Below are 57530 nucleotides of genomic sequence, written 5' to 3'. Positions count from 1 at the left end.
TCACCGATGATGGCAAAGCCGGACCAGTAGAAAGGATGCGACGTCTCCGGATCGTCCATCAGCCTGATCTGCGCCGCCCGCAGCGCGTCGGCCACAGGCTGGTCCGCCCCGGCCGCGAACAGGCCGCCCATCAGCCTTTCGGTCGCGCGATAATCCTCTGGCGCCGGCCAGTGGCTGGCGATGACGGCGCGGCTCCCCGCGCCGATGAAGGCGCGCACCAGCCCGTCCAGCGCCCCGCCGCCGCCGGAAAGTCCGGCCGCCCGCGTCGTTTCCACCCCCGCCGCGCCCGCCGTGTCGCAAGCGGACAGGACGACCAGATCGGCATTCAGCCGCAGGTCGAAAATTTCGCTGAACTGCAACAGCCCGTCCGATTTGCCGTCCGGCGCGAAACTGGTGAGCAGGGCGGGCCGGGCCGGGCATCCCGGATGGGGCGGCGTCACCAGCCCATGGGTCGCGAAGTGCAGGATGCGAAAGCGGTCGAGATCGTCGCGCGCCATCACCGCTTCGTCAGTGAAGGCCGCGCCGGTGATCAGTTCGCTGCCCTGCCCGCCAATGGCCTGCGCCGCTTCCCGCAGCTCGGTGGCCGGAATCGGCCGGTTCCACTGCTGTGGCGACCAACCGCAATCGTCGCCCGTCCCGTTGGACAGGCTCCCGCGGCTGGAGGCGGCCAGCACCGGCCCTGCCAGCGGCGCATTGTCGCCAAAGCCGATATAGTTCCGCGCCGCGCCGGAGGGCGCAGCCGCCCGCGCATCGCGAAAGGCGCGGGCCGACAGGGCCGTGCTCACCGCATGGTCGCGCCCCAGCCAGTCGACGCCGCGAAAGTCGAACTCGTCGCCCCCCTGGGCCACCCGCGCTTCATAGGCATCGACCCCCGCCTGCCCCGCGACCAGCAGATTGACCGGCAGTTGCAGCATCGCTCCGTCCGGTTCGAAGATCAGGTGCCGCGCCGCCGCCAGCCGCTGCTCCACCGGCCCGAACAGGTCGAGATAGAGGCTGCGCGCCACCGGCAGGTCCAGCGCATAGGTGGTCTGTGCGCCGTTCACGTCGATGGAGATCGTCTCGCGCAGCGCCGCCACCTTGCGAGCCACGTCCGTCGCGCTTGCCGTGAGCCGGTATCCGGTTGCCCCCGCGCCGTCGATCCACAGTGCGTAGAGCGCGTCGCCCAGTTGCGCCAGCTTGTAATAGCCCTCCCCAGGCTTCAGCGTCGCCTGCATTTCGGCCAGCGTCAGCCCCTGCGGGCTGAGGGCGCGATATTGGGGATAAGCCGCCAGCGCGGACAGCGTATTGGCCTGATCGGCCGCGAGTTGGTCGATGTCGGCCTGCGCCCGCGCCATGTCGGGCAGCAGCGCCTCCTGCCGCTCCGCCGCCTGCCGCAATTGCGCAAGCGCGATCCGTCCGCGCTCTATGTCGCGCGAGAGGGAGACCGACTGCCGGAACAGCCGCGCCGCCTCTCCATCCCCGGCGGACAGCTCGCGGCTCAATTGCTCCAGCGTATCGGCAGCGCCGGGCCGCAGCAGCATCTGCGACGCCGCGAACAGATCGGCGGTCAGTTCCGGTCGCGTGGGAATTTCCCGCGTCAACAGGTTGAAATAAGGCTGCAGCTGGTTCGCCATGCCGGTCAGCGTGGCGCGATTCTCCATGGTGGAGGCGACGATGCCGCGATAGATTGTCAGCGCATCCTCATTGCGGCCACGCCGGATGAGGAACGCCCCCAGCCGCGCCCTTGCGCCGTTCAGCGCCACCGTTTCGGGATATTGCGCGCCCAGCAGGGTCAGCGCCTGATTCAGCTGACGCTCAGCCTGCCCATAATCCCCCTGCGCTTCGTAGGTCAGTGCGATCTCGCCCAGAAGCTGGGCGCGCAGGCGCGTGATCGACGTGACCCGCCCGTCGCGGATCGCAACCGCGCGCTCCATCGCCTTCGACAGCACGTCCCGAGCCGGTCCCGGCTGGCCCGACAGGCGCAGGATCGTGCCGCGCAACTGCTGCGCCTGCGCGTCGATGATCGCCGCCCGCTCGACCGGGGTCAGCCTATTGTCCTGCCGCACGCCCAGCGCGCGGGCCTGCGTCGCCCCGCTGCTCATTTCGGCGGCTACCTCGGCCGGCACGGAAACCCCGCCGTCTCCGTCTGCCGCCACGGTCGCAACGCTGCCAGCCAGGGGACGGTCCAGTATCGCCAACGCGCCGGCCGTATCCTGCCGGTTAATATGGTGCATGGCCTCGAAATTGCGGCGCAGGCGGACTTGCACCGCATCGGCGGTCGTGATCCCGCGGGCTTCCGCGAAGGCCGCGTCGGCCTGATCGAACAGCCCCAGATTGGACAATTGCAGGCCGCGATTGACCAGATATTCATGCGCCCGGTTCGCCCGCTCCGCCGGCGTCAGCTTCGCCGCATCGGGATCGCGCGCCAGCCGGTCGGTCAGGCTGTCGAAAAACTCCGCCGCTTCGGCATAATTGCCCGAGGCATTGCGCCGGTAGCCCTCGGCCAGCACGGTCTGCGGGTCCAGCGTCGCGGCCTGCAAGCGGGCGTAACCCGCATCGTTCGTTCCCACCGTCGCAATGTCGACCTTGCCGGGCACGATCCGCCCTGCCATGACGGAGCGCAGCCCCAGGTCCAGGGCGCTTGCATAGGCCGCATAACCCTGGGCGACATAGACTGTCTTGCCGCGCTCGACAGTCAATATGCGATAGGTGCCGACCGCGCCCGTGCAGTTGCGCATGAGCGCCCCCCCCATGCCGGGCAGGCTGACGCCGCCGGGCGCATTGCACTCGACCGCCATCTTGCGCGACGACGCCAGCCGGTCCAGCAAGCTTGCGTCCCCATCGCCCGCACCCCGCCGCAGCGCATATATCTGTCCCACCGGGCGCGCAGCATCCCGGCACACCAGCGTCCATACGCGATCGAACATGGTTCGCGCCGCGGGATCGCCGGTGGCGCTCTGCGCCTGGCACAGCGCGCCGCCCTCGCTGCCGATGCGGAAGCTGTCCCTCAACAGCGGACGGTCGCCCGCTGCCTGGGCATGTGCCGCCACAGACAGACTCAAGGCGGCCCACATGGCAGGCCCGCGAACCAACTTCCCCAAAGCGCTCAAAGGCTTGTCCCCCAAACCCCGCCGGATATGTCCGTGCAAGGCCCCCCTTAGCATGATCGGGCCGTCATAACGCCGCCCGATGGTGCGCCGCAAGGCGAAAGGCACCGGGCAAGGCCCTGTTCGCCGCCTCGTTCGAAGGAGTGAGGCAGGGATGTGACAGTTGAGCAAGAATCAATCTTTCCAGCGCAATTTTCATTGCATCATGGGAAAGGCCTGATCTAGATTGTCTCAACCCAATATTCATGGATGATCGAAGTTGAACGGCCGGCGTCCACAATAACCATAATTGCATGTTCACTACAGGGAGGATGATATGACAAGATTTCCCCGCCATGAATCCGTATTGCGTTTGTCCGCATCATGCCTTGTTCTGGCACTGTCAGGCCTTTCTACTGCTGCGCTTGCGCAAGCGACCGACAGTTCGTCCGACTGGTCAGGCAATGAGATCATCGTCACTGCGACCAAACGCAATGAATCGATCCAGAATGTTCCCTTTTCCATCAACGCGCAGACCGCCGAAGCCATGCAGCGCATGGGCGCTACCTCGATCGAGGATGTGTCGCGGAGCGTCGCGGGGTTGACCGTCCAGAATCTCGGGCCCGGCCAGAGCCAGGTGTCGGTGCGCGGCGTATCGGCGGGCCAGGTGGTCCGCGACCAGCCGGGCGTCAAGGAACAGGTCGGCGTCTATCTGGACGAATCCGTGATCTCCATGTCGCTGTTCACGCCTGATTTCGACCTGTTCGACCTCGATCGCGTGGAAACGCTGCGCGGACCGCAGGGCACGCTGTTCGGATCGGGCTCGGAGGGCGGCACCGTCCGCTACATCACCAAGCAGCCGAAACTCGGCCAGACCGAAGGGACGGTGGAGGGCGGCGTCAATGTCCTGAAGGGCGGCGATGTCGGCTATTCGGGCAAGGGCGCGATCAATCTGCCCCTGGGGGAGACGGCGGCGATCCGCGCGGTTGGCTATGCGGAACATTATGCGGGCTTCATCGACGCCATCGGCCCGGCCGCGGGCAAGAACGTCAATGACGGGCGCCGTTATGGCGGGCGCCTCAGCCTGCTCTGGGAACCCGCGCCGGGCATCAAGCTGACGCCGCGCATCATATATCAGGACATCAAGACCAGCGGCTTCAACCGGGAGGACAGCTATCATCTCTATTATAACGAGCTGATCAGTCCGCTCGACATCCTGCCCGAGCGCACCCAATATCTGAAGCTGCGCGAGGAGTTCCGCGACAAGACCACGCTGGCGGACCTGACGGCGAACATCGATATGGGATCGGACATCGCGCTGACCTCTATCACCACCTATATCCATCGCGACATCCTCGTCAGCCGCGATGCGTCGGCGCTGACCGGATCGGTGTCCATCACGCCCTTCGTTGACAGATTCGGCGCCGATCCCGCCATCGCCAATCTGCCCTCAAACCTGCGCGACACGACCAAGCTTGAACAATGGACGCAGGAACTGCGCCTCGCCTCGACCGGGGCGGGCCCGTTCCAATGGGTGATTGGCGGGTTTTACAGCCATGTAGACCGCGACTATGCCCAGCGGCTCCCGACCCCCGGCTACGACGCGTTCATCGACGCGGCGCTCGGTGCAGGGACTTCGGCAGGGGCAGCCAATGGCTTCCCGCTCAACTCGCCCTATAATGCCGATATACCCTACATCATCAAACAATATGCTGCCTTCGGCGAGGCGAGCTACAAGCTGGGCCAGTTCAAGCTGACCGCGGGCGGGCGCTATTATGACTTTAGCGAAAAGCGCGATTTCAAGACCGGCGGCGTCTTCCCCAATGGCGATAACCGCGTGGGCGACAAGACCGGTTCCACCGGCTTCTCCCCCCGCTTCATCGCCAGTTATGAGGCCAATCGCGACCTGACCTTCAACGTCCAGGCGTCCAAGGGCTTTCGCCTCGGCGGCGTCAACGATCCGCTGAACCTGCCACTTTGCGATGGCGGCGCGACCGGGCCGGATGCGGCCACCTATGGCAACCGGCCGACCTTCGACGACGAAACACTGTGGAACTATGAAGCCGGGGTGAAGGCGTCGGGCGGCGGCGTCACCTTCAACGCGGCGGTGTTCTACAACGACATCAAGAACCTTCAGGTCACGGCGGATGCGGGAAGCTGCTCCTCGCGCATCCTCTTCAACGTGCCGAAGGCGCATACGGCAGGCCTGGAAGCGGAACTGAGCGCCCGCGTCTCCCCCAATCTCGACCTGTCGCTGAGCGGCAGCTACATCGACTCGGAAATCGACAGCAACGTCACCGACGCGGGCGGCGCGATCATCGCCGGCATCCGCAAGGGCAACCGCCTGCCCACCGTGCCGAAGTTCCAGATGGCGGCGGCGGCAACCTATACGGCGGAAGTCGCGCCGGAAACCGACTGGTCCTTCACCGCCAGCTTCCAGCATGTGGGCGACCGCTATACCCAGCTTGCCGATCAGGAACCGGGCGCGGGCAGCTTCCCCAATTCCATCTATTATGATCCGGCCACGGGCGCCTATGGCACCGGCGCCTTCGACTTCGGCTCCTACAGGCTCGGCGCCTATAATCTGGTCAACCTGTCGACCGGCATTAGCTGGAACAGCGGCCTGTCGGTCACGCTCTACGTCAACAATCTGTTCGACGAGAATGCGCTTTACTCGCTGGACCGCGAGCGCGGCGGCCGGGGACGGCTGGGCTATAATATCGGCACCCCGCGCAAGATCGGCGTGACTGTCCGCAAGGACTTCTAGAACCGCCTCCGCCCGGGACGCCGGAAGCAAAGCCGCTTCCGGCGTCCTTTTTTGGGCGATACAGCCGGCCGATCCGCCGCTATGGTCGCCGGGTGATCGAGACCGGGACTGTCGTTGCGCAGGGAATGCGCTTTATCGAGGGCGGCGCCTTCGCCATGGGCTCGGACCGTTTCTATCCGGAGGAAGCGCCGGTCCGGCAGGTCCGCGTGGACGGCTTCTGGATCGACGAGACGCCCGTCACCAACCGGCAGTTCGCGCAGTTTGTGGAAGCCACCGGCTATCGCACCGTTGCGGAGACCGCGCCGGACCCCAAGGATTATCCCGGCATGACGCCTGAAATGGCGCGCGCCGGATCGCTGCTGTTCCAGCGCACGGCGACGCCGGTGGACCTTGGCGACTTCAGCCAATGGTGGCAGTTCAGCTTCGGCACCGACTGGCGTCACCCCCATGGCCCTGACAGCAATCTGGACGAGCTTTGGGATCATCCGGTCGTTCACATCGTCTTCCAGGATGCGGAGGCCTATGCCCGCTGGGCCGGCAAGGCGCTGCCGACCGAGGCGGAATGGGAATTCGCGGCGCGCGGCGGACTGGACGGCGCGGACTATGGCTGGGGCGACGAGCTTGCACCGGGCGGAGCGATGCTGGCCAATTACTGGCAGGGCATGTTCCCCTACAGCAATCTGCTGGAGGACGGCTATGAACGGACCTCCCCGGTCCGGACCTATGCGCCCAATGGCTATGGGCTCTACGACATGATCGGCAATGTCTGGGAATGGACCGCCGACTGGTATGCCCCACCCAGGGTCGAGCGCAAGGCGAAGGGAAGTTGTTGCGTTCCGGCGAACCCGCGCGGCGGCACGAAGCGGGAAAGCCTGGACCCCGCCAATCCGCATGTGCCGATCCCGCGAAAAGTGCTGAAGGGCGGTTCCCATCTCTGCGCGCCCAGCTATTGCCAGCGCTATCGCCCCGCCGCCCGACACCCTCAGGCGGTGGACAGTTCCACCAGCCATATCGGCTTTCGCTGCATCGTCCGCGAGCCGCGGCCCTGATTATCCAAGAACGGAAAAGACGTCATGCTCAACATGCCCTGGGACCAGCCCGCCACCATGATCGACCTGGACGGCAAGGCGCCGATCATCGGCACGATCCGCGATTGCGCCCAGCATTTCGCGATCTTCAAACCCCATGCGAAGGAACAGGCGCGCATCCTGCTGACCCAGCCCGTCCATCGCGAAGGCCGCAAGACGCGGACCTGGGTGCTGGAACCCTGGGAGATCGAAAAGCTGGTCGAGCGGATGAAGGCGGAGGTGCATTGAATTTGCGCCGGATTTGACAAGGACCATGCTCCTGCGCAGGCAGGAGCATCCAGCGTTTCCGGGATTTCAGACCGCGCCGCCCAATGCCTTGACCAACGCAACGCTCGCCCGCATCCGCTGCGTCTCCACCGACAGCAGCGCGCGTTGCGCCTCCAGCGCGTCCGTCTGCGCCGTCACCACCTCCAGATAGTCCGACGCCCCATCCCGATAGCGGGTCAGCGCCAGTTCACTCGTCCGCCCTGCCGCCGCGGCCGCGCTGCGCTGGTTCACCGCCTGATCGGCCAGATGCCGGTTCGCGGCGATCGCATCCTCTACCTGCCGGAACGCCCCCAGCACCGTCTCCCGATAGCCCGCGCTCACCTCTTCATATTCCGCGCGGGACATCTTCACCTCAGCCCTCCGCCGACCGCCGTCGAACAGCGCCAGCACCGCCGAAGCCGGTCCCAACCCCCAGAAACTGCTGGGCTTGCTGAACAACTCGCCATGCGTCGTTTGATACCCGCCGGACAGCCCCAGGGTCAGCGTCGGGAAAAAGGCTGCCCTCGCCACGCCGATCCGTGCATTGGCCGCAAACATCCGCCGCTCCGCCGCCGCAATATCCGGCCGCCGCTGCAACAGCTCCGAAGGCGCGCCCGCCGGCAATGGAGGCGCGCCGAGAGGCTGCACCCGCACCGGGACGGAGAAGTCGGACGCCACCGCCCCGACCAGCGCAGCGATCTCATGCTCGGTCGCCGCCCGCTCGTTGGCGACGGCGGAAATCTGCGCCTGCGCATTATCCAGCACGGTCTTGGCGCGGTTGACGTCGATCCCGGAGGCGATGCCGCCATCATGCCGCGTTGCCGTCAGTCGATAGGCCTTGCCGAATGCCTCCACCGTCTGGCGCAGCAATTCCGCCTCTGCGTCCAGCCCGCGCAACCGCGCATAGGCGTCCGCCACCGCCGCCTGAAGGCTGAGCCGCGCGGAGGCCAGATCGGCCTCGCTGGCCTGTGCATCCGCCCGCGCCGCCCTCACGCCGTTGCGGATGCGGCCCCAGAGGTCGAGTTCATAGTCCAGCGTGGCCCCCACGGAAAAATCATCATAGGTCGGCGCCGTTCCATTGCCGCCGAAACGCCTTCCGGACAGCCTCTGACGGCTGGCATCGCCCCCTGCATTCACCTGCGGGAACAGGTCCGCCCTCTCGATCCGCGCCGCCGCCCGCGCCTGGTCATAGCGCGCAAGGGCGGCCGCCAGCGTCGGACTGGCCTGCTCCGCCCGCGCCTCTAGATCGTTCAGCACGGGATCGCCAAAGGCCTCCCACCATTTGCCGCGCGACGCCTGGTCCATCGGCGTCGCCGCCGTCCAACCCTCAGCCTCCTTGAACGCCTGCGGCACGGCGGTTGCAGGCGGCCGGTAGGCTGGCGCCATCGAGCATCCCGCCAGCCCTGCCAGCAACATGGCCGTCGCCCGGCGATCAACCCCCATGGGCAGCACCCTTGGCGGCGGCCTGGACATGCACCTTGTCGCCGCTGCGGATCGCATCGGGCGGCGTGTCGATGACCCGGTCGGTCGGCAGGACGCCACCCGACAGCAGCACGACATTGCCTTCGTCCCGCGCGATCGTGACGGGCTTGACGGTCACGCGGCCGTCCCGGCCCACCACCGCCACGGTCGGCCCGTCATTGCCGTAGAAGATCGCGCTGCCCGGCAGGGTCGCGCCATTGCCCGATCCCGCCGGCACCTTGAAGCGGACCTGCGCATAGGCGCCCGGCTTCAGCGCCCCGTCGCGATTGTCCGCCTGCAATTGCACCAGCACCGCGCCCGACTGGGCATCGACGGCGCCCGAACTGCTGGTCAGGGTCGCGTCGAAGCTGCGCCCGGGATATTCCGGCAGGGTCAGCGTCGCCGCCATTCCCGGTCTGATGGCCGCCGAATAGCCTTGGGGCACCCGCACATAGATACGCATGCGATGCGTGTCGGACACGGTGAACAAGGGCTGGGCCGCCGCATTGCCCGCCACCACCAGAGCGCCGATCTGCGCCGACCGGCTCGTCACGACACCGCTGAACGGCGCGGACAGACGGGTGAAGCCCTGCAAGGCCTGCAAGCGCTTCACATTGGCGAGCGCCGCATTGGACAGGGCCCTGCGCGCGGCAAGATCGCCGGCCTTCTCATCCGCCTCCTGCCGCGAGACGGCGTCCTGCGCGAGCATGGAGGCCCAGCGCTTCGATGTGGTGGCGGCCAGCCGTTCATTGGCGAGCGCGGTCTGATAATCGGCCTGCGCCTGTGCAAGCTGCTGGTCCACCTCCGGCGCGTCCAATATGGCGAGCGGCTGCCCGGCCCCGACATGATCGCCTATATCGGCCAGCCACCGCCGCACATAGCCATTGGTCCGGGCGAAGATCGCCGCGCTGTTATAGGCCTGGACATTGCCCGGCAGCACCAATGCGTCGCCTTCGCCACCGGCGGACGGCGTCACCACCGAGACGGTGGGAATGGATGCGTCGGCAGCGACCTGCCTCAGTTCATTGGTCGCGCTGATCCGCGACGCCACGCCGATGCCGACGATGGCGACCGCGACGACCGCCGCGCCGATCCCTACCCGCTTCAACGTGCGGCTATCGGGTCCTTGCGCCTCGGGATTTTCGATGGGGTTGTGCTCAGACATGGCTCGGCTGCATTTCCAGGGAAGGCGCCTTCTGCCCATGCTTGCGATGGACGAAGGCGAATATGGTGGGAACGAAGAACAGGGTGGCGACCGTCGCGCAGATCAGGCCGCCGATGACCGCCCGGCCCAGCGGCGCATTCTGCTCGCCGCCGTCGCCCAGCCCCAGCGCCATCGGCCCCATGCCGATGATCATCGCAAGGGCGGTCATCAGCACCGGGCGGAACCGGACCATCCCCGCCTCCAGCGCGGCCTTGCCGGCGTCGCCCAGTTCGGCGAGCTTCTCCCGCGCGAAGCTGACGACCAGGATGGAGTTGGCGGTCGCCACGCCCATGCACATGATCGCGCCCGTCAGCGCTGGCACGGACAGCGTCGTACCGGTGGTGAACAGCATCCAAACGATTCCCGCCAGCGCCGCCGGCAGGGCCGTGATGATCACGAAGGGATCGACCCAGCTCTGGAAGTTGACGACGATCAGCAGGTAGATCAGCACGATGGCCCCCGCCAGCCCCCATCCCATCCCGGAAAAGGCCGTGTTCATCGTCGCATATTGGCCGCGGATGGTGACGGTCGTCCCCTTGGGCAGTTCCTTCTCCAGCGACCGGATCGCCCGCTGCACATCCCGGGCGACCGCACCCAGGTCACGCCCCTGCGTCGTCGCGAAGATGTCCAGCACGGGCGCAATGTCATAGTGACTGACGATGGGCACGGTGTTGGACCGCTTGATCGTGGCCAGCCCGCCCAGCGGCTGAACCGAGGCGCTTGCCGCGCTGCCCGACACCGGCACATTGCTAAGGTCGCTCATGGAGCCCACCAGATATTCCGGCGCCTGCGCCACGACCGGATATTGCACGCCGTTTTCCGGGTTCACGAAGAAGACGGGCGCGGTCTGCGACGTGCCTGCAAGCTGGCTTGCCAGGCTGGTCGTCACGTCCCGCTCCGACAGGCCATATTGCCCGACGCGCGAGCGGTCGACCTCGACATCGAGCTGCGGCGAGCGCGCCGGCTGCTGGATGCGGGCGTCGGCCAGTCCCGAAATGGTGGCCATCTTCGCCAGCAGCTTCTGCGCATAGGCGCGATTGCCGGCGGCGTTCTTGCCCGCGATCTGCACGTCGATGGGCGCGGGCGCGCCGAAGTTCAGGATCTGGCTGGTGATGTCGGCCGGCAGGAAGGCGAAGCCGGTGCCGGGGAAGCGGCGCGGCAGCTCCCGCCGCAGGGTGGCGACGATCTCGTCCGTCGGCCGATGACCTTTGGTCAGCGCGATCAGCATGTCGCCATCCTGCGGGCCGATGGTGCCGCTATTATTGTAGATGGCGTTGATGCCGCTGACCGGCAGGCCGATATTGTCCGTGATGGAGGCGAGTTCCTCCGCCGGGATCAGTGAGCGGACTACCCGCGCGATGCGGTCGAAGCGGGCGGCGCTGTCTTCGATCCGGGCGCCCACCGGCACGCGCACATGCATCGCGATCTGCCCTGAATCGACCGAGGGGAAGAAGTTGCTGCCCAGCATCGGCAACAGCCCGAAGGACAGCAGAACGACGGCCATGAAGCCGAGCAGGAAGGGCTTGCGCGCATTCAGCGCCCGGTGCAGCAGCCCGACATAGCCGCGCCTTATCCTTTCGAAGCGCCGTTCGAACCCACGCTGGAAGCGTACCAGCGGATTGCGCGAGGCAGGCGCCCCGGCCACATGCGCGTCGCCCTGTTCGACATGGGGCCGCAGCAGATACATGGCCATGGTCGGCACCAGCGTCCGCGACAGGATGAAGGATGCGATCATCGCGAACACGACGGAAAGCGCCATCGGCACGAACAGGAATCCGGCGACCCCCGGCAGGAAGAACATCGGCACGAACACGATGCAGATGCACAGCAGCGACACGAAGGCGGGCGTCACGATCTGCGCCGCGCCGTCCAGTATCGCCTCGATCACGCCCTTGCCCTGCTCCAGATGCCAGTTGATATTCTCTATGGTCACGGTGGCGTCGTCGACCAATATGCCGACCGCCAGCGCCAGCCCGCCCAGCGTCATGACGTTCAGCGTCTGGCCGAAGGCTGCAAGCGCCGCGACCGCCGCCAGGATCGCAAGCGGGATCGACAGCGCGATGATCACCGTCGAGCGCCAGGAGCCCAGGAACAGCAGGATCATCAGGGAGGTCAGCGCCGCCGCGATGGCCCCTTCGTGAATGACGCCTTCCACCGCCGCCTTCACGAACAGCGACTGGTCCCCGATGGGCAATATCTTCAGGCTGTCCGGCAGGCCCGCCGCGATCTGGGGCAGCTTTTCCTTGACGCCGTCCACGATCGCCAGGGTGGAGGTGGCGCCGTTCTTGAGGATGGTCAGCAGCACGGACCGGCTGCCCTCGACATGCACGATATTCTGCTGCGGCCCGCTGCCGTCGCGGACATGCGCGACATCGCGCATCGTGATGGTCGCGCCGTTGACCACCTTGACGGGCAGGTCGTTCAGCGCCTCTATGGAGGACGGCGCATTGTTCAGCTTCACGCTATACTGGGTTTCCCCGATCTTGACGAAACCGGCCGGATTGATCTGGTTCTGCGCGGCGATCGCCGCACCCACATCCTGCGCCGACAGCCCCTTGGACTGAAGCGCCAGCGGATTGAGGTCGATCTGCACCTGCCGCTGCTTGCCGCCCGAGGGGAAAGGCATGGCAAGGCCGGGGACCGTGATCAGCGGCGGGCGGACCTGGTTCATCCCCATGTCGAACAGCTGCTGTTCCGACAGCCCCTTGCCCGACAGGGCGAGCTGGAGGATCGGCACGGTCGACGCGCTGTAATTCAGGACAAGCGGCGGCGTGATCCCCGGCGGCATCTGGCGCAACACGGTCTGCGACACCGACGTCACCTGCGCGGTCGCGGTGCGGATGTCGGCGCCCGGCTGGAAATAGATTTTGATGATGCCGATGCCCTGAAGCGACTGGCTCTCGATATGTTCGATGTCGTTGACCGTGGTGGTCAGCACGCGCTCATAGGGATTGACGATGCGGTTGGCCATGTCCTCCGGCGACAGGCCCGCATATTGCCAGGCGACCGCCACCACGGGAATGCGGATATTGGGAAAGATGTCGACCGGCGTTCGCGCCGCCGCCAGCACCCCCGCGATCGCGATCAGGATCGCCATCACGATGAAGGTGAGCGGACGATGCAGGGCAACCTTGACGATACCGATCATTCACGACTCCACGGATGCGCCGCCGGATGATCCCCGCCGCACATGACGATACAACCTCTCCAGATATTTTCGCCGCCTGATACCAGAGACGAAGCGCGCCAGGAAATGCGCATATCGTTTGCTGCATTTCCGACCGTCGCCAGAAAGGCGGCCAGCGCGGAAATGCTCCAGGACGCGTGGGGGCTTCGTTCGGGGCGAGGCGAATTTCCACACATCCTAGAATGCGACGGCATCCCCGGCCATGGCGGAGTGCTGCGGCAATGAGGGGGCATAGCCCGCGCATCTCCGCCGGCCAGCCGGGAGACGCCGCCACATTCGAAGCCGCCCATGCGCCCTTGGACATTCTGCGTCTAATATATAATATGGCATGATCGATATGTTGAGCGACATGATTCATGGACCTTCGCCATCTCCGCTATTTTCTGTGCGTCGCTGAGGAGATGCATTTCGGCCGCGCCGCCCTGCGCCTCGGCATATCGCAGCCGCCGCTCAGCCAGCAGATCCGTGCTCTGGAGGAGGAACTGGGCGTCCGCCTGTTCGACCGCACCAGCCGCAGGGTGCGATTGACGGAGGCCGGCCGGCTGTTCGAGCCTGAAGCGCGCCGAACCCTTGCCCAGGCGGACCGCGCCGCACAGATCGCGCGCATGGCCCAAAGGGCGGAGATCGGGCGGCTGGGGCTGGGCTTCACCACTTCCGGCCCCTTCGTGCCTCCGGTGGCGCGGGCACTCTACCGCTTCCGCCAGACCTATCCCGATGTCGAACTGATCCTGCGCGAACAAGGGCGCGACGAGCAGGTGGAGAGCGTGGCGAGCCGTCAGCTCGACCTTGGCATCGTGCGTAATTTCGAGGCGCCGGCGCTGCCCGGAGGCATGCTGTCCCGATGCCTGCTCAAGGAAGAGATGGTGCTGGCCCTGCGCGCCGATCATCCGCTGGCGCTGCGCCCTGCCCCGCCGCGCATCGCAGACCTTTCCGACGAGCCGCTGGTGCTCTACGGCGCGCCCAATGGGACGGGGTTCACGGAGCATTTCCAGGCCCTGTGCGCGGAAGCAGGGTTCGTCCCGAAAATCTCGCATGAAGCCCGCAGCCTCGCGACCCTGCTGGGCCTTGTCGCGGCCGGCTTCGGCCCTACGGTGATTGCCGGGTCGATGGCGCGGCTGCATGTCGACAATGTGATCAACCGCCCGTTCGACGTGCCGGTCATGAGCGCGCTCTGGCTGATCCATCATGAGGATCTGTCACCGACCGGCCGGGCCTTTCTGAAGACCCTGCTGGAAGAACGTCATTTGTAGGAGTTAATTGAGGAAACATCTTCTGCTCAAGCCTCCTCTTCCCATTCCCCGTTCCAGCCTCTATGCATGGCCGCCGAAGGGTGGTTTCGACCGACCTTCATGATCGCGCCGGTGCCCTCCCAAGGGGCTTAATAGGGAATGCGGTGATGAATCCGCGGCTGTCCCTGCAACTGTAAGCGGCGAGCGAGACGCATAGCGATCCCCCGGAAGCGCCGGAGGATCAGCCACTGGGCCGGACGCTAAATCATGCGAGGCCTGGGAAGGCCATGCGCCAAGCTATGACCCGCGAGCCAGGAAACCTGCCTGCGTCTGGTCGCTCTTGCCTTGGTCCAGGGGATGGCCACGGCACGGTCCTCCGTCTGAGCGACGCTTACGCAGCGGGAGCTGCTGTCCGCATGCCGGGCGCAAGAGCGTCCGTCCGGCATGAAGGCGGCTCCCGTCCGGTTTCGCAGACGCCGACGGGGTACCGACCCTATGAGCATATCGACCCATGAGCCGGAATCGCCCGGGGCGCCGGCCAGCCGTCTTCGCCGCCGCGCGACCGGCATGTTCGCCGGGCTCATCGCCGCCAATCTGACGGCGTGGATCGCGGCCTTCACGATCTTCGCGGGCGATCCGGTCATGCTGGGCACGGCGTTGCTGGCCTGGAGCCTGGGCCTCCGCCATGCCGTGGACGCCGATCATATCGCCGCCATCGACAATGTGACCCGCAAGCTGATGCAGGACGGCCAGCGGCCCCTGACCGTCGGCTTCTGGTTCGCCATCGGCCATAGCGGCATCGTCCTGATCGCCGCCGTCGCCATCGCTGTCGCCGCCAATGCGCTGAGCCGGGTGGAAGCGGCGGGAGCCATCGGCGGCACCATCGCGACAATGGTGTCGGCGACCTTCCTCTTCGCCATCGCGGCGATGAACCTGATCATCCTCCGATCAGTTCTCAGGACATTCAACCATGTTCGAAAGGGTGGAGCCTATGTCGATGAAGATATGGACATATTGCTCGGCAACCGGGGTTTGCTCGCACGCCTCTTCCGCCCGCTTTTCCGGCTGGTGACGCGAAGCTGGCACATGGCTCCGCTCGGCTTCCTCTTCGGCCTGGGCTTCGATACCGCAACCGAAGTCGCCATTCTGGGCCTGTCCGCCGGTCAGGCCGCCAGCGGCCTTTCGGTTGCGACCGTCCTCATCTTTCCCCTGCTCTTCGCGGCGGGCATGGCGCTGATCGACACGGCGGACGGTGCCCTGATGATGGGCGCCTATCAGTGGGCGTTCGTGAAGCCGATCCGCAAGCTCTACTACAATATCACCATCACGCTGGTGTCGGCGCTGGTCGCGCTGCTCATCGGCGGGATCGAGGCAGCGGCCCTGCTGGGCGACAAGCTCGGCCTCAGCGGCGGCGTATGGACCCTTGCCGCCGACCTTGGCGAGCATTTCAACAGCCTCGGCTTCATCATCATCGGCCTGTTCGCCGCCTGCTGGCTGCTGAGCTGGGCCATCTATCGCTGGAAAGGCTTCGACGAGATCGAAGTCGCTCCCATCCCCAGCCACCAACCGCAAGGAAATCCCGCATGAAAAAGGTTCCCGCCACCGTCATCACCGGCTTTCTCGGCGCCGGCAAGACCACGCTGATCCGTCACCTCATCGAACATGCGGGCGGCCGCCGTCTCGCCCTCATCATCAACGAATTCGGGGACGTCGGCGTCGACGGCGCGCTGGTGCGGGGCTGCGGCGACGAAGCCTGCCCGGACGAGGACATCATCGAACTGGCCAATGGCTGCATCTGCTGCACCGTGGCCGACGATTTCCTGCCGACCATGCAAAAGCTGCTCGACCGGCCCACCCCGCCCGATCACATCATCATCGAGACCAGCGGCCTTGCCCTGCCCAAGCCGCTGGTGAAGGCCTTCCAATGGCCCGACATCCGCACGCGCGCCACGGTCGACGGAGTGATCGCCCTGATCGACGCCGACGCGCTGGCGGCGGGTCGCTTCGCCCATGACGAGGCGGCGCTCGCCGCCGCCCGCGCGGCCGACCCGACGCTGGATCATGACAGCCCCATCGAGGAACTGTTCGAGGACCAGCTTGCCTGCGCCGACCTTGTCCTGCTCAACAAGACCGATCTGGTCGCCGTGGACCGGCTGGCCGTGCTGGAGCGGGAACTGGCCCAGGAAATCCGCCCCGGCGTCCGCATCCTCCGCACGGCGAGGGGAGAGATCGAACCGGCCATATTGCTCGGCCTCGGCGCCGGGGTGGAGGACGGGATCGATGCCCGCCCCTCGCACCATGACGATGGGGAGGATCACGACCATGACGATTTCGAGAGCTTCATCGTCGACCTGGGCGAACTTTCCGGTCCGGAGCCGCTGTTGGCGGCGCTGGCGGAGAGCATCGCCGTGCATGACATCCTGCGGGTGAAGGGCTTCCTCGCCATAGAAGGGCGCCTCGCCCGCCTCGTGCTGCAAGCCGTCGGCCCCCGCATCCAGCATCATTATGACCGGCACTGGCAGGCCGACGAACCGCGCCGCTCCCGCCTGGTGGTGATCGGCCAGAGCGGCATGGACCGCGCCGCCATAGAGGCCGCGCTCGGCGCGCAGATGGCCGCTGCCTGATGCATCTGCTGACCGCCACGCCCGGCACCGTCTCCAACGGCGACGAAGCCATCGACCTCGGCCAGTCGCCGGGCGACATCGTGCTGCTGACCGTGGCGGACAGCGAACTTGCCTGTTTCGCGAGCGCAGCCCATGTTCTGGGGCAGGAACTGGGCAGGGCGGCGCCCGAAATCCGGCTGGCCAATCTCCTCCAGCTCAAGCACCCCTATTCCGTCGATCTGTATGTCGAAAAGGTCGTCGCCCACGCCAAATTCGTCTGCGTCATCCTGCTGGGCGGCAAGAGCTATTGGCCCTATGGCATTGATGAGATTGCAAATATCGCCCGGAAAAAGGGCATAGCCTTTGCGGCGATCGCCGATGGGCGAGAGGATGACCCCGCGTTGCGCGCCGCATCGACCGTCGTGGCGGAGAGCTGCGATCTCCTGCGCGACTATCTGCGGCAGGGCGGCATTGCCAACGCCATCGCCTTCCTGCGCAACGCCGCCCGCCTTGCCGGCTTCGACGCGGGCGTTCCCGATGCGCCCGTTCCGGTGGCCGACGCCGGCCTCTATTTGCCCGGCGTCGATCGACCCACGCTGGATCAGGTCAGGAGCGGATGGAAGGCAGGGCAGCCGACGGCCCTCTTCCTCTTCTACCGCGCGCTGCTGATCGCGGGCACGCTGGACGCCGTGGACCGCATGGTCGCGGGATTGGAGACGGCGGGCCTCAACGTCCTTCCTGTCCATGTGCGCGCCTTGCGCGAACCTTTCGCCCGGGACTTCCTGCAAGGGCTGATGGCGGAGGCGCCGCCGGACGTCATCCTCAACGCCACCGCCTTTGCCGCCAGCGCGCCGGGCGAGCCGCGCACGCCCTCCATCCTCGAACAGGCGGATTGCGCGATCCTCCAGACGATCTTCGCCAGCGCCGAACAGAGCGCCTGGGAGTCGAGTGCCCGCGGGCTTGGCCCCCGCGACCTCGCCATGCATGTCGCGCTGCCGGAGGTGGACGGCCGCCTCTTCATCCGCGCGGTCGCCTTCAAGGCTGCGGCACGGTTCGATGCCCGCACGGAATGCAGCATCGTCGTGCCCCAGATACTGGAAGATCGTGTCAGCTTCGTATCCCAACTTACTGCAAATTGGGCTAAACTTCGTAGAACGCGAGTGGAGGAACGTCGCGTCGCGCTCATCCTCGCCAACTATCCCAACAGGGATGGCCGCATCGGCAATGGCGTCGGCCTCGATACGCCCGCCAGTGCCGCCGCCATTCTGAAGGCCCTGGCGGAAGCAGGCTACGGAACGGATGATGCGCCCACCGACGGCGCCGCGCTGATGCAGCGCATGACAGGTGGCATCACCAATGCCGCGCCGGACCGTCCGGGTGAAATCACCCTCTCGCTCCAGGCCTATGACGCAGCCTTCGCCACGCTGCCCCAGGCGGTCCGCGAAGCCGTCCGGTGCCGCTGGGGCGCGCCCGAAACCGATCCTTTCTTCCGCGCTGGCGCCTTCCATCTGCCGGTGCACCGCTTCGGCCGGATCGCGGTCGCCGTGCAGCCGTCGCGCGGTTATCATGTCGATCCCAAGAGCAGCTATCACGACCCGGCGCTGCCCCCGCCCCATGCCTATCTCGCCTTCCATATCTGGCTGGCCGGCGATTTCGGCGCCCATGCCGTCGTCCATGTCGGCAAGCACGGCAATCTCGAATGGCTGCCGGGCAAGGCGATCGCGCTGTCCGAAAACTGCTTTCCGGAAATCTGCGCCGGGCCGATCCCGCAAATCTATCCGTTCATCGTCAACGATCCCGGCGAAGGCACCCAGGCCAAGCGTCGCATCGGCGCCTGCATCGTCGACCATCTGACGCCGCCATTGACCCGCGCCGAGAGCTACGGCCCGCTCAAGGAACTGGAGGCTCTGGTCGACGAATATTATCTCGCCGCTGGCATGGACCCACGCCGGCTGGAAACGCTGCGCAAGGACATTCTGGCCCTCGCCGCCTCGCAAGGGCTGGACAAGGATTCAGGCGCGCAGGGAAGCGGAGACGAGGCTTTAGCAGCGATCGACAACTATCTGTGCGAACTCAAGGAAATGCAGATACGTGACGGGCTGCACGTCTTCACGCAAAGCCCGAAGGGTCCCCTTCGCCGCGACCTGCTCATTTCCCTTGCCCGCTGCCCAAGGGGTATGGACGATGCCGGCCAGCAGTCCCTGCTCCGTGCGCTGGCGGATGATCTGGGGCTGGATTTCGACCCGCTCGACTGCACGATGGGCGCGTCTTGGGCCGGACCCCGGCCGGAAGCGCTGCAAAGCCTGACAGGAGCACCTTGGCGCAGCACGGGCGACACGGTGGAACGGCTGGAACTTCACGCCATCCGCCTGCTCGATGAGTTGGAACATCGTCATTCCCGCGCGTGCGGGGATGACGGCAGTTGCCGGAAAGGCGCTCCCGGTCCACGGAGCGCTGCGGTTCTCAAGGCTATCGAAACCGATCTCGCCCCGCGCGTCGATGGCTGCGGAGAGGCCGAAAAAGCCGCACTCCTCAAAGCCCTCAACGGCGATTTCGTCGCCCCGGGCCCTTCCGGAGCGCCCACCAGAGGTCGCCCCGACGTCCTCCCCACCGGGCGCAATTTCTATTCGGTCGACACCAGGGCCGTGCCCACGGTGGCGGCATGGAATCTCGGGCAGCGCTCCGCCGATCTCATCGTGCAGGACTATCTCCAGCGCGAGGGCGACTATCCCCGCGCCATCGCCCTTTCCGCCTGGGGCACCGCCAATATGCGGACCGGCGGCGACGACATAGCGCAGGCGCTGGCCCTGATGGGCGTCCGGCCCCGCTGGGACTGGGCTTCGGGCCGGGTCATCGGTTTCGAGGTCATGAAGATCGCGGAACTGAACCGCCCCCGCGTCGACGTCACCTTCCGCGTGTCCGGCTTTTTCCGCGACGCCTTCCCGGAACAGATCGACCTGATCGACAGCGCCGCCCGCGCCGTCATGGCGCTGGACGAGCCGGACGAGGACAATCCGGCCGCCGCCCGCCACCGCATCGAAACCGCCGCGCTGATCGCGCAGGGCACGCCGGAAAAGGCCGCGCGGCGCCGCGCGGGAAGCCGCGTTTTCGGTTCGAAACCGGGCGCCTATGGCGCCGGCCTCCAGGCGATGATCGACGAGAAGATCTGGCACGACCGGTCGGACCTTGCCAATGTCTATCTCGACTGGGGCAGCTATGCCTATGGCGGCGGGGTGGAAGGCGACAGCGAACGCAGCCTCTTCACGCAGCGCCTGACCGAAGCCGACGCGCTGATCCAGAATCAGGACAATCGAGAGCACGACCTGCTCGACAGCGACGATTACTACCAGTTCGAAGGCGGCATCGCCGCGGCGGTCGAGCATCTCTCCGGCAGGAGGCCGCTCAGCTATCATAACGACCACAGCCGTCCCGAACGTCCCGTCATCCGCACGCTGGAGGACGAGATCGGCCGCATCGTCCGCGCCCGCGTCACCAACCCCAAATGGATCGCGGGCATGATGCGCCACGGTTACAAGGGCGCGTTCGAGATCGCGGCCTCCGTCGACTATCTCTTCGCTTTCGCCGCCACGACCCATGCGGTGAAGGACCATCATTTCGACGCGGTCCACGCCGCCTTCATCGAGGATGAGACGGTCCGCGCCTTCATGGCGGAAGCCAATCCGGCCGCCCTGCGGGAGACCGCCGCCCGCCTTCACGAAGCGCTGGACCGCGCCCTTTGGAAACCCCGGTCGAACAGCGCCGCCATGCTTCTCTCCCAACTCAAGGATGCCCCGCAATGATCGAACGCACGCCCGAACAGCATGCCGAAAAGATGAAGAAGAAACAGGCCGCCCATGACAGGATCATGGCGACCAAGACGCAGGAAAAGGGCCTGCTGATCGTCCACACCGGCAAGGGCAAGGGCAAGACGACCGCCGCGCTCGGCATGGTGGTCCGCGCCATCGGCCATGGCAGGAAGGTGGGCGTCGTGCAGTTCGTGAAGGGCGCGATGACCACCGGAGAAAAACGGGTGTTCGATGCGTTCCCCGACAATGTCGAATTCAAGCCGATGGGCGAAGGCTTCACCTGGAACACGCAGGACCGGACGCGGGACATTGCCCTTGCACGCGAAGCATGGGATGAGGTGAAACGCATGATCGCCGATCCGGCCTATGACATGGTCCTTGCCGATGAACTCAACATCGTCCTGCGCTACGACTATCTTCCGGTCGAAGAGGTGCTGGAGGCCGTGACCGCCAGGGGCGAAATGAAGCATGTCATCGTCACAGGCCGCAACGCGCCCGAGGCGCTGACAGAGGCGGCCGATCTCGTCACTGAAATGACCCTCGTCAAACATCCCTTCCGCAGCGGCGTGAAGGCCCAGCCGGGAATCGAATTCTGACACACACCGCCTTCGACATCGCCGCCTTCGAGGAACTGGTGCACCTGCGCCGCGACGTGCGCCATTTCCTCACCGATCCGCTGGACGAGAGCGAGGTCGAACGGCTCCTTGCCCTCGCCCATAGCGCGCCTTCCGTCGGGCTGTCGCAGCCCTGGCGTTTCGTCCGGATCGAAACGCCCGCCTTGCGCGAGGATCTTGCCGCTCATGTCGACGCGCAGGTGATCGAGGCGGGCAGTATCTATCGGGGGGAGGAAGACAGGCTGTACCGAAGCCTGAAATTGCACGGCCTGCGCGAAGCGCCTGTGCTGTTCGCGGTCTATTGCGACGAAGGCACGGAAACCGGCCACAGGCTGGGCGCGATCACCATGCCGGAGGCGCGCCGCTATAGCTGCGTGATGGCGATCCACACCCTCTGGCTGGCTGCCCGCACGCGCGGCATCGGCATGGGCTGGGTTTCGATCCTCGACCGCCCGACCGTGGACGCCCTGCTCGCCATTCCGGAAAACTGGCGCTGCCTCGGCCTGCTGTGCCTGGGCTATCCGGTGAGCGAGGAGGCGACGCCGGAACTGGAGAGGCGCGGCTGGGAACATCGCACCGACTGGCATTCCACCATCGTCACGCGCTGACGATTCCCGTCCGAAGGCCTCTTCCCTTTCCTTTCCGCCCGGCCTATGAGCGTTTTTGGAGCGGGTTCCGCCCGCTCCATCGATCGCGTCGGTGCCCCGAAGGGGCTTAAATGGGAACGCGGTGCGGGAGGAGACTCCCTAATCCGTGGCTGTCCCTGCAACTGTGAGCGGCGAGCAAGGCAAGGACGTGCGGTTCCCCCCCGGGGAACGGCCAGCCACTGGAGCGATCCGGGAAGGCCCGTGCCGAAGCGACGACCCGCAAGCCAGGAGACCTGCCGAACGCAAAGGTCGCTCTAGCCATGGTCCAGGGGATGGTCACGGCTCGGTTCTCCGCACGGGCGACGAAATGCGGCTGGGGGTGAACCCTCCGGCCGTCGTTGCGACGTGGGAGGTAAGGTCCGTTGCCAGACGCGCAAAGCGCATCGTCCGCCGCCATTCGCGGCTGGTGCCCGACGGCATGGCGCCCGATGATGGCGGGCGACGGGCTGCTGGTGCGGGTCCGTCCACCGCTGGGCCGCCTGACCGTCCCCCAGGCCATCGGCCTTGCCGAAGCCGCACGTCTTCACGGCAATGGCCTTGTCGATCTCACCAACCGGGCCGCGCTCCAGCTTCGCGGCGTGACGGAACAAGGCCATGGCCCGCTGCTCCGGCACCTTGTCGCCCTGGGCCTTGCAGATCACGATCCGGCCCGCGAAGCGCGCCGCAATTTCCTGCTCGCTCCCGATTCATCGCCCGGGGATGACACGGAAAGCATCGCGCTCAGCCTGATCGCCCACATCGATGAGCTGCCCCAGCTTCCTTCCAAGATAGGGATCGCCATAGATGCCGGGCCTGCGCCCTGTCTTGCCGCCGTCCCCGCCGATTTCCGGTTCGAGCGCAGCGAGGCGGGCAGGCTGCTGCTGCGGGTGGAGGGGCGTCCGCTGGGTTCGCCCACCAGCGTTGAAACGGCGGCGCGCGACCTGATTGCGCTTGCCCGCTGGTTCCTTGCCACGGGCGGCGGCGCATTGGGCCGCGCGGCCCGGCACGAAGCCCCGCTGCCCACCGCTGCCGACATCGCGCCCGCGCCGTCCCGCCCGCTGTCCCAATTGCTGGCGGAGGCATCGGGGCCTTTCCACGGCATTCCCTTCGGTCAGCTTGACGCCGACAGCCTTATCGCGCTGGCCGGGAAACCGCATGTCACGGCCCTGCGCCTCACCCCATGGCGCGGCTTGATCCTGGAAGGCGACGCAGACAGTGCGGAGCACGCCTCCCCTGACGGCCTGCTCCGCGTCGACGCCTGCCCCGGCGCGCCCGCATGCCCGCAGGCAAGCGTCGAAACCCGCGGCCTCGCCACCCGGCTCGCGCCCCTTGTCGAAGGGTCGCTGCATGTGTCCGGCTGCGCCAAGGGCTGCGCCCGCCAAAGGCCCGCAGGGCTGGTCCTCACCGGACGGCAGGGCCGCTTCGACCTGTCCCGCAACGCCCGCGCCGGATCGCCGCCGGAAACGACCGGCCTGACCGCCCGACAAATCCTCGCCCTTTTCGGAAGGCCCTGATGCCCCACAGCTACGAAACCGACGGAGCCGCCATCTACCGGCAGTCCTTCCGCACCATTCGCGCCGAAGCCGACCTTGCCCGCTTCTCGCCCGAGGAGGAACGCATCGCCGTCCGCATGATCCATGCGGCGGGCCTGGTCGGACTTGCTTCCCACATCCGCTTTTCCCCGTCCTTCGCCCGGGACGCCATCGCCGCGCTTCAGGCGGGCGCGCCGATCCTCTGCGACGCGCGCATGGTGTCGGAGGGCATAACCCTGAAGCGCCTGCCCGCCGACAATCCGATCCTCTGCACCCTGAACGATCCGCAGGTGCCTGCCCTGGCGGCGCAAATGTCCAACACCCGCTCGGCCGCGGCGCTCGAACTCTGGCGCCCGCATCTGGAGGGCGCGCTGGTTGCGATCGGCAATGCCCCGACGGCGCTTTTCCATCTGCTCAACATGCTGGAGGACCCCGACTGCCCCCGCCCGGCCGCGATCATCGGCTGCCCCGTCGGCTTCGTCGGCGCGGCGGAATCGAAGGAAGCGCTCTGGCGCAGCCGGCCCGTCCCCTGCTGTATCGTGGAGGGTCGCCCCGGCGGCAGCGCCATCACGGTCGCGGCGGTGAATGCGATAGCGAGCCCGGCGGAATGAGCGGCGGGACCATCCATGGCGTCGGCCTGGGACCGGGGGCGCAGGACCTGATGAGCGTCCGCGCCGACCGGCTGATCCGCAATGCCCGGCACATCGCCTATTTCCGCAAGAGGGGAAGGTCGGGCCATGCCCGCAGAATCGTGGAGGGCATGTTGCGCGCCGATGCCGTCGAATATCCGATGGAATATCCGGTCACGACGGAAATCCCGCTGTCAGACCCGCGCTACAATGATCTGCTCTCGACCTTCTATGCCGATTGCACGGCGCATCTGGACGGGCTTTCGGCACGCGGCGAGGATGTGGTCGTCCTTTGCGAAGGCGATCCCTTCTTCTACGGCAGCTTCATGCACCTGCACAGCCGCCTTGCCGCGCCGGTGAAGATCGTCCCCGGCATCACCGGCATGTCCGGCGCCTGGACCGCCAGCGGCATGCCGATCAGTTGGGGCGACGATGTCCTGACGGTGTTGATGGCCACCCTGTCCGAAGAGGAACTGACCCGCCGCATCCGCGACAGCCATGCTCTGGTCGTCATGAAGATCGGCCGCAACCTTCCCAGGCTTCGCCGCGCCGTCGAAGCCGCGGGCAAGCAGGACAGCGCCTGGCTGGTCGAATATGCGACCATGGCGGATCAGCGCATCACCCCGCTGACGGAAGCGACCGACGTCACCGCCTATTTTTCGATCCTGCTGGTCCACGGACAGGGCCGCCGTCCATGACCGGATGGGTAGTGGCAGCCGGTCTTGGTCCGGGAGCGGACGCGCTCATCACGCCGGAGGTGTCGGATGCGCTGGCGCAGGCGAGCGACGTCATCGGATACATCCCCTATGTCGCCCGGGTGGCCCAAAGACCGGGCCTGACGCTCCACGCCTCGGACAATCGGGTCGAACTCGACCGCGCCGCCCATGCCCTGGCCCTCGCCGCGCAGGGCAAGCGGGTGGCGGTGGTTTCCTCGGGCGATCCGGGGGTCTTCGCCATGGCCTCCGCCCTGTTCGAAGCCGTGGAGGCAGGGCCGGAGGACTGGCGCGACCTCGACATCCGCGTCCTGCCCGGCATCACCGCCATGCTCGCCGCCGCCGCAAGGGCGGGCGCGCCGCTCGGCCATGATTTCTGCGCCATCAACCTGTCCGACAATCTCAAGCCCTGGCCGCTGATCGAGCGCCGCCTGCGCCTCGCCGCACAGGCCGATTTCGCCATGGCCTTCTACAATCCCCGTTCCCGTTCCCGGCCGGAGGGTTTCGGGCGGGCGCTGGCGATCCTGCGAGAGGAATGCGGCGAGGACCGGTTCATCCTGTTCGCCCGGGCCGTCTCCACGCCGGAGGAAACGCTGAGCGTGGTGCCGTTGAGCCGCGCCACTGCGGACATGGCCGACATGCGCACCATGGTCATCGTCGGTTCCAGCCGCACCCGGCTGATCGAACGCTCCGGCCCGCCGATCCTCTATACGCCGCGCTCCGCCGCATGACCCAGCCATTGCAGCACCCCGGCGACCTCATGCGTCACCTGCGCCGCTGGACAGGCCGGACGCTCGATCATCACGACCGGCAGTCCCAGCATCCGCGCGGCGACCAGCTTCGCCCGCGCGCCGCCGCCACCCGCATTTTTCGACACCACGCAGTCGATGCCATGGGCGCGCATCAACTGCATGTCGCCCTCCACCGTGAAGGGACCGCGGTCGATGACCAGCGCATGATCGGGCAGCCCCGGCGCAACGGCGGGCATATCGACGAAGCGCAACAGATAATGATGCTGAGGCTGCACGGCGAAGGCGTCCACATGCATGCGCCCCAGGGCCAGCATCACATTCCGCCTGGCTCCCTCCAGCGCCGCCACCGCCCCGGCCATGTCCGGCACATGGGTCCAGCGGTCTCCCTCCGCCGCGGTCCAGGGCGGCCGGGTCAGCATGATGTGCTCTACCCCCGCCTCCCGCGCCGCGCCAAGGGCATTCCCGCTCATCACAGCGGCGAAGGGATGAGTGGCGTCCACCAGATGGGTGACGCCTTCCTCCCGCAAATAGCGCGCGAGGCCGGCCATGCCCCCGAAGCCGCCGACGCGCACCGGCACCGGCTGCGCCCGTGGTTTGTCCGTCCGCCCCGCATAGCTCAACACCGCGCGAACGCCCCGCTCGGCAAGAGCAGCCGCAAGCGCGCTCGCTTCCGTGGTGCCGCCCAGAATGAGGATATTGGACATGCCCGATACTCCTGACGGTCCGTGGCTGACGATCGTCGGCATCGGGGAAGACGGCCCGAATGGCCTGTCGTCCGCCGCCCGCGAAGCGCTGGAGAAAGCCGCGCTCGTCGCCGGAGCGCCGCGCCATCTTGCGCTGCTGCCAGCCCTTAGGGCCGAAAGCCTGCCCTGGCCAGTCCCGTTCGCGGCCGGCGTTCCGATGCTGCTCGCCCGCCGTGGAGACCCAACCGTCCTGCTTGCCTCCGGCGATCCCTTCTGGTTCGGCGCGGGGAGCAGCATCACGCGGCATTTGCGGCCGGATGAATGGACGGCGCACCCTGCCCCCTCCACATTCTCCCTTGCCGCCGCGCGGCTGGGCTGGGCGCTTCAGGACGTGGAATGCCATGGCCTCCACGCCGCGCCGCTGACGCGGTTGCGCCACGGTCTCGTGCCCGGCCGCCGCTCCATATTGCTGCTGCGCGACGGGCAGGCGGCGGGCGAGCTTGCCGCCTGGCTGACGGAACAGGGCTTCGGCCGTTCGACCCTGCATGTGCTGGAAGCGCTGGGCGGCCCCCGCGAACATATCCGCCAGTGCACGGCCGAAGCGCCGGACCTTGCCGATGTCGCGCATCCCGTTGCGGTCGGCCTGTCCGTGGCGGGCGAAGGCAGGACGCTCCCCCGCTCCAGCGGCATCCCCGACGACTGGTTCGACCATGACGGCCAGATCACCAAGCGCCCGGCCCGCGCCCTGACCCTGTCCGCCCTGGCGCCCCGCCCCGGCGAGACATTATGGGACATAGGCGCAGGTTCCGGCTCCATCGCCATAGAATGGCTGCTCGCCCATTCCTCCACCCAGGCCGTCGCTTTCGAGGCCGATCCGGATCGCGCCGCCCGGGCGCGCGCCAATGCCCTTCATCTGGGCGTCGACCGCCTGACCGTCATGGAAGGCAGAGCCCCCGACATCCTGACCGGCCGGACCCGCCCCGAGGCCGTCTTCATCGGCGGCGGGCTGAGCCAGTCCCTGCTCGCGACATTGTTCGCCCTGCCCGGCGGTCCCACGCGCCTTGTCGCCAATGCCGTCACGTTGGAATCGGAAGCGCTGCTTGCCAAATGGCATGCCGACAAGGGCGGCAACCTGCTTCGCGTCGAGCTTGCGCAGGCGATGCCCCTGGGCAGCCGTCGCGGCTGGCGTTCCGCCTATCCGCTGGTGCAGTGGAGCGTGACGCTATGATCGTCGCCGGCTTCGGCTTCCGCCACAGCGCGTCGCTCGCTTCGCTGGAATCGGCGCTGGAGCAGGCGACGGGCGCCATGATCGCCGTCGACGCGCTGGCAACCCTCGATGGCAAGGCCGGGCAGCTTGCGCCATTGGCGCGCAAGCTCGCCCTGCCCCTGATGGCCGTCGGCGTTGAAAGGCTGGCGGAACAGCCCGTGGCCACCCGATCTCCCGCCAGCATGGCCGCCCATGGCACCGGCAGCGTCGCCGAAGCCACGGCCCTCGCCGCTTCAGGGCCCAAGGGCCGCCTGCTAGCGCCCCGCGCCTTCTCTTCCGACCGCCTCGCAAGTTGCGCCCTAGCCGAAAGCCCTGCCTCTTGACCGTTCATTTCATCGGCGCCGGTCCCGGCGCGCCCGACCTCATCACCCTGCGCGGGCGCGACCTGATCGCGCGTTCTCCGGTCTGTCTCTATGCCGGATCGCTGGTGCCCGCCGCCCTGCTCGATCATTGTCCGGCAGGCGCGCGGATCGTCAACACGGCGCCGCTGACCCTGGACGAGATCGTCGCCATCATCGTCGATGCCCATCAAGCGGGGCATGACGTCGCGCGCCTTCATTCCGGCGACCTGTCCGTCTGGTCGGCCATGGGCGAGCAGCTTCGGCGGCTGAAAGCGATCGGCATTCCTTTCAGCATCACGCCCGGCGTCCCCTCCTTCGCCGCCGCCGCTGCCGCCATCGGCGCCGAACTGACGCTGCCCGAACTCGGCCAGTCGGTGATCCTCACCCGGACGCCGGGACGCGCCAGCGCCATGCCGTCCGGTGAAAGCCTCTCCGCATTCGGCGCGACCGGCGCGACGCTCGCCATCCATTTGTCGATCCATAATCTGGCGCAGGTGGTGCGCGACCTGATCCCGCATCATGGCGCCCATTGCCCCGCGGCCGTGGTGTGGCGCGCAAGCTGGCCGGATCAGCGGATCGTGCGGGCGACGCTGGGCACCATCGGGGAAGCTGCTGCGGACGGGCCCGAACGGACCGCCATCATTCTTGTCGGCCCGGTGCTGGGCAGCGAGGATTTCGCGGAAAGCAGCCTCTACGCGCCCGGCTATGACCGCCGTTTCCGACCGGCCAGCGCCGACTCCGCCTTCATCGACAAGCCATGACGCCGGGCCTTCTGATCGCGGCGCCCCGTTCAGGATCGGGCAAGACGACCGTCACGCTGGGCCTGTTGCGGGCCTTTTCCCGGATGGGCATCAGGGTACAGCCGTTCAAGTCCGGCCCCGACTATATCGACCCTGCCTTCCAGCAGGCGGCCAGCCGCCGCCCCTCCTTCAACCTCGACAGTTGGGCGATGTCCGCATCGCAGATGGCGACCGTTGCGGGCCGGGCCGACGCAGAGCTGATCGTCGCGGAAGGCGTGATGGGCCTGTTCGACGGCGCCCCCGCCATCGGGGAAGCCGGCACCGGCGCGAGCGCGGACATCGCGGCGCTGTTCGGCTGGCCCGTCCTTCTCGTCATGGACGTGTCGGGCCAGAGCCAGTCCGCCGCCGCCATCGCCAGCGGTTTCCGTGGCCTTCGTTCCGATATTTCCATGGCCGGCGTCGTCCTCAACCATGTCGCCAGCCAGCGCCACGAACGGCTGATCCGCGCGGCGATGGAGGAGGCGGGCATCCCCGTCCTGGGCGCCATACCGCGCTCCGCCGCGCTCCACCTTCCGGAGCGTCATCTGGGTCTGGTCCAGGCGGCCGAACAGGCCGATCTCGACCGGATCATCGACCGGATGGCGGACATCGTGGCGACCCATGTGGACCTCAACGCCGTCCGGCGCGCGGCCCGGTCCACCCCGGCGCAGGATCGCGCTTCAATGCCGACCCTGCCGCCACCCGGCCAGCGCATCGCCATCGCCCGTGACGAAGCCTTCTCCTTCACCTATGCGCATCTCCTGTCCGGCTGGCGGGATGCAGGCGCCGAAATCCTGCCCTTTTCCCCCCTGGCCGACGAAGCCCCGGCAGCCAATGCCGATGCGGTCTGGCTCCCCGGCGGCTATCCCGAACTCCATGCGGGCCGGATCGCGCAGGCGGCCCATTTCCTTTCCGGCCTGCGCCACCACGCACTGGACCGTCCGATCCATGGCGAATGCGGCGGCTATATGGTGCTGGGACAGGCGCTGATCGATGCCGACGGGCAGGCACATGCCATGGCCGGCCTGCTCGGCCTCGTCACCAGCTTCGCGGAACGGCGCCTTCATCTTGGCTACCGACAGGCGCGCTTGCTGGCGCCGATGGGCGGCATGCCTGCGGGAGCGATGCTGAACGGCCATGAATTCCATTATTCCACCATCGTCGAGCAACCGGACAGCCCGCTCGCTCATGTGACCGACGCGGAAGGTCAGGCCGTTCCGTCGACGGGATCGCATCGCGGCCGTGTCACCGGCAGTTTCTTCCACCTCATCGCTCCCGCTTCGAAAGCCTCCTCATGATCAGCATCGACCTTATCGGCATCGGCACGGGCAATCCCGATCACCTCACCCGCGCCGCGGTGAAGGCGATGAACGACGCCGACCTCATCCTGCTGCCCCGCAAGGGCGACGCCAAGTCTGACCTCATCGACCTGCGCCGCGCCATTTGCGCCGAACTGCTGACGCAGGCGGTGAAAATCGTGGAATTCGACATGCCCCGGCGAGCGGACCGGACCGATTATGTCGGCGCCGTCCTCGACTGGCACGATGCCATCGCCTCGCTCTGGATGGAGCAGTTCGCGCGGCACCTTCCCGAAGGCGGCAGGCTCGCCCTGCTGGTCTGGGGCGATCCGTCGCTTTATGACAGCAGCCTGCGCATCGCCGGGCGCCTGCTGGGCGTGAAGGTCCGCGTGATCCCCGGCATCACCAGCGTACAGGCGCTGACCGCCGCCCACGGCATCTGCCTCAACGACCTTGCCGATCCCGTGCTGATCACCACCGGCCGGCGCCTCAGCGAACGCGGCTGGCCGGACTGCGCCGACAGCCTGATCGTCATGCTGGATGGCCATTGCGCCTTCCAGACCCTGCCGCCAGAGGGTCTCGACATCTGGTGGGGCGCCTATCTGGGATTGCCCCAGGAAAGGCTCGCCCAGGGTCCGCTGGCCATGAGAGGGGCCGAAATCGCCTCATGCCGCGCCGCGCTCCGCCAGGAACACGGCTGGATCATGGACATCTATCTTTTACGAAGGCGCACGACGGTCCGACGACCCTGAAGCCGTCAGGCGACGTTCGGCATCAGTTCGATGATCGGCCTGCTAGCGGCCTGTCGCATGCCGCTCGATGCCGTTTCGGCGCGGCGGCGGAACTCGGCAGCCATTGCCTGATGCATCATGCGCGCCGAAGCATCCGCGGTGGTCGCTGCCAGTTGATCATGCATTCTTGCCCGGTCTAGACATTCTTCTGGCGTAAGAGCATTCGTCATGAATCGAACTCCTGCCTGTCGCAGGGCCCATCCTCTCCACCGCCTTCAGAGCGACAGATCCGACTTCGCCCACGAAAAACCGGCGGACAACTTAACCTTTCCCATCATCGATTGAAAACGGAATCTTGCCGCAGCCCTTTTCCCGTCCGCCGCGCGCACCGGTTCAGCGCAGCCAGGCCGCATTGGGCTGCGCGCTATGGCTTTTCAATTCCTTGCGCGTTTCGGAATCAACCTCCTTCAACAGCACTTCATAACCCCAGAGATTCGCCAGATTTTGCAAGACCATAGCGGCATCGCGGGCCTCCAGTTGGACGCCGTCCAGCACCGAATGCTCGACGATCAGCTTGCGGTCGCCGGCCAGGTCGACATCGACCACCTGTATGTCGGGTTCCTGCCGCCCGATTTCATATTCCCGCGCCAAGGAGCGCCGAATCCGGCGATAGCCGCGCTCATCATGAATGGCGTCGACCCGCAGTTCCGATTCGCCCTGCTTGTCGAGGATCTTGAACAGCCGCCATTGCCGGATCAGATGTGGGCTCAGAAATTGCGAAACGAAGCTTTCGTCCCGATAATTGGCCCATATGTCCTTCAGCACCTCCATCGGGTCGCCCGATCCGGCAATATCCCCGAACCATTCGCGATCCTCCTCCGTCGGCGCACGGCAGACCCTTTCGATGTCCGACATGATGCCGAAGCCCAGGGCATAGGGGTTGAAACCGCCAAATTGTCCTGAATCATAGGTGGGTTGATAGACGACATTGGTATGGGATGAGAGGAATTCCATGAAGGCGCCGTCGGTCAGCCATCCCCGTTCGTGCAGCGTCGTCATGATGCGGTAATGGGTGTAGGTCGCAGCGCCTTCGTTCATCGCCTTGGTCTGGCGCTGCGGGTAGAAATATTGCGCGATCAACCGCACGATCCGCAAAATCTCCCGTTGCCAGCTTTCCAGCCGGGGACCGGACTTTTCCAGGAAATAGAGGATATTTTCCTGCGGCAGTCCCAGCGCCGCCCGTCTGGCGTCGCTGGGGATCGCATCCGCCTTCGCTCCAGTGGGCACGGTCCGCCACAGATCGTCATAGATGCGGTCGCGATAGGCCTGCCGTTCCGCCTCCCGCGCCGCCTCCGCCTTCAAGTCCCTTGGGCGGACGCGCGGATAGCGATGCACGCCCTGGTTCATCAGCGCATGGGCGGCGTCCAGCACCCGCTCGACCGGCAACTGACCGTAGCGCTCCTCGCACTGCGCGATGTAGCGCTTGGCGAATTCCAGATAATCCAGAATTCCCTCGGCATCGGTCCATTGCTTGAAGACATAATTATTCTTGAAGAAATGATTATGCCCGAAGGCCGCATGGGCGATGACCAGCGTCTGCATCGTCGCGCTGTTTTCCTGCATCAGATAGTTGATGCAGGGATCGCTGTTGATGACCAGCTCATAGGCCAGGCCGCGCAGCCCCTTGCGGTACATCATCTCATTGGTCACGAACTGCTTGCCGAAGGACCAGTGTTTGTAGAAGAGCGGCATGCCGATGGAGGAATAGGCGTCCAGCATCTGCTCCGCACTGATGACTTCTATCTGATTGGGATAGATGTCGAGCTTCATTTCCTGGAGCGCGATGGGCTCGATCGTTTCGTAAATGCGGTTGATGAGCGCGAAGTCCCAATCGCTTCCCGTGAACAGCGGGGCGGACGCCAGTTCGACCGTCATGCCGGTTCCACCATCATGAACTCCGCTCCGCCACGCCCTTGCGCTGGAACAACTCCCGGAAAACCGGATAGATTTCCCGCCGATGATGCACCTTGCGCATCACGAAATTGCGGTTTGCCTCGCTGACCGGGGCATAGGCCTGCCACAGTCCCGTCGTCGTGCCGATGGTCTCTATGTCGGCGAATTCCTCTCGCCCGACTTCCAGATAGGCGAAATATTGGCTGAAGGGCAGGATTTCCTGCTGCATCAGGCTGACCACCCGGCCATTGTCGGACTGCATGGTGTCGCCGTCCGACGCCTGCGCCACATAGATGTTCCAGTCATCCGGACGGAAGCGTTCCTGCACCACCTCGATCAGTTTCTCCAGCGCGCTCGACACCAAAGTGCCGCCCGTCACCGTGCTGTAGAAGAAGGTCTGCTCGTCCACCTCCGCCGCCCGGTCGGTATGGTGGATGAACACCACCTCCACATGCTCGTAGCAGCGCGACAGGAACAGGTGCAGCAGCGCGAAGAAACGCTTCGCCAGATCCTTCATATGCTCCGTCATGGAGCCGGAGACGTCCATCAGGCAGAACATCACTGCCTGGGCCACGGGCTTGGGCACCGTCTCAAACCGGCGATAGCGCAGGTCCACAGGGTCGATATAGGCGATCAGGTTGCGGCGGCGGATGACGGTCGAGCGTTCCTCGCGCAATGCCTCCAGCCGTACGGCATCGTCGGGCAGGGCCGGATCGCGCGCCTCGATCAGCGCGATCTCCTCCTCGATCCGGGCAAGATCGGCGCCCTTGGGACGGCGAAGCGCCAACCGACGCGACATCGCCTTCTGCATCGTGCGCGGCACGGACAGGTTGGATGGGTTGCCGACCGTCGAATAGCCTGCCCGCCTTATGCCGTCGACGGCCCCGCCGATCAGCCGCCTTTTGGCGAGGTCCGGCAGCTCCAGATCGTCGAGGAACAGGTCCAGAAACTCTTCCCGGCTCAGCGCGAACTGGAAATCGTCATTCCCCTCGCCCTGCCCGGCCTTCGACCCCGCGCCCGCGCCGCCATCGGGCCGCTTGATCCGGTCGCCTTCCATATAGTCGTGATTGCCGGGGAAGACCCGTTCGCGGCTGCCACCCTGCGCGGCGCGGTGCAGCGTCGGTTCGTGGATGACGTCGCGCTGGATCGAAATCTGGCCTTCCTTGTCCAGATCCTTGATGCTGCGGTCCTTCAGGCTGTCGCGCACCGCCTGCTGCACATATGCCCTTGCCCTCCGCAGGAAGCGCTGCCTGTTGACCAGGCTCTTGCCTCCTGGATTCAACCGTCTGTCGACTATGTGCATGGCGGGCTTGGCGCCTCCATCATCCGGCCTGCTTGACGCGTATATACCATTCGACAAGCCGCCGAACCTGCCGCTCAGTATAGCCTCTTTCGATCATCCGCGCGACGAATTCGTCATGTTTGGTCGCGGTCTCGCCGTCCTTCTTCGATCCGAAGCTGATGACCGGCAGCAGGTCCTCGACCTGGCTGAACATCCGCTTCTCGATCACCTCGCGGATTTTCTCGTAACTGGTCCATGACGGGTTGCGCCCGTCATTGCTGGCCCGCATGCGCAGCGCGAACTTCACCACCTCGTTGCGGAAATCCTTGGGATTGGCGATCCCGGCGGGCTTTTCGGTCTTGGACAGTTCCTGGTTGATGACCTCCCGGTCCAGCAATTGACCCGTGTCCGGGTCCTTGAAGTCCAGATCCTCGATCCACGCATCGGCATAGGCGACATAACGGTCGAACAGGTTCTGCCCATAATCATGGTAGGATTCGAGATAGGCCTTCTGGATTTCATTGCCGATGAACTCGGCATAGCGCGGCGCCAGTTCGCCCTTGATGAACTCCAGATAGCGGGATTCGATCTCGGCGGGGAACTGCTCCTGCCGGACCATGCCCTCCAGCACATACATGAGGTGCACGGGATCGGCCGCGATCTCATTGGTGTCATGGTTGAAGGTGGCCGACAGCGCCTTGAAGGCGAAGCGGGTCGAAATGCCCGACATGCCCTCGTCCACGCCAGCAGCGTCGCGATATTCCTGAAGACTCTTGGCCCTCGGATCGATTTCCCGCAGCATCTCGCCGTCATAGACGCGCATCTTGGAGTAGAGATTGCTGTTCTCATGCTCCCGCAGCCGCGTCAGCACGGAGAAACGCGCCAGCATGTCCAAAGTCCCCGGCGCGCAGGGCGCCTTGTTCAGGTCCGATTCCCGCAGCAACTTCTCGTAGACATGCCGTTCCTCGGTGGCCTGCAAACTATAGGGAACCTTGATGACGTAGATACGGTCGATAAAGGCTTCGTTATTCTTGTTGTTCTTGAAATTCGCCCATTCCGATTCATTGCTATGGGCCATGATAATGCCGGTATAGGGAATGGCGCCGATATTCTCCGTGCCGATATAATTGCCCTCCTGCGTCGCGGTCAGCAACGGGTGGAGCATCTTGATCGGCGCCTTGAACATCTCGACGAATTCCAGCATGCCCTGGTTCGCCCGGTTGAGCCCGCCCGAATAGCTGTAGGCGTCCGGATCGTTCTGCGAGAGCATTTCCAGCTTGCGGATGTCGACCTTGCCGACCAGCGAGCTGATGTCCTGGTTGTTCTCGTCGCCCGGCTCGGTCTTGGCGATGGCGACCTGCCGCATGCGGGACGGCATCATGCGCACGACCCTGAACTGGGATATGTCGCCGCCATATTCATCCAGCCGCTTGCGGCACCAGGGGCTGATCATGCCGGTCAGCCGCCGCCGGGGAATGGCGTAATTCTCCTCGATATAGTCGCCATGGGTTTCGGCGTCGAACAAGGCGAGCGGGCTTTCGAAGATCGGGCTGATCTCATCCCCCGCCTTCAGCACATAGATGGGATGCACTTCCATCAGCGCCTTCAGCCGTTCGGCCAGGGACGACTTGCCGCCGCCCACCGGACCCAGCAGGTAGAGGATCTGCTTGCGCTCCTCCAATCCCTGGCTGGCGTGGCGCAGGAAACTGACGATATGTTCGATCGTCCCTTCCATGCCGTAGAAATTGGTGAAGCTCTTGTAGCGGCGGATGGTCCGGTTCATGAAGATCCGGCCCAGCCGCTGATCGCGCGAGGTGTCGATGATCTCCGGCTCACCGATTGCTGCCAGCAGCCGCTCCGGCGCGGACGCATGCATCAATGGATCGTTGCGACATCCCAGCAGATAATCTTCGATAGACATTTCGGCCTGACGCCGATCATCGAACTTCCGCGTGAAGCTGGAAAACAGCTCATTCTTTGTCACTGGCGACTCCCGCTAAAGTAGCCATGGAATGTATATAGACCCTTATGGTCTGTAAAAACAGTGCAATAGAACCTGTTCAGAGTAAAAAATTCAAATCTGTCCAATCGTCGATCTGCATGTTTCTGCAAAAAGAACGCACGATGCTTATCCGGCCACGCAGAAGCATTTCCGGCAATCGCACGACCATCTTCATGCGACCGGCAAGATCATTACCGCGCCGCCGTCATGCAGCATCTTCCAATCGGCGCGACGTTCCCCCGCCGCGATATGATGCATAGTGTCACCTGAGCCCCCGGGAGGGAAGAGGGTAAAGGAGATAATCTCACCAGGGGTGCATTGGTTCCCATGCATGGAACGATGCGATCGCGACGATCGAAGGCTGCATTGCACATGCTGAACCTGTTTCAGCATCCATCCCGCCTGCGGAAATGCCGTTACGCCCGCATGTCGATCGTGGCGATCAGCCCGCCGTCCGGCGCATTGGCCAGGCGCACGGACGCCTCGAAACTCAGCGCCAGCGATCGCGCGATGGTGAGGCCGATGCCGGTCCCGGGCCGCCCGCCGGGCTGCCCCGCCACACCGCGGGTGAAGGGTTCGAACATCTGGTCCAACTGATCGGGTGCGATGCCCGGCCCATGGTCGCGCACCTCGATCAGCACGCGCGTCCCCTGCCGCATGCAACTGACGTCGGCGCTGCCGCCATATTTCACGGCATTGTTCACCAGATTGCTGATGCAGCGGGTCAGCGCGTTGGGCTTGACCCGGACCGTGCCGCCGCAGCCTGACAGGAAACGCACGGGCAATCCCAGGTCCTGCGCGTCTTCGGCCATGCTGGTCAGCAGCGAATCGATGTCGATCACCGACCAGTCCTCCTGCGCCTCCGTGCTCGCCGCCAGGTCCAGCCCTTCGCGGACCAGCGTCATCATCGCCTGGTGATCCTGCAAGAGGCGGGCCCGCAACTCCTCGTTCTCCACCAGTTCCAGCCGCAAGCGCAGGCGGGTGAGCGGCGTCTGAAGATCATGGCTGATCGCCGCCAGCAACTGCGTCCGCTCGGCAAAGCCCGCACGGACCCGGCGCTGCATCAGGTTGAAGGTCGACAGGGCGGCCCGCACTTCTTCCGGCCCCCGCTCCGGGATTTCCTCCGGATCGACCGATACCGAAAAGGCTTCGGCCGCCCGCTCCAGCCGGCGCAGCGGCTTGGCGACGAAGCGCGCGACGACGATCGCCAGCCCCGCCGAGGACAGCAGGATCAGCAGCAGGTAGATCGGCTTGGCGAGATTGCTGGGCGGCTTGACGACCCGCGGCAAATAGAGGGCGAGCGACCGCCGTTCGCCCGTGCCGTCGGTGAAGCGCACGACCCAGCAATCGGGCCGTGGCGCGTCGATCAGACCCGCCGCCCGGTTGTTCGGATCGACCTTGCCGGCCGGAAAGCACAGCCCGACCGGCACCTGCCCCGCTTCGGGGTTGGAGTGCGGCCCGAAACGCACCGCCAGCGCGTCCGCCAGCGTCGGGTCCGGGTCCGCCAGCGCCACGCCCTCCGGCGCGGTCCTCGCCCCCATGATCTGTTGGTCCTTCAGCATCGCCTCTATCTTGACCGGATCGTGACTCAGCCGCTGCGCGATGTCGACGGCGCTGGCCACGACGCGTTGAAGGCGCCAGCGCTCGAAATCGAGATGCCGGGCCTGCTCCGCGACCAGCAGCGCCAGCACGGCGGCGATCGTCATGCCGACGGTCAGCAGCAGGAATATCTGTCCCACCAGCGACCGGAAGAAATTGCGCGCCCGCGCCGCGACGGAGATCATCATGCGCCGATCATCCGCCCGTCATTCATAGGTCACCGAGCTCGCCAGCACATAGCCTTCGCCCCGCACCGTCAGGATCAGGCCGTCGCCGCCCGGGCTGTCGGCCAGTTTCTGCCGCAACCGGCTGACCTGCAGGTCTATGGACCGGTCGAACGCCGCCGTGGCCCGGCGTTCGGGCACCAGCGCCTCGCGCGAGAGCACCACATTGGGTTCCTCGATAAAGCGCGACAGCAGCCGGAATTCGGCGGAGGAGAGCATGATCAGCCGCTCGTCGCTGGCGATCAGCCGCCGCTGGAACAGGTCGAGCCGCCACGATCCGAAGCGGGCGATCCGCGCCGTCTTCTGCCGCGCCGGCTCCTCGCTGCGCGACCGCCGCAGCAGGTTGCGCACCCGCACCAGCAGCTCGCGCGGCTCGAACGGCTTGGTCAGATAATCGTCCGCGCCCAGTTCCAATCCCAGCACCCGGTCTATGGCGCTGCCCCGCGCCGTCACCATGATGATCTGAACCCCATTGCCCTGCCCCCGCAATTCCCGGCACAGCGACAGGCCGTCGCCGTCTGGCAGGTTGAGGTCGAGCACGATGAGGTCGACCGCCCCCGCCGCCATGAGCCCCCGCAACTCGGCAAGGCTGCCGGCCGCCTCCACCTCATAATGGTCCTGCGCAAGCTGTCCGACGATCAGCCCCCTTATGTCCTCATCATCATCGACGACGATCACGCGGAACGGGCGGGATGGCGGCATATCGGGCATCGTCTCCTTCTAACCGCATTCGCGCGGCAAGTCTGCGCTCGCGGCGGCGGCCGTTACATATCGATACAATCCGCTACACAATGATCCAACCGGATGAAAAGTCGCTCTACCATGCGACATGATGAAGAGGGATGAGGAGCAGGTCGGCGCCCCTTTTGAAGGAGCCGACCTTCGCCCGGCGCGCCCCTCCCTCCCCCTGCGCCGGGCGAAGTCCCCATCTTCATTCTGGACCCGCCCGACGACCATGCCCAGCCGCCTCCCCGCCCTTCGGACCGCCCCCATGGCGCTTTGCGTCCTTGTCGCCGCCTGCGGTCACAAGGAGGCGCCGAAAAAGGGACCGGTGGAGGTCGGGGTGGTGACTCTGGCGGCGCAGGATGTGACCGTATCCACCGAACTGCCCGGCCGCACCGCCTCCACCATGATGTCGGAGGTCCGGCCGCAGGTCGCCGGCGTCGTCCAGAAGCGGCTGTTCGCGGAGGGTTCGACGGTCAGGGCGGGCCAGCCCCTCTACCAGATCGACCCCTCGCTCTACCGCGCCTCCCGCGACGAGGCGCAGGCCACCTTGGCCAGCGCGCAGGCGACCGCCGCCGCCGCGCAGGCAAGGGCCAGTCGCTACCGTACGCTAGGCCAGAGCGAGGCGGTGAGCGCGCAGGATCGCGACGACGTCATCGCCACGGCCCGTCAGGCCGCCGCCGCCGTGCAACAGGCCCGCGCCACGCTCCAGACGGCGGGCATCAACCTCAACTTCACGCAGGTCCGGGCGCCGATCAGCGGGCGCATAGGCCGGTCCGCCGTGACGCCCGGCGCGCTGGTGACGGCCAGCCAGGCGACGCCGCTCGCCATCATCCAGCAGCTCGACCCGATCTTCGTCGATGTGACGCAATCGAGCGCAAAGCTGCTCCAGTTGCGCCGCGCGCTGGCGGCGGGCAAGGCGCTGCCCGCCAGCGCCACGATCCGGCTGAAACTGGACGACGGCACCGATTATCCGCTGGAAGGCCGCATCGAATTTGCCGAGCCCATCGTCGATCCCGACAGCGGCACCGTCACGCTGCGCGCCCGCTTCCCCAATCCGGACGGCCTGCTGCTGCCCGGCATGTTCGTGCGCGTGGTCGCGCCGCAGTCGGTCGTGCCGAATGCGATACTGGTGCCGCAGCAGGGCATCAGCCGCGATCCCAAGGGCAACGCCACCGCGCTGGTGGTGGACAAGGGGAACAAGGTCGAACGGCGCACCGTCACCGCCGCGCAGGCCGTGGGCGACAAATGGCTGATCACCGACGGATTGCGGAGGGGCGACAGGCTGATCGTCGAGGGCACGGACAAGGTGCAGCCCGGCGACACGGTCAAGGCCGTTCCGGTCGACCAGGCCGCGAAATAAGGGGCCGGGACCTTGCTCAGCCGCTTTTTCATCGAACGGCCGATCTTCGCCTGGGTCATCGCCATCGGCATCATGATGGCAGGCCTGGGCGCGATGCTGACTCTGCCGATCGCCCAATATCCGGACATCGCCCCACCGTCGGTCAACATCAGCGCCAACTATCCCGGCGCGGCGGCCGAAACCGTGGAGACCAGCGTCACCCAGGTCATCGAGCAACAGCTCACCGGCATCGACGGTCTCATGTACTTCTCCTCCTCGTCCACGGCCAATGGACAGGCGCGGATCACCGTTACCTTCAAGAAGGGCACCGATCCCGACACCGCGCAGGTGCAGGTGCAGAACAAGGTGCAGCAGGCGCTGAGCCGGCTGCCCAATGCCGTGCAGCAGCAGGGCCTGACCGTCACCAAGTCCCAGACCGATTTCCTGATGGTCGTCGGCCTTTACGACAGGACCGACACGGCGTCGCAGGCCGACATCGCGGACTATCTGGTCAATAATTTCCAGGACGCCATCGCCCGCGTCGACGGCGTCGGTTCATCCCAGATCTTCGGATCGCAATATGCGATGCGCATCTGGCTGGACCCCTACCGGCTGGCCACCGTCAAGCTGATGCCGTCGGACGTGCAAAGCGCCATCGCGGCCCAGAATGTCGAGGTGTCGGCGGGCCAAATCGGCGCCGACCCCGCGCCGGAGGGGCAGCAGCTCAATGCCACCGTCACCGCTCGCGCGCGCCTGCAGACGCCCGAGCAGTTCCGCAACATCATCGTCAAGACGCAGAGCGACGGATCGGTCGTCCACCTGTCGGACGTGGCGCGGGTCGAACTGGGCAATGAAAGCTACACCTCCTCCGCGCGCCTCAGCGGTCATCCCGCCTCCGGCATGGCGTTGCAGCTCGCGCCGGGCGCCGACGCGCTCAAGACCGCCGAACTGGTCAAGGCGAAGGTGCGGGAACTGTCGACCAACCTGCCGCATGGCTACACCGTCACCTATCCACGCGACACCACGCCCTTCATCAAGCTGTCGGTGGAGGAAGTGGTCCAGACGCTGATCGAGGCGGTCGCTCTGGTGGTGGTGGTGATGTTCATCTTCCTGCAAAGCTGGCGCGCGACACTGGTGCCCGCCATCGCCGTTCCGGTGGTGCTGCTCGGCACATTCGGCGTGCTGGCGCTGTTCGGCTATTCGATCAACACGCTGACGCTGTTCGGCATGGTGCTGGCCATCGGCCTGCTGGTCGACGACGCCATCGTCGTGGTCGAGAATGTCGAACGCATCATGGAAGAGGAAGGACTTTCCCCGCGGCAGGCCACCATCAAGTCGATGGAGGAGATCGGCAGCGCCCTGATCGGCATCGCGCTGGTCCTGTCCGCCGTGCTGCTGCCCATGGCCTTTTTCGGCGGGTCGACAGGCGTCATCTACCGGCAATTCTCGATCACCATCGTCTCCTCCATGCTGCTTTCGGTGGTCGTTGCGCTGATCCTTTCGCCCGCCCTCTGCGCGACGATCCTGAAGCCGGTTTCGCATGAGAAACGCGACCGGGGATGGACCGGCAAGTTCAATCGCTGGTTCGGCCGCGTCACCCATGGCTATATGGCGCGGCTGAATGGCTTCATCGGCCGGCGGACCGTCTTCTGGATCGGCTATGCGGTGATGCTCGGCCTGCTCTGGCTGCTGTTCGTCCGCCTGCCCACCAGCTTCCTGCCGGTGGAGGACCAGGGCCAGGTGATGGTTCAGGTCACATTGCCCGCCGGCGCCAAATCCTCCCGCACCAGCGCCGCGATCGACCAGATCCAGAATTACTTCGTCAATGACGAGAAGGACAATGTCGACTTCATCTTCGTGACCCAGGGCTTCAGCTTCGCCGGGCAGGGTGAGAATACCGCCCAGGGCTTCGTCAGCCTCGTGCCGTGGGACAAGCGCAAGGGAGCCGCCAACAGCGCGACCATGATCGCGAACCGCGCCACGAAGCAACTCGCCGCGATCCGCGATGCCAAGGCGCTGGCGATGACTCCGCCCTCCATTCGCGGGCTGGGCCAGTCCAACGGCTTTACCTTCGAACTGCTGAACACCGGCGGCCTCAGCCGCGAACGCTTCCTCGAACTGCGCAACCAGCTCATGAAGGCGGCGACCGGCAGCCCGAAACTGGCCGGCGTGCGCGCCGCCACGCTGGAGGACACGCCGCAGCTCAAGGTCGACATCGACTCCGAGAAACTCGCGGTCCTCGGCCTCACGCAGAGCAGCGTCGACAATGTGCTGAGCGCCGCCTGGGGCAGCACCTATATCAACGATTTCGTCGACCGCGGCCGGGTGAAGCGCGTCTATATGCAGGCCGACGCGCCCTTCCGCGCCCTGCCGACCGATCTCGACAATTGGCAGGTGCGCTCCGCCACGACGGGGGAAATGGTGCCCTTCTCCGCCTTCGCCACCACCCATTGGACGATGGGGCCGACCACCGTTTCGCGTTATAACGGCCAGTCTTCCTATGAAATCCAGGGGCAGGCCGCGCCCGGTTCCAGTTCGGGCGAGGCGATGGACGAGATGGTGAAGCTGCAAAAACAGCTTCCCCCCGGCACCGGCTATGCCTGGAGCGGCCTTTCCTATCAGGAGCAGCTTTCCGGCGGGCAGGCGCCGCTGCTCTACGGCCTGTCGGTGCTGGTCGTGTTCCTCTGCCTCGCCGCGCTCTACGAAAGCTGGTCGATCCCGCTCGCCGTGCTGCTGGTGATTCCGCTCGGTCTGATCGGCGCGGTGCTGGCGGTGACGCTGCGCGGGCTGGAGAACAACATCTATTTCCAGGTCGGCCTGCTCACCACCATGGGCCTCGCCGCCAAGAACGCGATCCTGATCGTCGAATTCGCGGAACTCGCCTATCTGCAGGGCAAGGACGCGATGTCCGCCGCGCTGGAGGCCGCGCGCCTGCGCTTCCGCCCGATCCTGATGACGTCGCTGGCCTTCATCGCGGGCGTCATCCCGCTCGCCATCGCCAGCGGCGCGGGCGCGCAGAGCCGCGTCGCCATCGGCACGGCGGTGATCGGCGGCATGCTGACCGCGACGGTGCTCGCCATCTTCTACGTCCCCCTCTTCTTCCTGACGATCATGCGCATCTTCAACCGCAAGAACCCGCCCTCCCCCGCCGCCAACGCCACGGAGGTTCCGGCATGAGGCGCGCTTTCCTCATCCTGACCTGGGCGACGGCCCTGTCGGCCTGCAACATGGCTCCGACCTATGTGCGGCCGACGCCCCCGGTGCCCGCCGGCTTCCCCGGCGGCCCGGCCTATGCGCCCGCGGCCGCGACGGAAAGGCCCGGCCTGCCCTGGACCGCGCTGATCGGCGATCCCAGCCTCAGGACGGTGATCGGGCGTGCGCTGGACAATAATCGCGACCTGCGCGCCGCGCTCGCCAATGTGGAGGCGTCCCGGGCGCTCTACCGGGTGCAGCGCGCCGAACGGCTGCCCGCCGTCACCGGCGAGGCGGCAGCCAGCTTTTCCCGGCGGAACGACGCGCGCCAGGACAGTTACAGCGCCGACATCGGTTTCAGCGCGTTCGAAATCGACCTGTTCGGCCGGGTGAAGAACCTGACCCGATCGGCGCTGGAATCCTATCTGGCGACCGAGGAAGGGGCGCGGGCGACCCGCATCGCCCTGATCGCGGAAACGGCCACGGCCTATGCGACCTTGGCCGCCGATCAGGAATATCTGGACCTTTCCCGGCAGACATTGGCGAGCGCCGAACGGACGCTTGCCCTCACCCGGTCGCTGAACGGCGCGGGGCTGATCGGCAAGCTGGACGTCCATCAGGCCGAAACCACGGTCGAACAGGCGCGCAGCGACATTGCCGCGAACGTCACCCAGGTGGCGCAGGACCGGAACGCGCTGGACCTGCTGGCCGGCGCGCCGGTCGAGGATGCGCTGTTGCCCCGGTCGTTGCAGCAACTGACCGGCAGCATTGCGAAGGTGCCGGCGGGCCTTTCCTCCGACGTGCTGCTCCAGCGGCCGGACGTGCTGCAGGCCGAACATCAGCTGAAGGCCGCCAATGCCGACATCGGCGCGGCGCGCGCTGCGATGTTCCCGAGGATCAGCCTGACCGCGGCCATCGGCGTCGCCAGTTCGGCGCTGTCGTCGCTTTTCACGGGCGACGGCTTCGCCTGGTCGGCGGCGCCGTCCGTCGGCATGCCGATCTTCGGCGGCGCGGCTCGCGGCAATCTCGAATATAGCAAGGCGCAGCGCGACCTCAGCCTTGCCCAATATGAAAAGGCGATCCAGACCGCCTTTCAGGAAGTATCCGACGCACTGGCGCGCGAAGGCACGATTGACGAGCAGCAGGCCGCCCAGCAGCGTCTGGTCCTCGCCAGCCAGCGCAGCTACAGGCTGGCCGAGGAACGCTATCGCGCGGGCATCGACCCATTCCTCAACAGCCTGACCAGCCAGCGAAGCCTCTACAATGCGCAGCAAAGCGCGATCGCGACGAACCTGGCGCTGATCAGGAACCGCATCCTGCTCTACCGGGTCATCGGGGCCGATTTTCGGGAAGGATGATCGCCATGGCTGGCCGAACCTACGCCGCCTGACCTTAGCCCTTCAACCGCAGCGGCAAGCCGGCGGCCATCAATATGACGTCCTCGCACAGGGCCGCCATCTGCTGGTTCAGCCAGCCCGCCTCGTCCCGGAACCGCCGGGCCAGGGCATTGTCCGGCACGATGCCGAGGCCCACTTCATTGCTCACCAGCACGACAGGAACCTGACAGGCCATCATCGCCTCCGCCAGCGCCGCCCGGGCGCTGGCCAAATCCTCTTCGGCAAGCATCAGGTTGGTCAGCCACAGCGTCAGGCAATCGACCAGGACGGCATCTGCCCGGCGCGCTGCTTCGGACAGGGCGGCGGGCAGGTCCATGGGTGCGTCGATGGTCAGCCAGCGGCTTCCACGCTCACCCTTGTGGCGCGCTATCCGCTCCTCCATCTCCGCGTCGAAGGCCTGCGCGGTCGCGATATAGGCCAGGTTCCCGTTCCCGACAGCCTCGCAGCGTTGCTGCGCATAGCGGCTCTTGCCGGACCGGCATCCGCCCAGCACCAGCATTCTCGTCATCCGACATTCTCCCAAATGGCGGCCAGGACCCACAGCAGCAGGCAGGCGCGCAAATAGATCCGGAGCGCGGCCCGCATCGCGCGGACGTCCGCTTCCCCGCCCGCGCCGATCCAGGGCTTGTCGTGCAGCACGCCGTCATAGTGGATCGGTCCAGCCAGCCGGATGCCGAGCGCGCCGGCCATCGCCGCCTCCGGCCATCCCGCATTGGGCGAGGCATGCTTCCGGCGATCCCGCCGCAACACGGCCCATCCGCCGCCGCCCGCAACGCACAGGATCAAGCCGGAGAGCCGCGCCGGCACCCAGTTCAACAGATCGTCGAAGCGGGCCGCCGCCCAGCCGAAGTTGGTATAGGGCGCTTCCTTGTGCCCGATCATGCTGTCGGCTGTGTTGACGGCCTTATAGGCCCATATTCCCGGCAGACCGAGCAGCAGCAGCCAGAACAGCGGCGCCACGACGCCATCGCAGAAGCTTTCGGCCAGACTTTCTATGCCGGCCCGTGCAACGCCCGCCTCATCCAGCGCGGCCGTGTCGCGGCCCACGATCCGGGTCACCGCCTGCCGCGCGGCATCCAGATTCCCGCGCGCCAGAGCGCGAACCACCGGCGCCACATGGACATAGAGGCTGTTCTGCGCCAGCGCCGGCCATGCGGCGAGCGCCAGCCATGGCCAGGCCATGGCCCCGCCCCAGCGGCGGATCGCCCATTCCAAAGCCAGACCGGCGCCCCCGCCCACGGCCAGCAACAGCAACAACAGGGCGAGTCCCGTCCAGCGGCGCAGCGGGCCGCTCCACGCCTCCCGGTTCCATCGCCGCTCCGCCGCACCGATGATCCGGGCGAAACCGCCCACCGGATGGCCGATCCGCGCATGCAGCCAGCCCGGCCAGCCAAGCGCCGCATCCAGCATCAGCGCCGCCAGGGCCACCGGCTCACCCATCGGCCAACGCCCGGTCAAGACGGGCGAGAGCCCTCGTATCGGCAGGCAGGCCGATCCGCAGCCAGCGCCGGTCCTCCTCGAAGGGGCGCGTCAGGATCGAACGCCGCGCCAGCCTGTCGAACAGGGCCCACCCATCCTCCACCTCCACCAGACGGAATAACGGGCATTCGCCCCGCGCCCCCAATCCGTGCCGCGCCAGCAAACCATCCAGTTGCGCCGCGTGCTCGCCTAGCGCCGTCACTGTCCCGTCGATCCAGTTCCGGTCGCGATAGGCCGCGCCGCCGAACGCGACCGCCGCCGCCGAAACCGGCCATTCCCCCAGCATCCGCCGCAGCTGTGCGACGACCTCTCGCGGCCCGAGCACAAAGCCCAGCCTGACACCGGCCAACCCGAAGAATTTACCGAAGGACCGCAACAGGATCAGCCGCCGCCCATCCCCCACTTCGCCCGCCAGACTGCATGAAGGCACGGCGTCGGCATAGGCTTCGTCGACGATCAGCCATCCTCCGCGCTCCTCCAGCCGGGCCAGCCATTGCAGCAGGCGGGCAGGCGGCAGGATGCGGCCGTCGGGATTGTTGGGGTTGGCGAGCAGCAGGGCGATCGCTTCGCGAGGCGGTTCTTCATCGGCGGACATCGGGGCGCCATGCGCGAAAATCTCCGCATGGGTGCGGTAGCTTGGCACGAGCCATCGTGCGGGCATGTCCAGCATCCGCCCCACCAGCCGCAATCCCGCCTCGCTGCCGGGCACGGTGCAAAGATGATCGGGATCGACCCCGAAACAGGCTGCCACCGCCGCCTCCATCGCCGCCAGATCGTGCGGATCGGGCAAATGCCGCCAGTCGATGGACAGATGATCGGACCCCGGCCAAGCCAGGGGGCTGATCCCGGTCGAGAGGTCGATCCAGTCCTGCCCGCCATAAGCGCCCCGCGCTTCGGCCAGGCGGCCGCCATGCCAGGTGAAGCCGCTCATCGCGCCACCGCCATCGCCAGCAGCAGGGCGCTCTCCAGCAATTCGATGCCAGCGCCATGCCCATCCCCGGAGATGCCGCCGATCCGCGAGCGCAGCCAAAGACCCCAGAGCGGGATCAACGGGATCGCCGCCAAAAGGGCAGGCTCCCGATAACCCAGCGCCAGCCCCAATATCGACCAGAGGATAAACGGCTCCGCCCGCCAGCCGGCCCGGAAACGGCTGGCCAGTCCTTCATGGAGCGGCGGCAGCCAGCGCGTCCAGAATAGCGGCCCGATGCGCGCCACCATCGCCACGGCCGCCAGCATCCACGGCGGAAAGCTTTCCAGCCAGAGCCGCAACAGCACCAGCTTGGCCGCCAGTTGCAGGCCGATGGCGACAACGCCGAAGCTGCCGATATGCGGATCGGCCAGAACGGCGGACAGGCGGCTCCGGTCGCCATGCGCCGCCCCCGCCGCATCCGCTATGTCGCCCAATCCATCCAGGTGCAGCGCACCCGTCACGGCCACCCAGGCGACCAGGCCGAACAGCGCCCCCGCCCAAGGGTCGATGCGCATGCCCAGCCCGGCACCGCCCGCGACCACCAGCCCGACGGCAATGCCCGTTGCGGGCAGCCAGCGGATGGCGGCGGCGAAATCCCCCTCATCGACATCCTGCGCGGGCAACGGCAGGCGCGTCATCAATTGCAGGGCCAGCACCAGCCGCTTCATGCGATCAGGCCCGTAATCTGTCCCGACCGCCCTTCCGGCCAGACCCGCAGGCTCAGCACCGCGCCATAGGGCAGGTCCACCGCCCAGCCCTGCCGCACGTCGAAACCGCACAGCACAGCCAGCGCCGCCCGTATCGCCCCGGCATGGCAGACCACCAATGCCGGCTCGCCAAGCACGTCCAGCCCGTCCCCGATCCGGGCGCGGAGGTCGGTCCAGCTTTCGCCCCCTGGCGGCGGAAATCCGTCCGGATCGTCCCAGAAGCGCGCCAGATCCTCCGCAGGCAGGAGCGCGGGGTCCGCACCCTCCCAATCCCCGAAATTCAGTTCCCGCCAGCGCCGGTCGACGTCAAGTTCGATACCCCGCTCCGCCGCGATCACCGCGCCCGGCGCCCGCGCCCTGGCGAGGTCGGATGTCACCACCCGCGCGAAATCCAGATGCCGCGCCCGCTCGATGCAGAGGGCGATCCCCTCCGCTTCCGGCGGGGCGTCCAGATGACCGAGCAACCGTCCGGCAAGCTGCGGCGCGCCATGGCGCATCAGGTGGAGGGGAAAGGCGTTCATAGCGCACCTGCCACCGCCGCTTCGGCAAAGGTCGCCATGCCGCCATGCGCTGCCAGAGCGGAACGCACGATCTGCGCCGCGACCGCCGCGCCGCTTCCTTCGCCCAGCCGCATGTCGAGCCGCAGCAACGGCTCCAGCGCCAGAGCGGCCAGCAGGCGTTCATGCCCCGCCTCCGCCGACATATGGGCGGCCATGCAGTGCCCGACGATCGCCGGATTGTCCTTCGCCAGCGGCGCGACCGCCGCGCAGCCGATGAACCCGTCCAGCATCACCGGCACGCGCAGCATCCGCGCCGCCAGCACCGCGCCGGCCAGCGCTGCGATCTCTCGCCCGCCCAGCCGGCGCAACGTTTCGAAGGCATCGGCGCAATGCGCCCCGTGCAGGGCGAGCGCCCGCGCCACAGCTTCGGCCTTGCGCGCCAGCCCGTCGCCATCCACGCCTGTCCCACGTCCCACCCAATGGGCCGCAGCACCCCCAAAGGCCTGCGCGCAGAGCGCCGCCGCCGGCGTGCTGTTGGCAATGCCCATCTCGCCCAGCAGCAGCAGGTCCAGTCCCGGTTCCACCGCCGCCGCCCCCGCATTGATCGCGCTCAGGCAATCCGCCTCGCTCATGGCCGCCGCGACGCAGATGTCCTCCGTCGGCCGTTCCAGATCGAGCGCGACGACGGCCAGCTCCGCCCCGCAGGCCTGGGCCAGCGCATTGATCGCCGCGCCGCCATGACGGAAATTCGCCACCATCTGGGCGGTGACCTCGGCCGGGAAGGCGCTGACCCCGCGCGCGGCCACGCCATGATTGCCCGCGAAGATCGCGGCGCGGATGCGTTCCGCTCGGGGGCGTTCCCACCCCTGCCAACCCGCCATGAAAAGCGCGATCTCCTCCAGCCGCCCAAGCGAACCGGCCGGCTTCGTCAGCACCCGCTGCCGCGCCGCCGCGGATTCGGTGGCGCCTGCATCCGGGGCAGGAAGGTCGGCCAGCGCGGCGGCAAAGGCCGCGCGGTCGTTGAACCGGATCATGAACAGACGAAGCCTTCGGGCGGCGTGCGGACGATGAAATGCCCCTTCACCCCCTGGGGCCAGTCCGCATAGCGCACCACGCCCTCGTCACTTTGGGCATGGCGCAGGGCATAATCCAGGATCGCGCGCGCGGCTTCCTCATCCGGCGTGAAGTCGCCCAGCACATAGCCGATCTTGCCCGTTCCGCGCACATGTACCGTGCAATGGCGCTGACAGGCGAAGAGGCAGGGCATGTCCTGAACAGCGACGGACGCATAAGCGGGATCGCCATCGCGTACCCTGTGCAGCGCCTCTGCCAGCAAGGCGCCGCCCCGCCGTCCGGCAGCATCCTCCCGCTGTTCCGCCGAAAGGCGGCAGGTCGAACAGACGACGACCGAAGCCCCCGGCCCCACGGCCCGCAGCATCAGCGATCGCTCCGCAAATCAGTCATTCCACATCCTCCCGCCCGACGGCATGTGCCCCGACGGGAACCGGGCAAGGGAGGACGGTCCGGCACCAGGCAGGCGACAGGCCTTCCCCCGCACGGTCCAACCGGCAAGGCGATGGCTGTCGTTCAGCGAGGGAACCCCCGTTCGGCCGGCACACCCTGTCCGGTCGAAGAACGACGGCGTCAGGCAGGTCTCCTGGCTCGCGGGTCGATGCTTTCCGGCCGCCTTCTCGGACCTTCATGGTCCAATGGCGCGATGGCCGGATGGCTCGCCGCTTACAGTTGCAGGGGCAGCGCGGGCGTTCCACCCGACTTCCCTTTTCATCCCCTTGCGGGGAACCTGTCGCACCAGCGCTGATAAAGCCGCCTTCGTCCAATCGCAAGGGTGGAAAAAAACAAAGCCGCTCCAGTCCGCTCCAATGGCGCGACTTGCCCTCGGCCGGGCAATGGCAAAGCTTCTCTTCACCTGCGTGAACTGCTATTATCGGGCGATAGGGAGAGGGCCATGGCGATTCTGACGCGATGGATGGACTGGTTCTGCCGCCTGTTCGCATGCACGGCTGAAAACGACATGCGGGTCAACGACCTGATCGCGCACCTCCGTTCCGACATCACCGAACGCTGAGCGGCAGGCGCGAAGCCGCTTTCCCTTTCGGCCGCATTCACGGGAACGGGCGCGCCTCTCGCGGGTATTATGGCTATGCTGGCCAACGACCTCGGCACCACGCTCGTCCGCCTCTTTCTCGCGACCCTGCTGGGGCTCGCCCTGGGGTTCGAGCGCGAACGCAACGGCCATGATGCGGGCCTGCGCACCCACGGGCTGGTATCGCTGAGTTCGGCCATGCTGACCCTGTCCGCCCTGGAACTGGCGGAGGTCCACAAGGACAGCGATCCGATCCGCGTCGTTCAGGGCCTTGCCCAGGCCATCGGCTTTATCGCGGGCGGCCTGATCTTCGTGCGCGGCGGAGATGTGCGCAACATGACCACGGCGGCAAGCCTGTGGATGGCCGCTGCCGTCGGGATCACGGCGGGCGCCGGCCAATATGTCCTCGTGCTGGCAGGGTCGCTGATCGCGCTGCTGCTGCTTTCCCTGCTCCTCATATTCGAGAAGCATATCGGTCCGCGCGAGAGCGGATCGGACGATCCAGACGCCGATTCCATGACCATGCCCAACCGGCGCGGGTCCGCCCCGGAGCGCGAAAACTGAAAGCCGGCAAGATGCGTTGAAACGAGCGGCCGGAAATCGCCCGCCCACGGTCGGTCGCCCCTTCGCCCCTAACGGAATCGTCATTCCCGAAACCGCGCGGTCATCTGTGCGGATCGGAATAGCCGGCGCATGATCCATCGCCGCCGGGTCGGAAGGGCATAGGCAGCATCTATGGGGCATATACCTTAATCGCATCTGGCGCGTTGGGCGCGTCTTCCCGATGCTGAAACGACATGAAGTTCAATGAACTGCGAACATCATTTTCGTCGCCTGGCGAGGCGGACACGCCCGCAGGGACGAGGCAGCATCTCGAGGTCAGCATATGGACGGCGTTCGCGTAGGCAAGAGAGTGATAGGCGCACAGGCGCCCGTCATCATCGGGTGGGAAAATATAGGCCGGGTGGAAGGCGGACCGCTCAAGCAGTTCATCTTCACCTGGTTCCAGCCCACGGCGCTGTTCGCGCTCATCGCCTTCTGGTACTATGCGCCCAATTCCATCGCCAAGGCGTCCACCGCCATCGGGATCGGCATCGGTTTCAGGGTGCTGCTGCTGGCGCTCGAATGGGTCAGCCCGCGCTATGAGAGCTGGCGCCTGACCTGGAAGGAACTGGTCACCGATCTCTTCTATGTCGGGCTGGGCTACACCATCCTGGACCTTGTCGAACATTATATCGGCAGCGGTGCGGTGATCGAGGCCATCCAGCACAGTTTCGACTGGGACAAGCTGGCGTGGTTCACGGGTCTGCCGCTGCTGGTGCAGGCTTTCCTGATCTCCTTCATTTTCGACTTCGGGCAATATTGGATGCACCGGGGGATGCATAACTGGTATCCGCTCTGGCTGCCCCATTCGGTGCATCATTACATCACCCAGTTGAACATCAACAAAGGCGCGGTAGGAAATCCCGTCGAGCTTTTCCTGATCGGGCTGGGCATTGGCGGGTTCTTCGACTTCCTGCCGAGGGCCGCCCTCCTTGCCGGCACCTTCGGTCTGGCGATCGGCACCTATCAACACATCAATGTCCGCTTCAACACGCCGCGTTGGTGGCGCTTCCTGTTCAACACCACAGAACATCACAGCCTGCATCATTCGCAGGACTTCGAAGCGACCCGCAGCAATTATTCCAACACCTATATCTTCATCGATCGCATCTTCGGAACCTGCGTCGATGGCGAGGCCGAATTGCTGGGACTGGAGGGCGGACGCCGGATGTCGATCCGCGAGCAGATGACCTATCCCTTCACCGAAGGCTGGAAGACGATCAAGGAACGCTACGGCCGCCCAGCGGCGGTGCCGGCTGAATAAGGCAACTTGCTCTTGCAAAAAGGGGATCATGTGACAGCGCGTTTCCTGGACTGGATCTGGCATATAAAGGGCAGCATGGCGCTCGCCTCCGGGCAATCGGCCGATGAAGCCATGGCCAGGCTCGGGCCCCTGTTCCGTCAGGCCGGCACCAGCCATGAGCGTATTGGCGACACGCTGACCTTCAGCAAGAAGGATCAGGCCGCGCAGGACAGGATGTCCATCTTCGATGGCGGCATTCTCAGGATCGAGAGGGAGCCAGCCGGGCCGGTGCTGCGCTATTGCCTGACCAGCCGGGCATTGCTGTTCTGCTTCCTGGCGCCGCTGCTGTTCCTGAGCTTCGCCGGGCTGACGATCGTCGCCGGCAAGCTCGCAAAGCCAGCGGCGCAGGAGACGGTGAAAAAGGACGACAAGAAGGACAAGGTCCTGCCGCAGCACTGGATCGACAAGGCGCTGGGCGCGCCGGCGCCTGAAAAGCCCAAGAAGGACGACAAGAACAAGGAGGATGGCAAGACGCCAAAGCCCACCGCGGCCTATGTCTTCGCCGGCCTGTTCGCCGCGCTCTACGTCGTGGGACGCATTCTGGAGGGTCGGCTCGTCAAATCACTGTTCAGAAAGAGCCTGCTGAGTTGACGATGGCTGCATCGGTTCGGCTGCGCTGCTGGCCGGGCCGAAGGAATCGAGCGGCAGGGCGCCGTCGAGCACGAGTTCGCCGCTGGCGATCCTGCGCTTCAGATAGGCGAAGGTCTGCGCCGTCTGGTTGAACAGATGCTCGCCGCCCTTGAGCGGGGCGTAACGGGGCTCCTCCCCGCGCACGACCGGGGCAACGACATAATCATAGTCGCAGGCGTGGAAGAGCGCGAAGGAATAGCGTTCTTCCCTGACCTTCTTCACGCGGTGCCGTGTCGCGGCATAGCGGCCGTTGGAGAGTATCTCCATCATGTCGCCGATGTTCATGATCATCGTGCCCTCGACCAGGGGAACGTCGATCCACTGGCCCTGCCGGTCGATGATCTGGAGACCGGGCGCCGTTGCGAACAGCAGGGTGAAACATTCGTAATCGGTATGCGCGCCGATGCCCTGGCGGTCTTCAGCCGTCGCGTCGAAGGGATAATGGATCAGCCGAAGCTGGCTGGGGGGATTTCGCAGATGCGCCTGGAAATGATCTTCGTCGAGCCCGAGCGCCAGGGCGAAAGCGCGGAAAAGCTGGCCTCCGATGCCCGTCACATGGCGGTAATAAGCCTGCACGTCTTCGCGGAAGCCCGGCATTTCGGGCCACAGATTCGGACCCAGCAGCGGTCGCCTGCCCTCGGAGCGCACATAGTCGCAATTGACGTCGAACGCCTCTTTGAGGTCGCGCTGGCCGGCGGCGAATTGCTCCTCCCCCACCGGCACATAGCCGCTGTGGTTTTCCGAAAGGCCGATATAGCTCTTCATCTTGGTGTCGGCGTCGAGCGCGAAATAGGCCTGCGCGCGCGCGACGATCCTGCGGAACAAGGCATCGTCCATTTGTGCGCCCGCTATGTAGAGGAACCCTGCCTCCACGCAGGCGCGGTCGAGTTCGCGGGCAACGGAAAGCCGATCCTCAAGCCTGGGGCTGTCCAGTTTCGAAATATCGACGAGCGGCAGGACATGGTGCTGTGTCATGGGTGAGGAGCGTAAATCCCCCGGGGCATAGCGATAGATGGACCCATGCTATGATTTCCATCGATTTGATCTATGAGCGGAGCAGTCCACCGCCTATGAAGAGCCGCTCTATCTTCCAGGAAAGCAGCACGCGCATGAACGATCGAACGCCGCTGATCGACAGGAAATTTGCCAGCCGTGTCGATTGGAACCTCATGCGGACCTTCGTGGATATCGTTCGCGCCGGCGGCATAGGCGCGGCGGCGCGACGGCTCAACCGGCAGCAGCCCAGCATCAGCGCGGCGCTCAAGCGGCTGGAGGACCATGTCGGGACGGCGCTGCTCCACCGCACCGCCACCGGCGTGGAGATGACCGCGGCCGGCAAGGCAATGATGGCGCTGTGCGAGGACATGCTGGAATCCGCCCGGATGATGCCGCATGTGATCGCGCAGGCGACCAAGCGGGTCGAGGGCATCGTCCGCATCCAGATCGTGTCCGGCCTGGTGTCGGCCGAGTTCGACGAGGCCATTGCCAGCTTTCACCGGCGCAATCCGGCCATCCACATCGAAATCCGCGTTTCTCCCTGGCGTCAGCTTCTCGATGCGCTGGAGCAGGGCGAGGTGGAGATCGGCGTGGGCTATGACAGCAGCGTTCGGGGAAGCCTGATGTACGAACCGCTGCTGATCGAGCGTCAGCAGCTCTATTGTTCGCGCAGCAGCCCCTATTTCGGCTATCGGGTGAGCCGATTGGGCGAACTGAAGGATCAGGGTTTCGTCCTGACCGGCGATGATGAAATAGAGGCGATCACCCATTTGCGCCGGCGCTATCGGCTCGGCACCGTGGTGAGCGGCCTTGCGGAGGACATCAATGAGGCGCGGCGGCTTATCAACATGGGCGTAGGGATCGGCTTCCTTCCCACCGCCGCTGCTGCAAGTGACGTTGCAAGCGGCCGTTTATGGCCCATGCTGTTCGCGGATTTCGAGCCCGCTTACGACATCTTCCTGCTCGCCCGGTCGGAACCGGCGCGGGACACAGCCACGCAGCTTTTCTGGGATGAGGTCATCCGGCGCGTGCGTGCGCAACGGGCATAAATCCAGTCTATGGCTTTCATCGGGATTTTCGACCTCCCTTCATGACGCAGCGCAGCGCAGTGTCAATGCACTGACAGGAGCTGCGGCATGGAAACCAGCCTCAAAGACCGGCTATTCAACCTGATCCCGCCTGCCATGATCGCGGTCGTCCTCAGCTTCTGGGCGTTCGGACCAAGGTCTCTGGTCGAGCATCCCTGGGCTCTCACCGTGACTTCTCCCCTCATCGTGATCGCCATCCTGCTGCTGGAGGCTGTGCACGAACGTCATGCCGGCTGGCGCATGAACAGGCGGGAGTTCTTGACGGACCTTTATTATTCGGTCCTCAGCGCGACCGTGATCGCCTGGCTGACGCAGAAACTGGCCGAGGAACCGCTGGTCGCCCTCAAGGCCTCGCTGGGGCTGACCACGGCATGGGCGAGCCATCTGCCCTGGCTGGCGCAGGTCGCAATGGTGATCTTCCTCATCGAATTCGGCCAATATTGGATGCATCGGCTGATGCACAATTGGACGCCTTTCTGGCTGACCCATGCGCCGCATCACCATATCACCCAGCTTAATGCGGCCAAGGGCGCCGTCGGCAACCCGATCGAGCTGTTCCTGATCAGCCTGAGCGTCGTCGCGCTGTTCGATTTCGACAAGACGGCCATCTTCGCAGCCCTGAACACCATGGGCGTCATCTCCGTCTTCGCCCATGCCAATGTGCGTTCCGACCCCCCGATCTGGTACTCCTTCTTCTTCACGACGATCAGGCATCACAGCCTGCACCATTCCACCGACTATGAGAGCACACGTTGCAATTACGGCAACTCGCTGATCCTGCTGGATCGCATCTTCGGAACATATCGCGAGGGCGAGGGCATTCTCGTCGGGCAGGACGACCGCAAGCGGCTGACCATCCGGGAGCAGACAATGTTCCCCTTCGCGCCGATGATCGAGAAATTCAAGGTCTGGCGCGCAGCGAAGCAGCCACGCGGCGCACTGGCTGATGCGGGCCCGGCCGATGATCTGGACCGGGACGCTGCGGGAGCGAAGGCCGCGGCATGATGGCGGCCCGCTCCGGTCAGGCCATCGCAGCGCGCAGCGCGCTCGCCCGGGGCGATATCAATGCCACTCAGCGATTGGCCGCGACGCTGGTGTCGGAAAATCCCGGCGATGCCGAAGGTCACTTCCTCCTTGGCGTCGCAGAATCGAGCATCGGCCGCGTCCATGCCGGCATCCAGCATCTCGGCCGCGCGGTCGAACTCGATCCCCAAGGCGAATATCGCGCGCAGCTTGCCAGGCTCTTCACCCTCGTCCGGCAGGACGGGGAGGCTGCCGCGGTGCTCCACGACGCAGAGCAGGCCCTGCCCGGCGATGCCCTGAGCCGCGACACGATGGGCTGCGTCTATGCCCGCCTGGGCGACCACCCGGCCGCGCTCGGTCATTTTTCGGCAGCGGTGCGGCTCGAACCCGGGAACAGGCAGTTCCGCTACAACCAGGCCGTGACGCTCAACTTCCTCGGCCGGACGGAGGAAGCCGAAGCCGCGCTGGAGGCGTTGATCGCCCTGGCGCCGGATGATGCCCGTGCCCATCACCTTCTCTCCAGCCTGCGCAAGCAGTCAGCCGGGCATAATCATGTCGAGCGCCTGGCGAAGGTCCACTCAACCACCGGGGACGGACGGGGCAGGCTGCTGCTAGGCTATGCTCTGGCGAAAGAAGTCGAAGATCTCGGCCGCCCGGAAGAAGCACTGGAACGGCTCTGCGCGGTCAATGCCGAGCATCGCCGCACGTTGCGTTACGAGTTTGCGCGCGATGCCGCGACCTTCGACGCGATAGAGGCGAGTTGGCCGAGCATCGCTACGGCTCCCGCGGACGACGCCCCCCGCGATGCGCCGATCTTCATTATAGGGATGCCGCGCACCGGCACGACGTTGGTCGACCGTATTCTCTCGTCTCACCCCGACGTCGAAAGCGCCGGGGAACTGCAAGCGATGCCGCTCGCCGTCAAGAAGGCGGCAGGCACGCGCACGCCCACGGTCATGGACCCGGAGACGATCACCACGGCTGCGGCCAGCGACATGGGCGCGATCGGCCGCGACTTCCTGCAACGCGCCAGCCATCACCGGCGCGACCCCGGCCGGAGGTTCATCGACAAGTTTCCGGGTAATTTCCACTATGCCGGGTTCATTGCGCGGGCCCTCCCGGCAGCCAGCATCGTCTGCCTCCGTCGCCACCCGATGGACACGGTGCTCAGCAACTTCCGCAATCTCTTTGCCGTCAATTCGCGCTATTATGACTATAGCTACGACCTTCTGGAGATCGCCGCTTACTACGTCCGCTTCGACCGGCTGATGGCCCTGTGGCGAGAAGTCCTGCCGGGGCGGGTCATCGAACTGCGCTACGAGGATCTTGTGGCGGACCAGGAAGGCCAGAGCCGCCGCCTGCTCGCCCATTGCGGTCTGGAATGGGCGGATGAGTGCCTGTCCTTCCACACCAATGATGCGCCGGTTTCCACGCCCAGCGCGGCGCAGGTCCGCCGGCCGATCTACCGCGACGCGGTTGCGCGGTGGAAACGGCATGAGCAGGTCCTGGAACCCGTTCGACGCTTCTTCGAACGATCCGGCATTTCCATCGACTGAAAGGGAGCGCGCGACCATGCCCAGATCTGGAACATTCGCCTTCTGCATGGCCTTGGCTGCGGGGTTCGTGCAGCCAGCCGCCGCCGCTTCCTCTCCGCGGACCCGTCTGGTGGAGTTTCGGTCGGAAAACTGCCTGCTGATTTCCGGCAGCCGCGACAATGCCGCTTCAAAGGTCAGCGTCAATGGCCACATCGTGCCGGTCGAAGGCCGCCATAACTGGCGGGTTCGCTTGCCGG

The 57530-nt window shown here is 66.0% G+C and carries 48 protein-coding genes and 3 riboswitches (2 of these 51 cut by a window edge); of the genes, 28 read left to right on the top strand and 20 right to left on the bottom strand.

From position 1 onward, the window contains the following. On the bottom strand, window positions 1-3041 hold the 5' portion of the coding sequence (locus tag A8G00_RS22575; RefSeq protein ID WP_103001753.1) for a CHAT domain-containing tetratricopeptide repeat protein. The gene continues 31 nt to the left of window position 1, outside the view; the window shows 3041 of its 3072 coding nt (coding positions 1-3041); its start codon is at window positions 3039-3041; its stop codon lies off the left edge, out of view. Between the two features lie 361 nt (window positions 3042-3402). Between A8G00_RS22575 and A8G00_RS22570 the strand changes: the two genes are divergently transcribed. The 3 genes from A8G00_RS22570 (at window position 3403) to A8G00_RS22560 (ending at window position 7148) form a co-directional block, all read left to right on the top strand. Then, on the top strand, window positions 3403-5832 hold the full coding sequence (locus A8G00_RS22570) for a TonB-dependent receptor (protein WP_103001747.1): 2430 nt from the start codon (window positions 3403-3405) through the stop codon (window positions 5830-5832). Between the two features lie 125 nt (window positions 5833-5957). After that, window positions 5958-6881: a formylglycine-generating enzyme family protein gene (locus A8G00_RS22565; protein WP_103001746.1), complete on the top strand. Its 924-nt coding sequence runs from the start codon at window positions 5958-5960 to the stop codon at window positions 6879-6881. 24 nt (window positions 6882-6905) lie between these two features. Then, on the top strand, window positions 6906-7148 hold the full coding sequence (locus tag A8G00_RS22560; RefSeq protein ID WP_025546665.1) for a hypothetical protein: 243 nt from the start codon (window positions 6906-6908) through the stop codon (window positions 7146-7148). A gap of 66 nt (window positions 7149-7214) precedes the next feature. Here the strand turns inward: A8G00_RS22560 and A8G00_RS22555 are convergent, their stop codons facing one another. The 3 genes from A8G00_RS22555 to A8G00_RS22545 are packed head-to-tail and all read right to left on the bottom strand — an operon-like array spanning window position 7215 to window position 12979. Further along, complete coding sequence (locus A8G00_RS22555; protein ID WP_099186779.1) at window positions 7215-8609, bottom strand: efflux transporter outer membrane subunit; 1395 nt, start codon at window positions 8607-8609, stop codon at window positions 7215-7217. After that, a complete protein-coding gene (locus tag A8G00_RS22550) occupies window positions 8599-9792 on the bottom strand; it encodes an efflux RND transporter periplasmic adaptor subunit (RefSeq protein ID WP_103001745.1) in 1194 nt (397 codons plus the stop codon). Before A8G00_RS22550 ends, A8G00_RS22555 begins: the two co-directional genes overlap by 11 nt. Continuing rightward, complete coding sequence (locus A8G00_RS22545; RefSeq protein WP_103001744.1) at window positions 9785-12979, bottom strand: efflux RND transporter permease subunit; 3195 nt, start codon at window positions 12977-12979, stop codon at window positions 9785-9787. The genes A8G00_RS22550 and A8G00_RS22545 overlap by 8 nt, the downstream gene beginning before the upstream one ends. A gap of 395 nt (window positions 12980-13374) precedes the next feature. On the opposite strand from A8G00_RS22545, the gene A8G00_RS22535 reads away from it, so the two are divergent. The 10 genes from A8G00_RS22535 to cobJ all read left to right on the top strand — a co-directional run bounded on the left by A8G00_RS22535 (window position 13375) and on the right by cobJ (window position 25501). After that, window positions 13375-14268 carry a LysR substrate-binding domain-containing protein gene (locus A8G00_RS22535; protein WP_103001742.1) on the top strand — a complete coding sequence of 298 codons (894 nt, stop codon included), beginning with the start codon at window positions 13375-13377 and terminating at the stop codon, window positions 14266-14268. 92 nt (window positions 14269-14360) lie between these two features. Next, a riboswitch (cobalamin riboswitch) is annotated at window positions 14361-14590 on the top strand. Window positions 14591-14742: 152 nt separating this feature from the next. Next, on the top strand, window positions 14743-15834 hold the full coding sequence (locus A8G00_RS22530) for a HoxN/HupN/NixA family nickel/cobalt transporter (protein WP_061933855.1): 1092 nt from the start codon (window positions 14743-14745) through the stop codon (window positions 15832-15834). Next, window positions 15831-16871 carry a cobalamin biosynthesis protein CobW gene (gene cobW, locus A8G00_RS22525; RefSeq protein ID WP_103001741.1) on the top strand — a complete coding sequence of 347 codons (1041 nt, stop codon included), beginning with the start codon at window positions 15831-15833 and terminating at the stop codon, window positions 16869-16871. Before A8G00_RS22530 ends, cobW begins: the two co-directional genes overlap by 4 nt. Continuing rightward, the gene (gene cobN / locus A8G00_RS22520; RefSeq protein ID WP_103001740.1) at window positions 16871-20650 is read left to right on the top strand and encodes a cobaltochelatase subunit CobN; all 3780 of its coding nucleotides are present in this window, start codon (window positions 16871-16873) and stop codon (window positions 20648-20650) included. Before cobW ends, cobN begins: the two co-directional genes overlap by 1 nt. Continuing rightward, on the top strand, window positions 20647-21252 hold the full coding sequence (gene cobO / locus A8G00_RS22515) for a cob(I)yrinic acid a,c-diamide adenosyltransferase (RefSeq protein ID WP_044660797.1): 606 nt from the start codon (window positions 20647-20649) through the stop codon (window positions 21250-21252). The genes cobN and cobO overlap by 4 nt, the downstream gene beginning before the upstream one ends. Window positions 21253-21269: 17 nt before the next feature. Beyond that, a complete protein-coding gene (gene bluB, locus A8G00_RS22510) occupies window positions 21270-21878 on the top strand; it encodes a 5,6-dimethylbenzimidazole synthase (protein ID WP_076605713.1) in 609 nt (202 codons plus the stop codon). Between the two features lie 72 nt (window positions 21879-21950). Further along, a riboswitch (cobalamin riboswitch) is annotated at window positions 21951-22173 on the top strand. A 172-nt stretch (window positions 22174-22345) separates the two neighbouring features. Beyond that, the gene (locus A8G00_RS22505) at window positions 22346-23410 is read left to right on the top strand and encodes a cobalamin biosynthesis protein CobG (protein WP_099186775.1); all 1065 of its coding nucleotides are present in this window, start codon (window positions 22346-22348) and stop codon (window positions 23408-23410) included. Further along, entirely contained in the window at window positions 23410-24039 is a 630-nt protein-coding gene (locus A8G00_RS22500) for a precorrin-8X methylmutase (protein ID WP_099186774.1), read from the top strand. The genes A8G00_RS22505 and A8G00_RS22500 overlap by 1 nt, the downstream gene beginning before the upstream one ends. Beyond that, a complete protein-coding gene (gene cobI, locus A8G00_RS22495) occupies window positions 24036-24755 on the top strand; it encodes a precorrin-2 C(20)-methyltransferase (protein ID WP_099186773.1) in 720 nt (239 codons plus the stop codon). The genes A8G00_RS22500 and cobI overlap by 4 nt, the downstream gene beginning before the upstream one ends. Further along, complete coding sequence (gene cobJ, locus A8G00_RS22490; protein WP_025546642.1) at window positions 24752-25501, top strand: precorrin-3B C(17)-methyltransferase; 750 nt, start codon at window positions 24752-24754, stop codon at window positions 25499-25501. Before cobI ends, cobJ begins: the two co-directional genes overlap by 4 nt. On the opposite strand, the gene A8G00_RS22485 is transcribed toward cobJ, so the two are convergent. After that, on the bottom strand, window positions 25477-26226 hold the full coding sequence (locus A8G00_RS22485; RefSeq protein ID WP_103001739.1) for a cobalt-precorrin-6A reductase: 750 nt from the start codon (window positions 26224-26226) through the stop codon (window positions 25477-25479). The two genes, cobJ and A8G00_RS22485, sit on opposite strands and share 25 nt — an antisense overlap. Between A8G00_RS22485 and cbiE the strand changes: the two genes are divergently transcribed. Genes cbiE through cobF form a run of 5 tightly spaced genes read left to right on the top strand, consistent with a single transcriptional unit; the run spans window position 26225 to window position 30642 of the window. Continuing rightward, complete coding sequence (gene cbiE, locus A8G00_RS22480) at window positions 26225-27433, top strand: precorrin-6y C5,15-methyltransferase (decarboxylating) subunit CbiE (protein WP_103001738.1); 1209 nt, start codon at window positions 26225-26227, stop codon at window positions 27431-27433. The two genes, A8G00_RS22485 and cbiE, sit on opposite strands and share 2 nt — an antisense overlap. Then, a complete protein-coding gene (locus tag A8G00_RS22475) occupies window positions 27430-27795 on the top strand; it encodes a cobalamin biosynthesis protein (protein WP_103001737.1) in 366 nt (121 codons plus the stop codon). Before cbiE ends, A8G00_RS22475 begins: the two co-directional genes overlap by 4 nt. Next, window positions 27792-28574 (top strand): precorrin-4 C(11)-methyltransferase, encoded by a 783-nt coding sequence (gene cobM, locus A8G00_RS22470; RefSeq protein WP_025546638.1) that lies wholly within the window; start codon window positions 27792-27794, stop codon window positions 28572-28574. Before A8G00_RS22475 ends, cobM begins: the two co-directional genes overlap by 4 nt. Beyond that, on the top strand, window positions 28571-29890 hold the full coding sequence (locus A8G00_RS22465) for a cobyrinate a,c-diamide synthase (RefSeq protein ID WP_103001736.1): 1320 nt from the start codon (window positions 28571-28573) through the stop codon (window positions 29888-29890). The genes cobM and A8G00_RS22465 overlap by 4 nt, the downstream gene beginning before the upstream one ends. After that, a complete protein-coding gene (gene cobF / locus A8G00_RS22460) occupies window positions 29887-30642 on the top strand; it encodes a precorrin-6A synthase (deacetylating) (RefSeq protein ID WP_103001735.1) in 756 nt (251 codons plus the stop codon). Before A8G00_RS22465 ends, cobF begins: the two co-directional genes overlap by 4 nt. Before the next feature lie 5 nt (window positions 30643-30647). Here the strand turns inward: cobF and A8G00_RS22455 are convergent, their stop codons facing one another. The 7 genes from A8G00_RS22455 to A8G00_RS22425 form a co-directional block, all read right to left on the bottom strand. Further along, entirely contained in the window at window positions 30648-30851 is a 204-nt protein-coding gene (locus tag A8G00_RS22455) for a hypothetical protein (RefSeq protein ID WP_025546632.1), read from the bottom strand. 45 nt (window positions 30852-30896) lie between these two features. Continuing rightward, window positions 30897-31034 (bottom strand): hypothetical protein, encoded by a 138-nt coding sequence (locus A8G00_RS25950; protein WP_367379464.1) that lies wholly within the window; start codon window positions 31032-31034, stop codon window positions 30897-30899. After that, window positions 31015-32556 (bottom strand): SpoVR family protein, encoded by a 1542-nt coding sequence (locus A8G00_RS22450; protein WP_044660807.1) that lies wholly within the window; start codon window positions 32554-32556, stop codon window positions 31015-31017. The genes A8G00_RS25950 and A8G00_RS22450 overlap by 20 nt, the downstream gene beginning before the upstream one ends. Window positions 32557-32569: 13 nt before the next feature. Beyond that, window positions 32570-33877 carry a YeaH/YhbH family protein gene (locus A8G00_RS22445; RefSeq protein ID WP_044660808.1) on the bottom strand — a complete coding sequence of 436 codons (1308 nt, stop codon included), beginning with the start codon at window positions 33875-33877 and terminating at the stop codon, window positions 32570-32572. 19 nt (window positions 33878-33896) lie between these two features. Further along, window positions 33897-35840, bottom strand: a complete 1944-nt coding sequence (locus tag A8G00_RS22440) for a PrkA family serine protein kinase (RefSeq protein ID WP_025546627.1) — start codon at window positions 35838-35840, stop codon at window positions 33897-33899. Between the two features lie 434 nt (window positions 35841-36274). Next, on the bottom strand, window positions 36275-37645 hold the full coding sequence (locus tag A8G00_RS22430) for an ATP-binding protein (protein ID WP_103001734.1): 1371 nt from the start codon (window positions 37643-37645) through the stop codon (window positions 36275-36277). A gap of 18 nt (window positions 37646-37663) precedes the next feature. After that, on the bottom strand, window positions 37664-38392 hold the full coding sequence (locus A8G00_RS22425) for a response regulator (RefSeq protein WP_103001733.1): 729 nt from the start codon (window positions 38390-38392) through the stop codon (window positions 37664-37666). A 244-nt stretch (window positions 38393-38636) separates the two neighbouring features. On the opposite strand from A8G00_RS22425, the gene A8G00_RS22420 reads away from it, so the two are divergent. The 3 genes from A8G00_RS22420 to A8G00_RS22410 are packed head-to-tail and all read left to right on the top strand — an operon-like array spanning window position 38637 to window position 44296. Beyond that, entirely contained in the window at window positions 38637-39767 is a 1131-nt protein-coding gene (locus tag A8G00_RS22420) for an efflux RND transporter periplasmic adaptor subunit (protein ID WP_065846966.1), read from the top strand. 12 nt (window positions 39768-39779) lie between these two features. Then, complete coding sequence (locus A8G00_RS22415; RefSeq protein ID WP_044660813.1) at window positions 39780-42923, top strand: efflux RND transporter permease subunit; 3144 nt, start codon at window positions 39780-39782, stop codon at window positions 42921-42923. Then, window positions 42920-44296, top strand: coding sequence for an efflux transporter outer membrane subunit (locus tag A8G00_RS22410; RefSeq protein WP_044660814.1), 1377 nt, complete (start codon window positions 42920-42922; stop codon window positions 44294-44296). The genes A8G00_RS22415 and A8G00_RS22410 overlap by 4 nt, the downstream gene beginning before the upstream one ends. Window positions 44297-44330: 34 nt before the next feature. On the opposite strand, the gene cobU is transcribed toward A8G00_RS22410, so the two are convergent. Genes cobU through A8G00_RS22375 form a run of 7 tightly spaced genes read right to left on the bottom strand, consistent with a single transcriptional unit; the run spans window position 44331 to window position 49429 of the window. Next, window positions 44331-44834 carry a bifunctional adenosylcobinamide kinase/adenosylcobinamide-phosphate guanylyltransferase gene (cobU, locus tag A8G00_RS22405; RefSeq protein ID WP_103001732.1) on the bottom strand — a complete coding sequence of 168 codons (504 nt, stop codon included), beginning with the start codon at window positions 44832-44834 and terminating at the stop codon, window positions 44331-44333. A gap of 5 nt (window positions 44835-44839) precedes the next feature. After that, complete coding sequence (gene cbiB / locus A8G00_RS22400; protein WP_103001731.1) at window positions 44840-45775, bottom strand: adenosylcobinamide-phosphate synthase CbiB; 936 nt, start codon at window positions 45773-45775, stop codon at window positions 44840-44842. Continuing rightward, window positions 45768-46745, bottom strand: a complete 978-nt coding sequence (locus tag A8G00_RS22395) for a threonine-phosphate decarboxylase (protein ID WP_103001730.1) — start codon at window positions 46743-46745, stop codon at window positions 45768-45770. Before A8G00_RS22395 ends, cbiB begins: the two co-directional genes overlap by 8 nt. After that, entirely contained in the window at window positions 46742-47452 is a 711-nt protein-coding gene (locus tag A8G00_RS22390; RefSeq protein ID WP_025546613.1) for an adenosylcobinamide-GDP ribazoletransferase, read from the bottom strand. The genes A8G00_RS22395 and A8G00_RS22390 overlap by 4 nt, the downstream gene beginning before the upstream one ends. Next, window positions 47449-48012 carry a histidine phosphatase family protein gene (locus tag A8G00_RS22385; protein ID WP_103001729.1) on the bottom strand — a complete coding sequence of 188 codons (564 nt, stop codon included), beginning with the start codon at window positions 48010-48012 and terminating at the stop codon, window positions 47449-47451. The genes A8G00_RS22390 and A8G00_RS22385 overlap by 4 nt, the downstream gene beginning before the upstream one ends. Beyond that, window positions 48009-49025: a nicotinate-nucleotide--dimethylbenzimidazole phosphoribosyltransferase gene (gene cobT / locus A8G00_RS22380; protein ID WP_103001728.1), complete on the bottom strand. Its 1017-nt coding sequence runs from the start codon at window positions 49023-49025 to the stop codon at window positions 48009-48011. The genes A8G00_RS22385 and cobT overlap by 4 nt, the downstream gene beginning before the upstream one ends. Then, complete coding sequence (locus tag A8G00_RS22375; protein WP_025546609.1) at window positions 49022-49429, bottom strand: DUF1636 domain-containing protein; 408 nt, start codon at window positions 49427-49429, stop codon at window positions 49022-49024. Before A8G00_RS22375 ends, cobT begins: the two co-directional genes overlap by 4 nt. A gap of 191 nt (window positions 49430-49620) precedes the next feature. Further along, window positions 49621-49811, bottom strand: a riboswitch (cobalamin riboswitch). A gap of 335 nt (window positions 49812-50146) precedes the next feature. On the opposite strand from A8G00_RS22375, the gene A8G00_RS22370 reads away from it, so the two are divergent. From A8G00_RS22370 to A8G00_RS22360, 3 genes are all read left to right on the top strand, one after another. Then, window positions 50147-50659, top strand: coding sequence for an MgtC/SapB family protein (locus A8G00_RS22370; protein WP_226870270.1), 513 nt, complete (start codon window positions 50147-50149; stop codon window positions 50657-50659). 322 nt (window positions 50660-50981) lie between these two features. Continuing rightward, window positions 50982-51962, top strand: a complete 981-nt coding sequence (locus A8G00_RS22365; RefSeq protein WP_044660823.1) for a sterol desaturase family protein — start codon at window positions 50982-50984, stop codon at window positions 51960-51962. 30 nt (window positions 51963-51992) lie between these two features. Next, window positions 51993-52592 carry a hypothetical protein gene (locus A8G00_RS22360; RefSeq protein WP_052628138.1) on the top strand — a complete coding sequence of 200 codons (600 nt, stop codon included), beginning with the start codon at window positions 51993-51995 and terminating at the stop codon, window positions 52590-52592. Here the strand turns inward: A8G00_RS22360 and A8G00_RS22355 are convergent. Beyond that, window positions 52563-53606, bottom strand: a complete 1044-nt coding sequence (locus A8G00_RS22355) for an isopenicillin N synthase family oxygenase (RefSeq protein ID WP_044660824.1) — start codon at window positions 53604-53606, stop codon at window positions 52563-52565. The genes A8G00_RS22360 and A8G00_RS22355 overlap by 30 nt on opposite strands. A gap of 134 nt (window positions 53607-53740) precedes the next feature. Here A8G00_RS22355 and A8G00_RS22350 point away from each other — a divergent pair, with 134 nt between their 5' ends. From A8G00_RS22350 to A8G00_RS22335, 4 genes are all read left to right on the top strand, one after another. Then, the gene (locus tag A8G00_RS22350; RefSeq protein WP_025546599.1) at window positions 53741-54676 is read left to right on the top strand and encodes a LysR family transcriptional regulator; all 936 of its coding nucleotides are present in this window, start codon (window positions 53741-53743) and stop codon (window positions 54674-54676) included. 87 nt (window positions 54677-54763) lie between these two features. After that, the gene (locus tag A8G00_RS22345; protein WP_103001727.1) at window positions 54764-55720 is read left to right on the top strand and encodes a sterol desaturase family protein; all 957 of its coding nucleotides are present in this window, start codon (window positions 54764-54766) and stop codon (window positions 55718-55720) included. After that, the gene (locus A8G00_RS22340; protein ID WP_103001726.1) at window positions 55717-57294 is read left to right on the top strand and encodes a tetratricopeptide repeat-containing sulfotransferase family protein; all 1578 of its coding nucleotides are present in this window, start codon (window positions 55717-55719) and stop codon (window positions 57292-57294) included. Before A8G00_RS22345 ends, A8G00_RS22340 begins: the two co-directional genes overlap by 4 nt. Window positions 57295-57310: 16 nt before the next feature. Continuing rightward, window positions 57311-57530 carry the 5' portion of a hypothetical protein gene (locus tag A8G00_RS22335; protein ID WP_044660827.1) on the top strand. It continues 143 nt past the right edge of the window, so the window shows 220 of its 363 coding nt (coding positions 1-220); its start codon is at window positions 57311-57313; the stop codon falls past the right edge of the window.

The organism is Sphingobium sp. SA916 (assembly GCF_002894065.1).
Taxonomy (GTDB): Bacteria; Pseudomonadota; Alphaproteobacteria; order Sphingomonadales; family Sphingomonadaceae; genus Sphingobium; species Sphingobium fuliginis.
This window is presented reverse-complemented; position numbering and strand designations above follow the sequence as displayed.

Coding starts and splice junctions, on each gene's coding strand:
- A8G00_RS22430 (WP_103001734.1), bottom strand. CDS start 37,645: ATGATGATCTCCGTCGCGGCGCGGGCGCGCAATTTCTTCCGGTCGCTG.
- A8G00_RS22555 (WP_099186779.1), bottom strand. CDS start 8,609: ATGGGGGTTGATCGCCGGGCGACGGCCATGTTGCTGGCAGGGCTGGCG.
- A8G00_RS22345 (WP_103001727.1), top strand. CDS start 54,764: ATGGAAACCAGCCTCAAAGACCGGCTATTCAACCTGATCCCGCCTGCC.
- A8G00_RS22370 (WP_226870270.1), top strand. CDS start 50,147: ATGGCTATGCTGGCCAACGACCTCGGCACCACGCTCGTCCGCCTCTTT.
- A8G00_RS22390 (WP_025546613.1), bottom strand. CDS start 47,452: ATGAAGCGGCTGGTGCTGGCCCTGCAATTGATGACGCGCCTGCCGTTG.
- cobU (WP_103001732.1), bottom strand. CDS start 44,834: ATGCTGGTGCTGGGCGGATGCCGGTCCGGCAAGAGCCGCTATGCGCAG.
- A8G00_RS22505 (WP_099186775.1), top strand. CDS start 22,346: ATGATGGCGGGCGACGGGCTGCTGGTGCGGGTCCGTCCACCGCTGGGC.
- cobJ (WP_025546642.1), top strand. CDS start 24,752: ATGACCGGATGGGTAGTGGCAGCCGGTCTTGGTCCGGGAGCGGACGCG.
- A8G00_RS22350 (WP_025546599.1), top strand. CDS start 53,741: ATGAACGATCGAACGCCGCTGATCGACAGGAAATTTGCCAGCCGTGTC.
- A8G00_RS22420 (WP_065846966.1), top strand. CDS start 38,637: ATGCCCAGCCGCCTCCCCGCCCTTCGGACCGCCCCCATGGCGCTTTGC.
- A8G00_RS22355 (WP_044660824.1), bottom strand. CDS start 53,606: ATGACACAGCACCATGTCCTGCCGCTCGTCGATATTTCGAAACTGGAC.
- A8G00_RS22475 (WP_103001737.1), top strand. CDS start 27,430: ATGATCGTCGCCGGCTTCGGCTTCCGCCACAGCGCGTCGCTCGCTTCG.
- A8G00_RS22530 (WP_061933855.1), top strand. CDS start 14,743: ATGAGCATATCGACCCATGAGCCGGAATCGCCCGGGGCGCCGGCCAGC.
- A8G00_RS22560 (WP_025546665.1), top strand. CDS start 6,906: ATGCTCAACATGCCCTGGGACCAGCCCGCCACCATGATCGACCTGGAC.
- A8G00_RS22465 (WP_103001736.1), top strand. CDS start 28,571: ATGACGCCGGGCCTTCTGATCGCGGCGCCCCGTTCAGGATCGGGCAAG.
- A8G00_RS22450 (WP_044660807.1), bottom strand. CDS start 32,556: ATGACGGTCGAACTGGCGTCCGCCCCGCTGTTCACGGGAAGCGATTGG.
- A8G00_RS22385 (WP_103001729.1), bottom strand. CDS start 48,012: ATGAACGCCTTTCCCCTCCACCTGATGCGCCATGGCGCGCCGCAGCTT.
- A8G00_RS22375 (WP_025546609.1), bottom strand. CDS start 49,429: ATGCTGCGGGCCGTGGGGCCGGGGGCTTCGGTCGTCGTCTGTTCGACC.
- A8G00_RS22570 (WP_103001747.1), top strand. CDS start 3,403: ATGACAAGATTTCCCCGCCATGAATCCGTATTGCGTTTGTCCGCATCA.
- A8G00_RS22425 (WP_103001733.1), bottom strand. CDS start 38,392: ATGCCCGATATGCCGCCATCCCGCCCGTTCCGCGTGATCGTCGTCGAT.
- A8G00_RS22445 (WP_044660808.1), bottom strand. CDS start 33,877: ATGCACATAGTCGACAGACGGTTGAATCCAGGAGGCAAGAGCCTGGTC.
- A8G00_RS22340 (WP_103001726.1), top strand. CDS start 55,717: ATGATGGCGGCCCGCTCCGGTCAGGCCATCGCAGCGCGCAGCGCGCTC.
- A8G00_RS22410 (WP_044660814.1), top strand. CDS start 42,920: ATGAGGCGCGCTTTCCTCATCCTGACCTGGGCGACGGCCCTGTCGGCC.
- A8G00_RS22395 (WP_103001730.1), bottom strand. CDS start 46,745: ATGAGCGGCTTCACCTGGCATGGCGGCCGCCTGGCCGAAGCGCGGGGC.
- cobN (WP_103001740.1), top strand. CDS start 16,871: ATGCATCTGCTGACCGCCACGCCCGGCACCGTCTCCAACGGCGACGAA.
- cobF (WP_103001735.1), top strand. CDS start 29,887: ATGATCAGCATCGACCTTATCGGCATCGGCACGGGCAATCCCGATCAC.
- A8G00_RS25950 (WP_367379464.1), bottom strand. CDS start 31,034: ATGCGGCCTGGCTGCGCTGAACCGGTGCGCGCGGCGGACGGGAAAAGG.
- cbiE (WP_103001738.1), top strand. CDS start 26,225: ATGCCCGATACTCCTGACGGTCCGTGGCTGACGATCGTCGGCATCGGG.
- cobW (WP_103001741.1), top strand. CDS start 15,831: ATGAAAAAGGTTCCCGCCACCGTCATCACCGGCTTTCTCGGCGCCGGC.
- A8G00_RS22565 (WP_103001746.1), top strand. CDS start 5,958: ATGCGCTTTATCGAGGGCGGCGCCTTCGCCATGGGCTCGGACCGTTTC.
- A8G00_RS22485 (WP_103001739.1), bottom strand. CDS start 26,226: ATGTCCAATATCCTCATTCTGGGCGGCACCACGGAAGCGAGCGCGCTT.
- cobT (WP_103001728.1), bottom strand. CDS start 49,025: ATGATCCGGTTCAACGACCGCGCGGCCTTTGCCGCCGCGCTGGCCGAC.
- A8G00_RS22535 (WP_103001742.1), top strand. CDS start 13,375: ATGGACCTTCGCCATCTCCGCTATTTTCTGTGCGTCGCTGAGGAGATG.
- cobO (WP_044660797.1), top strand. CDS start 20,647: ATGATCGAACGCACGCCCGAACAGCATGCCGAAAAGATGAAGAAGAAA.
- cbiB (WP_103001731.1), bottom strand. CDS start 45,775: ATGGGTGAGCCGGTGGCCCTGGCGGCGCTGATGCTGGATGCGGCGCTT.
- A8G00_RS22500 (WP_099186774.1), top strand. CDS start 23,410: ATGCCCCACAGCTACGAAACCGACGGAGCCGCCATCTACCGGCAGTCC.
- A8G00_RS22365 (WP_044660823.1), top strand. CDS start 50,982: ATGGACGGCGTTCGCGTAGGCAAGAGAGTGATAGGCGCACAGGCGCCC.
- A8G00_RS22550 (WP_103001745.1), bottom strand. CDS start 9,792: ATGTCTGAGCACAACCCCATCGAAAATCCCGAGGCGCAAGGACCCGAT.
- A8G00_RS22545 (WP_103001744.1), bottom strand. CDS start 12,979: ATGATCGGTATCGTCAAGGTTGCCCTGCATCGTCCGCTCACCTTCATC.
- A8G00_RS22455 (WP_025546632.1), bottom strand. CDS start 30,851: ATGACGAATGCTCTTACGCCAGAAGAATGTCTAGACCGGGCAAGAATG.
- cobI (WP_099186773.1), top strand. CDS start 24,036: ATGAGCGGCGGGACCATCCATGGCGTCGGCCTGGGACCGGGGGCGCAG.